Raw genomic sequence first — 57,671 nt, forward strand, 5'->3', positions numbered from 1 at the left:
AGATTTCTTTATAAAAGACTCTCCCTCTAAGAGATATCTTTTAATGAGCTTAGCCCTATTCATGTTGATAATGGCTTTAATTGCTTACTTTGAAGGAAAGTTGGAATTTGAATATATATTTTCACTTATTGCAGGGTACGCCTTAATATTCTTTATTTTAAAAAATGCAGCATTACCACTTTTTCCCCCACTTACGGAAAAAAGTAGTGATGCAAACGCTATGGCTAGAACAACAATAGCAATTGTTTACATCCTTGCTTTCATAACTCTAACTATTTCTTATTTTTTATAATTTAATTACTTTTCAATTTTCTTGCTTCGCTCTACAGTAATATATTCATTAGGAATCACTATCTTCTTCTCAACAACCATAATCCATAAGAAACTAAACTATTTTTATTAACAAGAGATAATATTTTAAAGGTACAAGAGTTATAGCTAATTATGTGAATTTCATGCTAGATTAAATCTGATTTTATATTTAACATTTATAACTATGATAGATCACATTGAATTAAAAGTAACTAATTTAGATTTAGCTTATAATTTTTATACCCATCTCTTAGAGAGTATAGGATACAAATTTTTAAAAAAACGAAAAGATGATAATGAAAATATAATTGCTTATGGCTTTGGAATGAATAATAGAGTTTATTTCTGGATAGCGAGTAGTTCAGAAGACGGTGTCCGTAGTAAAGTACATCTTGCTTTTTCAGCTAAATCAAAAGATGAGGTCATTTCTTTTCATAAAATGGGTTTAGAAATTGGAGCCAAAGATAATGGAAAACCAGGATACCGCTTGAACTATAGTACTAATTATTATGCCTCTTTTCTCATTGATATGGACGGTAACAATATTGAAGCAGTTTTAAGAGAGTGATTAATTCAGATTTGTAAAATTCTTAATAAAAATAAATAACAGTATAGAACCAATAATCGTCACAAGATTATTACTTTTAATCTGCAACAAGATAAATATAAATATGAATGAAATAATAGCTGGTAAAAAGTTTTTCTGTATTTCAGTTATAAAAAAATATACAGCCATAGGTATAAAAACACATATTGGTAAAACTTGCTCAATATTATCCAGTGTTTCACTATTTAGTCTATTTTTTACAAATGCAGGTGCTATTCTGACAATAACACTTATAGAAAATAATATTACAACACCAATTAATAGTTTTGTGTTCATTTAAATTTCCTAAAAATAATATAATTAGTTAGAATTGCGGGTATCCAAAAAAACCTTTCTCCAAAAATAAAGAAAGATAAAGTAGTTACCAAAAATAGAACAAATATGACTTTAATATTCTTTTTCGTAGTTTTAAGTTTTATATTAATAAAGCTTAAAGTGAATAAAATTGCAGAAATAGGAAATGATACATTTAAATAACTTAATATATAGTCAGGTATATATGATGATAATATCTGACCAGCTAGAGTAGATATCACCCATGCAAAGAAAATATATAATCGGATTTTGAGATGATCATGATATGTATCTGTGTATCTCTCAGTAGCGAATGATTCATCAGAAAGTATATGACCATAAAATATTTTTAAACTTAGTTTAATATCTTTTGGAGTACTTATTAATGTCATTGGAATATATCTAACATTCATACTTAATATAAGTAAAAAGGCTGTTAAATATCCAATATCTACAAAGTTATTCTGATAAAAACTTAAGAGAGCAAACTGCCCACTCCCTGAAAATCCGAAAATACTTAATAATAGAACCTCATAATGATCAAGATTCTGCTGGCCAGCGAGAATACCAAATAATAAACCGATAGGTGTTAATGCTAAGCAAACAGGTATAGTTCTGCTTAGCAATGATGTATTAGTTATCATTCTATACAAGGACATCCAATTGATTTATTTCGTGCTATTTTTTTCCCTTCTTTCCCAATCAGGTATTCATTCTTATTGTTTTTCACTACAGTATTTGGGCAAATTATATCTAAATGATATTGTGTGTATGGTGTTAAACCTAGACCAAAATGTATAGCACCATCAGTATTACCAAAGGTTTCATTCATAGCTTGGTTTCCATCGAGTATTTTATTGTGTGTATTTACACCAAACCCAATTTCCCAAAGAATTCTATATCTGGAATCTACATTAAACATACTATTTAACATATCTAGAGCATTCGGACATTTGCCAGTTGGATCACTAAGCGCAGTGATAACTCCATTTTCAACAGTAGCAATAATAGGATTATGTTTAATTTCTATAAGTTGATCAAATATTCTTTTTTGATCTTCTCGTAAGAAGCTAACAGTACCATTATGTAAAATGGGAACCCCATGTAATGCAATTGTTCCGTTAAAATCTAAACGTAAAGTTTCATCAAAATCTTGAATTCTCAAAGGTAAGACACTAATTTCTCCTGCAGGAGCTAACTGTTGTTCCCCATAACCTAAATGACCAGCTTGTTCACTCCATAGATAGCTTTCATCTAAGTGATTAAATTTCGCTAATGTATTGTTCACTGGATCTACAAAGTTTAAAAAATCTGAATCTTCACCAATACCAAAAAATCTATCAGCAAACTCTTGCTGGCTATCTGGATCAGTATTTTCAATTATTTCCATAAAATGTTTTATGGCATTTATATCTGTTGGAGTTGAATTGCATGCCATAGCAATTAACTTTCTTTTATTTCCAATATGTTTTTGATCAGGTGATTGAAAAAAAACATCAGGGGAAATAACTAATACATGAGAATTCTCAGGTATTACATTTTCCAATAAATTTTCAAATTTATCATTAGGTTTATATAAAATAATCTTACTTTCAATATAGTTAGAATCATCAGTAATTTTAATTTTATCTTCCAAAGATTCATTAGTTACTATACAAAAATAATCATTATTTGGGTTGTTAAAAGTTTTAATAAAATTTGGACGAATACTAATAACTTCCATGACCATATTCCTTTAAATTATTATTTTCATTAATTTTAAAAAATAGTATGTCTATGGATATAGACATACTATTTTTATCGAGGATACTAAATTAACCTAACAAAGTGCCTAGGTATTCAGCATTTTTTTTACGATTTTTCATGATGAAATTTCCTTTTTTTAAATTAATAGTTTTTGTTTCGGTTACTAAATTAACCTAACAAAGTGCCTAGATATTCAGCATTTTTCTTACGATTTTTCATGATGGTACTTCCTTTTTTAAGATTAATAGTTTTGTTTCGGTTACTAAATTAACCTAGCAAAGTGCCTAGATATTCAGCATTTTTTTTACGATTTTTCATGATGGTACTTCCTTTTTAAGATTGATAGTTTTTGTTTCGGTTACTAAATTAACCTAGCAAAGTGCCTAGGTATTCAGCATTTTTTTTACGATTTTTCATGATGATACTTCCTTTTATAAATAGTTAAATACAGATATACAGACAAATCTGTATAGTTTTATATCCTTTAAAATTCTTGTTTTCAAGAAAAGAAATATAATGTTACATATTAATATATATAATTATGTTTTATTTTTAAATAAACCATTGTTCTAGCAGGTTTTAATTATTTTTTAAATTAAAGAGTATGTCTGAAACATAGTGAATAAATATTTTTCAATAAATACTTTAGATATTTTTAATAATAATCAAGAATATGAGATTATTCACAAAATCATGTTTTATGCTAACAAATTCACCATATACAGAGATTTATTAAGAAACAATTTAAATAAAAATTAATTATTAATAATCGATAATTAAAATAAATTTAAATAGTTAGTTCATTCAAAATTTTTCATTTCTCCATAACACCAAAGCCATAATCATAGGACCAAGTAGGCACTTCATCTCTATTGTAAGGTGTTAAAGATATACGGCAGCCTTGCTCATTAGCAATTTGGTACTCATAACAGTAATCTTTCATTTGTTGTAGCGTGAGTGCTAACCATGCTTGTGGTTTAGCAGGAATTTCGTCGAACTTCACTTGGTCCCACACCAGACCATATTTTGGATATTTTAAAGTTTTAGTCGCTTTTTCATCAAAACCATAAACTTGTTTTTTAACAATCAAGCTCTCAGCCCACTCAAACATATAGGTTTCTTGATAATTATGTTCTCGTAAAGACGTTATATTATAAATATTTTCTGTCATGATACTTGCATCTACATCCGACCGAGAAAATAACTGCTCCCCTTGATCATTAAAATAATTTTGGCAAAAACTTCCTATTTGTTGATCATCAAGTTTTGCAAATAAACAATTTACTTGATCAAAACGCAAACGGGCATTAATGACTAATTGAGATTGATGGTCCCACGGCAAAAGCTCGCTTAAATCTTGGGATGAATAAGTTGATGTTACAGATGAACCATATCCTTCATAGCCAGGGTATACAAATACAGGTCTGCGCTGTTTACTTTGTTGCTTAAGTTTTTCAATATCGCGTCGTTCACAATAACGATAATTCCACTGTGGAATCATAATATTGGGTTGCTGTACTTTTTCTAATCGATGACGATTAACACGACCCGCTGTTTGTACAATTGACTGCACATTTGATGCATCAATGATAGCCCAATCAAAATCATGATCTCGCCCGACTTCTTCCACAGGCGTTGCAATCACAATAAATGGAATATTTAAAGAATTAGATTTTTGAATGAGTTCAATAATTTCATCATCTTGTTCGATCTGCTCATTACCAGTTTTTCTTTTTTTACCATCTTTATGACGTGTTAAAAGCTGATCTAAACGTTGCTCTTTATAAAATCTTGAAATAAGCCAGTCATTCGCATGATAACAAGCTACTTTTACCTCAGGTAAATGATCTGATAAAAATTGGGCAAGTCGAATTGCATGTTTAATATTGGCAACCCGTATAAGCCCCAAAGAAATTTTCTTTTCAGTCTTTTTAAAATTCCATGCATGCTCTTGATGAAGTTGGTTAACTGCTTCTAATACTGACTGTTTCCATGATAAAACCGTAGTTTCAGGTAATGAAAGCAGTTGAGCCAGTCGATGAGTAGGCTTAGAGAGCAAGTGAACTTGTAAATTATCTAAATGCTTTTGGTAGTTTGTATTAAATTCTGATTTTTGATTTGTTCGTTCTAACCAGACTTGTGGTTTAAGTTCATTATCAATAATCGCAACGATTGATTTTTTCTCTGTACCATAAAGGGCTGCCCGCATCTGCATACCCGACTCAAAAGCCCGATGAATTGTTTTGGCAACTGTAAGTGATAAGGTTGCTGACGAACAAATAACGTTCCGACCATACAGCGCAGCTAACTGAACTAAGCGCAGCACTGCAATTAGTGCTTTAGATTCATAGCCATCAACTTCATCTAAAATTAAGTCGCTACTCATAATTCTGAGTAATGCCTTAACGTGATGTCCTTGTCGATGCGGTTCACCTGCTGCAATCAAATAATCAATGGTTGAAACTAATAATGGCGAAGCCAGAATGGTAGTTTCTTTTTGATCTAAAACTTTGCGTCCATTTTTTTCAGCCGTAAATAATGGATGTAACCATTCAGGTAAATCACAGTCCTCACCCCAAGCATCAAAAATAGGTTCTGGATGATTTTCATCTTCATCAACAAACTCAATTTTCTCTTTACTTTGATCGAATAAAGTCTGAGTAACAGTATCACCAATAATCACGGCGATTTCATCTTCCGATAGATTCATCGACGTTTTAAGTGCATGCCCAGTCTGCAAGGTTAAAGAACGCAAATTAAGCGCAATCGCCATTCTTGGGTCATCTGGTCGTAAAGTACACGCAGCTCGCAAATTCATGCGTGTTTTACCGCTTCCTGTCCCTGCAATATTGAATACCAATGCTGGTATTTCAGGGTGCTTCTGTATATTTTTTTGCAACGCATTTGCTGCGATATTTTGCCATTGGAAACGCGGGTGAGTTGTTGGCTGACAGATGTATTCAACTGTTTGCTCAGATAATCCTGATAAACTCAAATCAGTCATCATTTGAACTGCGATTCGTGAAGCCCGATCACCCACTTGGTGTAAATGCCATTCTAGTGGCTGATCTTGTAATTTTGCTTTCTTGTCTTGGCCGATATTTTTAAGCTTTGTATTTGCAAATAACGATACATTTTCAGGCTTTTGCAAAGAATATTGCTGGGCCGAGACAATATGATCGGCATGAATCAGAGCTGCTCGTGAATGCAATGCTAAGGCTTTCCAGTATAAAAGCTGGTCTGTTTTTTGTTTTGGTATTAATGCAGTTAAACGTTGCATACGTTTTTGATGGCTTTTAAAAATAGAGTCTGGCAAATCACCTGCACTGGTTATTTGCTCATGACTTGGAACCAATGTCCGGACATGATTTTCATAGTGAGGTAAGGCTAATGGATCATTTTTTAAAGCTTCTTCAACTCCTAATAAGCCATGATGCGTAACAACCAAATAATCGACTGCTTCTAATTCATTTTGGATTCCCTGTTCTATTTCTTGTCGATCACCTAAACTAAATTTATCTAAACCTTTACCTAAATTCCTCCATGCAAGCTGCCAGTCCCATCCATTTCTTCTGAGTTGTTGTAATAGTTTTAAAGACAGCCATTCATGTCTAATGTCATCTCTAATTTTTTGCCCTGCCATTTCTGGACTTAATTTGCTCTGAAAATGTTGTGAGGCCTTACCAATATCATGCATGTCTCCTGCCGCCCCAGCCAACAAGCTACTTACTTTGACCCATTCATCTAGCATCAGTAACTTTTGCTGTTTCCTAGTTGATGCAACTGGATATGCACCGTCGTTCGCAAATTTATGTTTTGCTCCCACAACCCATGCTAGCTTCATTCTTCGCACACCAAAATTAATGTAAGCGGCTACCGCAGTTTGTCGAGTGGCTACTTTTTTTAATGCGCTACGTATTTCTTTTAAACCTTCCATTGTCATTGGTGCTTGCCAAGACGAATGTCCTGTACGAATAGCATAGCTATCCAAGATTGCTCTTGTTTTCTTTAACGCTCTTTTTTCACAAGCCGAGATGAAAATGACATGCATAGTTTATTGTTAAATTTTAAATATAGTAAAAATATAATCTTTTGTTTTAAAAAGAGAAAGTTTTAATAAAAAGATATAATCTTAGAGCGACAGCTTATGTCGTTTTGAAAGTATATTTTAGCTTATTTGTACTTAACAAATAGTTGCAAGTAATTGTAGCTATTTCTGTATAATAGCCTTTGTTCACTACTGCGTAAGTAGTTGAGAAATTAATCTATAGATGCTGTTTCTTTTAATGAATTTTTGCCATTGCTTAAATGGATTTAGTCTGAATAATAAAAAAATTATGTTTGTATTATAAAATTCAACCCTTAATATATAGATGCTATTTCTTTAGAAAACTAAAAATTTCAGACTTGACATAATGATTTAATCCATTAATACTTAGATCAAGAAATAGGCATAAAAAAAGCAGATACTTAGCCGTCGAAAACTTCATATCTGCTCTTGTCCATTTCCACAGAGTTCAATTACTACGGAGGACTGTCTAAATGATAGCACAACATTTCAAATTTTTGTCTCATTCTGCTATACAGCGAGGCGTAGATCTACCTTCAATCATTACGATTTGTGAGGAGTAAAATCTATGTCTAAATTCATTATCAATCAAAATGTTCAAGTAAATGGCGATTATGAAGTTCACAACCTAACAACAGGTTGCTCATTCATGCCATATCCTCAAAATAGAGTAGATTTAGGTGAACATTTGAATTGCTTTAGCGCAGTTTTGGCAGCAAGAAGAAGATGGCCTAACGCTCGAATCAACGGATGTTATTACTGCTGTAATGCATGTCATACCAGCTAGAACTCTATTTAAAGCCGATATTTATGAATAATGTCGGCTTTACTTAAATTAATTACCAGTCACTTTAATGTTCAAAACACTTGGCGACAATTTATGACGCTAAGTGTTTCTTCAACACTTTCATTTTTCAAATAATATGTTAAAAATTGGCTAGATAACAAAAACGGGGAAGATAATGCCTGAACCACAAACTGATATTTTTATAAACGCTTTAGAAGAATCGGTACACTTTAGTTTAAAGACGATTAATTCCAATATTGAAAAAGGTGGGATTCGTTTAAGTAAACAACAAGCACTTGATTTACCTTATCTCAGTGCTCGAACTTTATTAAATGAAGACTTCCTTATTCCAACCGATTATCAGGCAAATGCAGGTAAAACGGCTTCTATTTTTAAAGTCGTAAAAGCTGCCATGATTGATAATGATATCAGTACAGAAGAAGCTGAGTTTCAACAACAAGTGGAACAGCTCAAGCCATCCATTTCATCTGTTTTTAATGAGCCGTATCAATCAGGTACAGAAAATATTGATATACGCATGCACCAGCTTTTAATTCCAAAAAATGGTGAATATGTTTCAGTTAGTCCACTTACTGCTGCTGGTGTAAATTATCTTGTGAACCAAGAAGTTGATAATGTAAATGAATTACGCAAAGAGAAAGACAGTGAGTTCAACCGCATTCAAACTGCTATTTTTGGCATAGGCGGAGCCAATCCGCAAAATGTCGGAAGCCTCGTTCGTTCAATGCAACGCCCTATTACAGTTGATGCTCCTCAAGCAAGTGAAAAAGTACGCCAAGCGTTAGCGATTTTCTATAACGGATTTACTATAAGACTATCTCGTAAGATAAAACTGCTTAATGGAACTAAACGAGCAAAAGACGCGATTAAAGAGTGGTCAGAAATTTTAAATCGCCAACTTATTATCACCGCGACGAATACCATTCAAAATTGGCATGACCTCGAGATTTTCGCTCCTTCTACTAATCGGGATGTTCGAGATCAGGAAATTATTTTCCTTAATATCCTTGCTAAAGATGTATTAAGACAAGCGACTTTCCAAAAAAATATTTTAGAAGAAGCTGAAGCAATTCTACCAAGTATGGAAGAGATTGAGCGCCCTTCATTTTGGGTTCATCCGAGCCTTTCGTTTGTTTTACAAGGTTTGATTGATCCAGAACTAAGAGATGATAACTGGAGAATAAAGTTCTCAGATTATCTGGCTAGAAAAATCACCAATGAAACCTTCGATATAGAAATAAATAATGAAACTGTATCAATTAGCCTAGATAGCAATTCAGAAGGTTATATCGCCCGCCGCTTACGGGAGATTGTTCGATGAGTCGTTATGTCGTTATTCCTCGTATGCGAGTACAAAATGCAAATATGCAAACCAATGGCTTCTTATTAGGTGGTGTACCTTTGTTTGCAGCCAATATGTTTGCACATCATTTAGCAAGGCAATTAGGCACTCAAGAAGAAGGCATTATTTATATTCATCATGACCAACAGCGTTTAGGTGGGCAAGCCTATGGGCGCTTTACGCCTGCTCAACGTCGTGGTGCCGTGTTTATTGGTAAAAAGGACTATTCTTCTAAAAATAAATATGCGTTGTCTTTACAACCAACCGCATCTTGTCATTTAGAGTTTAGCCTTGTTATCAAATTTTCTAGCTCTCGCATTAGTCCAGAAAAACTAACAAATATACTGAAACGTAGTCGTTTTGCTGGCGGACAAATTATCGAGTTTTTAGAAATTACGACACATGCTGAAAATGAATTAGAAACAGCTTTAAAGAAAATCAAAACTGGGTTTGCCATTTTAGATCGACAAGATTTGCTTATTGAGTATCAGCAACGTAAACAAATTAATCGAGTTCAGGCATTTACCCAACTGTTGGCATTAAAAGCAGATGCGCTTAGAACTTTCTTTAATGACCAAAATTTAAGTTGGATATCGGCAACTAATTTGGGTTATGCCCTACTTGAGCCACTCACAGACCAACGAGCAGGTATTCGTCAAGCCCAAGATCAGGAAACGACAGCACATGCCTATGCAGAACCACTTACCGGCATTGTTCAGTATTTTTCTTTAGGCGAGATTCTAAGGAAAAATACTGAGGCTGAGGATGACACTTGGCATAACTTGCAAAAATTATTGTGGACCTACCACTGGCCGCAAGATGATATTTTTCTTTTAAAACAAAATTGCATCAATGCATAACTCACTTTTAAACATAAGGAATTTTTCACATGACAATTTTTAAGAAATTACCAGGTAGCCTTTCTTTACAACGTGGCACAGTGGTGAGTGACGGGGCTTTTTTTAATTTATTTGAAGATGGTAAACAAGAGCCTTTACACGTGATGTATCACGGTATTCGAGGGACTCAAAACGTAGCAGGTAACAAAGAAAAAGGGGCAGCAACAGGTAATTCACTTGCTCGCGAAGTCACCAATATTCAGCTTACCGAATCTGCAAAATTACAACCTAAAGCGAAACTTTTGGTGAAATGGGATTTCCGTTTTATTGACTTGAGCTATGTGCTGTTTGCAAGTGCGTCTAAAGCTGGTGCTGACAAAACCGAAGAGTATAATTTCCGCCAAGCTTTCTTAAATTTTGTAAATCGCGCTAAAGAAAGCGATGGACTAAAAGAAGTTGTACGTCGTTATGTACGTAATATCGTGAATGGCCGCTGGTTATGGCGTAACCGTATTGTCGCTGAAAGTATTACCATTCAAGTGACTGCTCAAGACTACCCTGAAACATTTAGCTTTGATGCTCTTTTTTATAACCTTAAAAGTTTTGATCAACCATCTGAACAAGAACAAAAACTAGCAGACATTTTGTTAAAAGGAATTACTGGTGAATCAACAAGTGCTGCATTGCATATTGAAGCTATTGTTGACTTCGGAATGGGCGGTGTAGAAGTTTTCCCATCTCAGAATTACTTAGAAGATAAACCAAAAGGTTTCTCTCGATCTCTATATCAATTAACACCGAAAAAACCAGACCACAAAGCAAATGACAACCAATATCTGGGGCAAGCTGCTTTACGTGACCAAAAAATCGGAAATGCTCTAAGAACAATTGATACTTGGTATCCATTGTTTAAAGAAAACGATGAAAAGCCTATTGCAGTAGAGCCTAATGGTGCAAACCTAGAAGGTCAGATTTTCTATCGCGTAGGTAAAGATAAAGTTTCTGCATTCGATATTTTAAAAGAAATTGATGAACTGGATGTAAACAGCGACAAAGGCATGTTCCTGATTGCGTGTTTAATTCGTGGTGGCGTGTACTCCGAGGGTGAATAATCATGGATGCCAATTACTATCTGGATATCCGTGTTATTGAATCATCAGATGATACGGATTTAAAACTTGGCCATATTCGTAATCAAATTTACACCGTCATTCATGGTGCATTTCGGAAACTACCTACGCATTACGCTCTTGCGTTGGAGATATCCGATAAATTGAAAGCGAAGCAGGAACTGTTTGAAAAAAAACATGGTCGTTCAGCTAAACCCAACTTTGATATTTTGCGAATTTTTGCAGAAAAACAGGATGAGTTAGATGAATTAATCGAGGCAATTAAAGGACACTGGAAAATTCGCGACTATACCGTTTTAGGGGTCGCAATTCCTGTTCCTGCTGCCAAAATTTCTGGTTGGAAAAGTTATCGAAAGTTTCGTATTCCAACTCAGAAAGCTGAACGCACAAAGCTTTCTCATCAAAATGAACCTTTAAGAGATAGACGCTTAAAAACTGCCAAAGGAATGCCCTTCTTTCAGGTGGTCAGCAGTACAGGTCATGGTTTTACAGTCATTATTGATGTTCAGGAGAGTAAAAACGCGGGATACGGGCTGCCAGATAGCTATGGGCTTGCCCGTAAGGAAAGTCCTTTTGCCCTACCTGTCTTTTAAGGAAATATAATATGAGTCAACTCCGTCAAGAACGCAGCCGTCCACTTATGCTTTCAAAGCGTGCCTGCGTATTTTATCTAGAAAGAGTTCGTGTCGTTTTAAAAGATGATCGAATTGTTTACTTGACGGAGAACTCACAACCTGTGGAATATTTTTATAATATTCCCGCGAAAAACACAGCCTTTTTACTCCTTGGCAAAGGAAGTTCATTAACAGATGCGGCTGCCAGACGTTTAGCGGAATCTAATGTCATGGTTGGGTTTTGCGGTTCTGGCGGTTCCCCTTTATTTTCATCATTAGACTTAACATTTTTAGCGCCCCAGAGTGAATATCGCCCCACTGAATATATGCAAATTTGGATGAGAGCATGGTTAGAAGATGACGCACGCTTACTCATGGCAAAAATATTATTACTTGAACGTATTGTCCTCGTATCACAATCATGGAAAAAGAATTTTGATTTGATTCAATCTGGTATTTATATTGATGAAAATGCTTTAAACACGTTCAAACAAGATATTGATCGCTCCGAAAATCAACAAGAATTACTTGCAGCCGAAGGACGTTGGGCCAAAACATTATACAAGCAACTTGCTAAAGGCTTTGGAGTTGAGTTTATTCGTGATGAAGGAAAAAACTCTCACGACACTATTGCTGATATAGCCAACAGCTACCTCGATCATGGAAATTATATTGCCTATGGCTATGCAGCAGTTGCTTTAAATGGAATGGGAATTAGCTTTGCCCTCCCTATTTTGCACGGTAAAACACGTCGTGGAGGTCTAGTCTTTGACCTAGCTGATCTAGTTAAAGATGCTTTTGTGATGCCACTCGCCTTTACATGTGCAGCAAAAGGATTAAATCAAAAAGAATTCCGAATGCAGCTTATTGAAACATGCCAAGACCAAGATATTTTAGATTACATGTTTAGCTTCATTACTGACATATGTAGTAAAATCAAATAAAATCATATATTTAACCCAAGTACCTCATAGCGAAGTATTTTCACTCATTAAAAACTTATATAATTGATTTTAAGAGTTTTGTTTGAACTTAACTCTAGTTACTCATCGCCCAGATGATTTAGAAATTGTTAAAAAGATCGCTAATGAGGTTGTAGACGTTACTCATCGCCCAGATGATTTAGAAATCCGCCTCCTCGTTCCTCGTCGTTGTCGTCGTGTTACTCATCGCCCAGATGATTTAGAAAGCAAGCGACAATGCAAGTTTGGGCATTCGTAAGTTACTCATCGCCCAGATGATTTAGAAAAGCACTCGGAGAAGCTTCAGCAATAGCAATTTGTTACTCATCGCCCAGATGATTTAGAAAAATAAAAAAGGCGGATGCGGTGCGTACGGTCGGTTACTCATCGCCCAGATGATTTAGAAAATTCAGGATGGTTCCAGAAACCGTATTGATTAGTTACTCATCGCCCAGATGATTTAGAAAAATACCAAGAGATGTAAACGCTATTAGAACTAGTTACTCATCGCCCAGATGATTTAGAAAAAAGTAAAAGCTTGGAGCCAGTCAATGAAATTGTTACTCATCGCCCAGATGATTTAGAAATTGTGAAGCAGACATTACATTTGAAATGGTGAGTTACTCATCGCCCAGATGATTTAGAAACCACTCCACCATCGTCATTTCAATATGGAAAAGTTACTCATCGCCCAGATGATTTAGAAACAGATCCCGCCGACTCCAGCCCTCACACCTGAGTTACTCATCGCCCAAATGATTTAGAAAAGAAACACGACTTTGAAATATGTAAGATCTATGTTACTCATCGCCCAGATGATTTAGAAAATTCACGTGAACATGCAAAGTCTGTTGCTGATGTTACTCATCGCCCAGATGATTTAGAAATTCAAGATGTTTACCCGGCAGATGATGAACCGGTTACTCATCGCCCAGATGATTTAGAAAACAGCTTTATTCGCAGCTTTGAGACCTGCATCGTTCGTCATCGCACAGATGATTTAGAAAAACAGTACAAATATTTCAGCGTTGCAGGAAGCGTTGCTCATCATGTAGATGATTTAGAAAATGAACCTTTTGCTCATTTCAGTATAGACACTATTCGTCATCGCACAGGTGATTTAGAAAAAACTAGAAACCAATATTTATTTATGTCTGATTTTCGTCATCACATAGATGATTTAGAAATTTAAATCAACAGCAACTTTTGCAACATTCCCGTTGCTCATCGCGTAGATGATTTAGAAAATTTCACCGCCGCTTGTCTGCATGAAGTCACCATTGCTCATCGCCCAGATGATTTAGAAAATAAAATATTTGTTCCGTAGAGCGCTTCTTTCGTTCGTCATCGCCCAGATGATTTAGAAATGCTCAAGATTATGTTGATCGAACTCTCGACAGTTGCTCATCGCCCAGATGATTTAGAAATTACGGCGTTTTATCTTGTTCCATTTCTTCTCGTTTCTCATCGCCCAGATGATTTAGAAACTTCATTAAAGAAGTTCATATTTTTTAATTTTGTTTCTCATCGCACAGATGATTTAGAAACTACTCCTTGATTACAAAATCCCTTAAATCGTGTTGCTCATCGCCCAGATGATTTAGAAAATGTCGGTTTTCAGCAACTTTTAAAGCCTAATGTTACTCATCGCCCAGATGATTTAGAAAATCCCCGTTTGCATTGTGTCATACAGCCGTGAGTTGCTCATCGCTCAGATGATTTAGAAATCATAAAAGAAACGGCCATTTTCTGAATAAGTGTTGCTCATCGCTCAGATGATTTAGAAACAAAAGCGTTCACGGTCTTGTTGTCTTTCTGCATTCATCATCGCTCAGATGATTTAGAAAATTTCACCACCGCCTGTCTGCATAAAGTCACCTTTGCTCATCGCTCAGATGGTTTAGAAAGGTGTTTGTGTGACACATACAGAAGTTGCCGCGTTCATTATCGCCTAGATGATTTAGAAAATTAATTGATGCGTTCTGGCGCGCAATGATAGGTTTCTCATCGCCTAGATGATTTAGAAATATGTATTGGTTACGATAGGCAGTACGAACTTGTTCGTCATCGTCCAGATGATTTAGAAATTGTGCTTAGATCCTTAAAAATGGCCTTTGATGTTGCTCATCGCATAGATGATTTAGAAAGCGATATGTTTAGCAAAATGCCTGATTGGATGGTTCGTCATCGCCCAGATGATTTAGAAACCAACCACACTTTGATACTCAACGCTAATCTCGTTCGTCATCGCCCAGATGATTTAGAAACTAATAAGCCAGTCATTGCTGTGGCTTGTTCAGTTCGTCATCGCCCAGATGATTTAGAAACTACACTCCTGAGCGTTTTGCAGCAGCCATCTGTTCGTCATCGCCCAGATGATTTAGAAACATGCAAATACGATAATTTCAACTTCTTCAGCGTTCGTCATCGCCCAGATGATTTAGAAAAATTCCATGAATCGTGCTTTAAGTTCTGCGGTGTTCGTCATCGCCCAGATGATTTAGAAAAACTAACAATTTGTTGCTATTGGGATCATTCGGTTCGTCATCGCCCAGATGATTTAGAAAACCATCAAGCAGCCAAGTACCTTCTTTGGGAAGTTCGTCATCGCCCAGATGATTTAGAAAGTGAAGATGGTAAAAAATACCTTTCTGATAACGTTGCTCATCGCCCAGATGATTTAGAAACACAAGCTTTAAATATGATTGATGCGTATGGTGTCGCTCATCGCCCAGATGATTTAGAAATTCGTCAAGGGCTTTGGCGCGGCGTCTTAATAGTTCGTCATCGCGTAGATGATTTAGAAAAATAAAAAACTAGAAGAGCAAGCTGCTGTTGCGTTGCTCATCGCCCAGATGATTTAGAAAAACCATTTTGTTTTGTTGAACGTGAGCTTTGAGTTTCTCATCGCCCAGATGATTTAGAAAGTGAGGATGCCAAAACTCATAAAGCACATTGTGTTCGTCATCGCCCAGATGATTTAGAAAATGACGATAGAAAACTGCCGCTGCATTTCACGGTTGCTCATCGCCCAGATGATTTAGAAAAGCAAGGCGATAAGTTGAGGTGATGCTTGTCTGTTGATCATCGCGTAGATGATTTAGAAAAGAAGATATATACGAAACTGGCGAAGCCTTAGGTTTCTCATCGCATAGATGATTTAGAAATTTAGCGATCCAGTAGTGATTAACACTCGGTGGTTACTCATCGCATAGATGATTTAGAAAACGTTAGCTATCGATATAGACCGAGAAAGCAAGTTACTCATCGCGTAGATGATTTAGAAAAGTCTATGCAGTGCCATTCTTTCCTGAAAATGGTTGCTCATCGCCCAGATGATTTAGAAAAGTACGGGCAATATCAAACTTCGTGGTGGACAGTTATTCATCGCCTAGATGATTTAGAAACCTACGGGCAACATCCCTAACACACCCACCTCATACGTCATCGCACAGATGATTTAGAGAAAAGTTGGTTGAACCATATTCTGATGGGGTAAGTTCATCATCGTTCAGATGATTTAGAAATATCTTTCATTAACTTTGCATAAGCATTTAAAGTTGCTCATCGCATAGATGATTTAGAAACTGATCAAGTGCAATTTCATCCTAATGTAATTGTTCGTCATCGCTAGATGATTTATAAAATCTTAATGCCAATAGCTTTAGCTTCCGCGCTGTTCGTCATCGCATAGATGATTTAGAAATACATACTTGCTGTCACCTTTTAGTACTTCAGGTTGCTCATCGCATAGATGATTTAGAAATCCTTTTCTCAGGTTGCACAGCTCATACTGTTGTTGCTCATCGCGTAGATGATTTAGAAAAAAGTCATCAAATGTAGTAATTAAATGTGAACATTGCTCATCGCCCAGATGATTTAGAAAATTCAGTTTTTTGCACAAACAATTGGTATGCAGTTGCTCATCGCCCAGATGATTTAGAAAGTTATGAAATGCCTGAGTTACAGGAACATCACGTTGCTCATCGCACAGATGATTTAGAAAAATCCTTTTGACTGCTGATATGTACGAGGTACGTTGCTCATCGCATAGATGATTTAGAGAAAAGTTGGTTGAACCATATTCTGATGAGGTAAGTTCGTCATCGTTCAGATGATTTAGAAGAAAAACACAGCAAATTTGCGCAATGGTTATTTGTTACTCATCGCATAGATGATTTAGAAATCTATTGCTGTTCCTGGTAGTAGAATATCTGTGTTGCTCATCGCCCAGATGATTTAGAAATCTTTAGTGGTCGGATCGATGACACGCATATAGTTGCTCATCGTGTAGATGATTTAGAAACAAATGACATCTAGAACATCTAACAGATCTTCGTTTCTCATCGCCCAGATGATTTAGAAATGGACAATCTGAGCCTTCACCGCTTCCAACCCGTTGCTCATCGCGTAGATGATTTAGAAAAGTACATGCAACGACAACAATCGTTAAGCAAAGTTGCTCATCGCTCAGATGATTTAGAAAATGCATCGGAATCACCAAATACATGTGTCTGAGTTCGTCATCGCCCAGATGATTTAGCAAATGCTCGGATCTAATCCTATTCCGCTCATAAGATTATTCATCGCGTAGATGATTTAGAAATTTGATATTTTCAGAATATTAATTAGTGGGATGTTGTTCATCGCCTAGATGATTTAGAAATGCATGAACATTATCAAGGACTTCCATTAACAATTGATAAGCCTTTGTTCAGTTGCTCATTGCCCAGATGATTTAGAAATCAATCAGTAACGTCTTTTTTGGTGTGACATCGTTGCTCATCGTGTAGATGATTTAGAAAAGCTAATTTAATGCAGCCATGTGAGCGATTTAGTTACTCATCGCATAGATGATTTAGAAATAACGGGGTTAGAGCCAAAATCTGGCCATACTTTTGCTCATCGCCCAGATGATTTAGAAAAATGAGGTTGTGTTGCTACTGACACCTGAAGGGTTCGTCATCGCCCAGATGATTTAGAAATATCTGCAATGGAAGGTACTTCTTCTGCCAGCGTTGCTCATCGCCCAGATGATTTAGAAAACGTCTTCTAATGGTGGACTCTAGTCCAATATATTGGTCATCGCTCAGATGATTTAGAAATGCCGTGGCGGTCCCCCTTCTGTTTCTTGTTCGTTTCTCATCGCATAGATGATTTAGAAATCGCAATAAAAAACCACTCGAGAGTGGCTTAAATTATTCATCGCACAGATGATTTAGAAACACAAGACATGGGCGCTTAGCTCTTTGTGGTAGTTGCTCATCGCACAGATGACTTAGAAAATATTGCGCAAAGTTCCATTTATACGCGCTTCGTTCGTCATCGCTCAAAAGATTTAATAATTTGAATCTTAAAAAGAAAAAACCCCGAAACTTACGTTTCAGGGTTTTTCACGAATTTTGGTGGAGATGGCGGGAGTTGAACCCGCGTCCGCCAGCATTACGCTCGAGAATACTACATGCTTAGATATCGTCTATTGTTTTAACACCTTGTGACCCGACGAACAGGGTACAAGTTGCGATCCTCTAAGTTTGGTATAAAGCCCCGAGGCTTGACTCTATACGGACTTGTGTGCGTGCGCTACGGTCGGGTTCCTAAACCACAAGTATTCTAGGAAGCGGACAAACTGCCCTTAGGCAGCTAGAGCGTAAGTTTCGTCGTTTGCGACTAAAATATGCAAATTTGATTTACGAGAGAAAATGCGCTCTCGGCATGCATCTATGAGTTTCATCACCAGCGTCGAAGCCAATAACATCCCCATGAATGTATGAGCATCATAGCATAACTAAAATAAAATACTGTGCATTTTATCAACAGTCCGCTACTGATGAACATATTTACATAATGGAGAGCCTTTTGTTTTTTTCAAGGGCCCCATAAAAAAGCTGCCAAAAAAGACAGCTTTTTTTAAAGTGTGGTCTATAAAGCACCATTGCCTAACACGATACCTTCACGGCGTGGGTCTACCCCACCTGCATATTTGCTTTGATTATTAATATTTACTTTCATAATCGTTGAAATACCGCTGGTTTGCGCAGTGTTGGCAACGCCATGCCCTTTTGCTTTTAAGCCTTCAATCAAATCAAGCAAAGAAAGCTGCACATTCGAGCTATCTACATTGGTGTTTTTGCTATTGGTCGCACCAAAGTTTACAAGCGATGTGGCCTGCTGTGCGTTTAAGTTCCAGTCCAGCGCACCCACCAAAGTTTTAACCACATATTGAATGATGGTGCCGCCACCTGGTGAACCTGTTGCCATATAAAACTCATCTGGCGTGGTGCCTTTAAAGACTAAAGTTGGCGCCATGGTACTCCGTGGGCGTTTGCCACCTTCCACACGGTTAGCAACCAGTCCCCCAGTGCTATCAAGCGGGTTGGCGCTAAAGTCAGTTAACTGGTTCGACAGCAAGAAACCATCGACCATGTGGAATGAACCCATGCTCGATTCAACAGTCGAAGTCATTGAAACCACATTGCCATAGGCATCTACAATTGTGAACTGAGTTGTCCCGTGTTCAACAGTGGTGTCTACACCCGAAGCTGGGTTGAAATTACCCGCTGGCGCAACGCCCATACTCTGGTTCGGGTTAATCAGTGCTGCACGTTGCTTTAAGTAGTTTTTATCAATAAAGCTTGGAATACCCTGTGCTGGTAAAGCAACAAAGTCAGTGTCTGCCACATATTTGTCACGGTCGGCATAAGCCAAACGCTCTGCCTCAGCCACTAAATGCACACCCATCACATCTGGCACACCACCTTCATTTTCTGGTTTTTTAGGTGGATAAAGCGACATATCAAAGTTTTCTAAAATACCCAGCGTTTGCGCAACCGCAATCCCTCCCGAAGATGGAGGCGGCATGGTACACACATAGTAACGGTCACGATACGTCGTACAAATCGGGTCGCGTTTTTTGACCTGATAGCTCGATAAATCCTGCAAGGTCATCAAACTTGGGGTAATTGGAGTTCGTGCTGGGTCATCCCCTAACGTCTGGCCTGCTTTTGCCACAATCGCTTGGGCGATCGGGCCAGTGTGCAGCGCATTTGCCCCTTGTGAAGCAAGTGCTTCTAGGGTTTTTGCATAGGCTTTATTGGTCATGGTCTCACCCACTTTACGTGGTGAACCATCTGTGTAGAAATAGGTTGCCATTGCATTTGCATCGAGCGCTAAATTGTTTGCATTACTTGCAATTGCATCTGCCAAACGGCCCGGAATGCGGAAACCGTTGTCAGTCAAACCAATCGCTTCACCAAAAAGCTGGTTCCACTTAAGCTTGCCATGTTCTTGTTGCGCTTGTTCAAGCAAACGCATCACACCCGGCACACCAATCGAGCGACCACTACGGCGGGCACTTGGTACAGGCGCTGGTGAATTTGGGTCATATATATCTTGGCGAATTAAATAATATTCGTTAGCTGCGGCTGGTGCTGTTTCACGACCATCATACGCCGTGACTTTTTTGGTTTTGGCGTCGTAATACATCATAAAGCCACTACCCGCAATCGTGCTCGACTGTGGCTCGACCAGACCCAACACCGCTTGTACCGCAACGGCTGCATCGACTGCGCTACCGCCTGCTCTTAAAACATCACAGCCCGCTTTTACCGCGAGTGGTGTGTTTGCCACCACCATATATTTATCTGCGTATTTAACCGTGTTACCGAGTCTATAACCCGATGCACCCTCAGGCGCTGCTGGGTCACCATTTTGATTTGAACCGACCACCACGCTTGAACCGTCTTGTGCCAGTTTGCTACAACTGGTGGGGTCATTATCAACAATTAAATTGGGCGGGGCTGTATTTGAATCATCCTTGGGCTGATCTGACGAGGAGTCATCTCCACATCCTTGTAATAAACCGACTGCTAATAAACTACTGAACAAAAATGAATATCTTTTATTCACGTGATAACTCCAATATATACGCCTGCCTATCCATGCAATTGCCATGCAAGCTTCTTTGTTTTCAGGTATTAAGTTTTTTTAATCTTTGATAAAAATAAGGTTTTATAATATTGAATGTTTAAGGGCATTTTATCCTGTGCCCTGTCTTGTGCCTCCTTGCTTGATATCACACTCTTTTATAACTGATTTGCCCGATTCTGGCATGCTTTATTTCGCTAAATACAAGCAAAATCTGCCATTTATAGACTCGCTCTATTTTTTAATAGATCTAAAAAAAGCACCTCCGAAGAGATGCTTTTTTGTGTTTAGTGAGATGGCATTCCGCTGACATCCCCTTTGGGTTTCGGACACAGCCAAATGACTAGCCCCGCAAAGACAAACACCATCGCAAACAGTAAAAACACATGGTTTGCTGACATGGTAATTGCTTCTTTATCGACAAGGTTTGAAATGATTCCTAAAGTCGAGTCAGTCGTAAAACCATTTTGCAAAAGGTTATTTTGTACTTCGGCAGTATTTAGGTTTGACACCATTTCACTACGTGCAACTTTGGCATGGTCATCCCACACGGTCACTGCAATTGAAGCACCAATCGCCCCTGCCATCGTTCTCAAGAAGTTCATGAGGCCCGCAGCAGATGCAATTTCTTGCTGCAACACCGAACCCAATGCAATGTTCGACAGTGGAATAAAGAAGAACGGCACAGCAAAACCTTGCAGGATTTGCGGCCAAGCCAGTGCCATAAAGTCGGCATCTGTGGTCCAGAACGCCCGCATTAAGGTCACAGCACCCAGCAAAATCAAACCGAAACTCGCTAGTGCACGTGGGTCATGTTTGGTCGAAAGCTTTGCCACAATCGGTGACATGGTCAAACTACCAAAGCCCATGGTTGCGGTTAAATATCCGGCCCATGTGGCAGTATAGGAAAGGTTCATTTGCAGCCACTGCGGAATCAGTACAATACTGCCAAAGAAAGCTCCAAAGCCCAGCGACAGTGCCAATACCGAAATTGCAAAGCCCCTATGCCTAAAGACTTTCACATCCACGACGGGGTGCTTGTCGGTCAGCTCCCATATGAGGAACACCACAAAGCCAATGGCGGCAGTTAAAGCGAGTACCACAATGCTGGTGCTGTTAAACCAGTCTCGTTCGTGCCCTAAATCCAGCATGAGCTGTAGCGCACCAATCCACAGTATTAACAAACCTAAACCGACCGTATCGATTCTTAAAGAAATCGTTTCTGTTTCGGCTGGTTTGAGCAAACGGATTGCCGCTAAAACACAAATGATGCCGACCGGAATGTTAATAAAGAAAATCCAGTGCCAAGACAGGTTGTCACTAATCAAACCACCTAAAATTGGTCCTAAAATTGGTCCAACGACTGTGGTCATTGCCCAGAGGCCCATGGCCTGTGCATGCTTTTCTTTAGGAAAAATACGCATCAGCAAAGTTTGGCTGAGTGGCATAAGTGGGCCACCGCATAGACCTTGTCCAATACGGAAAAACACCAGCATTCCTAAGGAATTTGCTAGGCCGCACAAGAAAGAAAAAATGGTGAAACCAATCAGGCCAAAAATAAAGACTCGGACGGTTCCAAAGCGGCCCGCAAGCCAACCCGTTAAAGGTACACAAATCGCTTCTGCAACTGCATACGAGGTAACGACCCATGTCCCTTGTGTACTTGAAACAGCAAGGTTACCGGTAATGTGTGGTACAGATACGTTGGCAATGGTCGTATCGAGCACGACCATAAAGTTCGACAAGGCAATAACAAACGCTGCCAGTAATAAACGGCCACCGCTTAGTTCGGCAAAAGGTGTTTGCGTTTTCATAAGCGTTTACTTCGCAGATAAGTCGACTTTTGCTTCCATCGACAAGCCAACACGCAGTGGGTGTTCAGCAAGTTCTTTCGGATCAAGTGCAATACGAACCGGTAAGCGTTGAACCACTTTAATCCAGTTACCTGTTGCATTTTGAGCCGGAATTAAGGCAAAGGCAGAGCCTGTACCACCAGAGAAGCTCATCACTTTGCCGTGATATTCAACATCATCACCATATAAATCTGAAGTAAGTGTGACGATTTGACCCGGACGGACTTTTTTCAACTGACTTTCTTTAAAGTTCGCATCTACATATAAATCGTTGAGTGGCACAATCATCATCATGCTAGTGCCTGGTGCAACACGTTGGCCCACTTGAATATTACGTCGAGCCACTACACCATCGACTGGTGCACGAATCACAGTACGTTCCAAATCAAGCTGAGCTTGTTCAACATGTGCTTGTGCAACTTGTACATCGGGTGTTGAAGTCTCGCTTACACCCTGAATTAAAGCTTCGTTCGCTGCAAAAGTGCTTTCGGCAGCTTTACGGCTTGAAGATGCTTGCGCTAAACCTGCTTTGGCAAGCTCTAGCCCTGCTTTGGCTGTTTCAACTGCACTTTGTGATTTAGTGAGTTCTTCTTTAGACACTGCACCGGACGCAGCAAGTTGCGCACGGCGATTCAGCTCTAAAGTAGCTCTGTCGTAGTCAGCCTGTGCTTGAGCAACTTGTGCTTTGGCACTAGTAATTTCGTCGGCACGTACCACAACTTGAGAGTTTAAAGAGCTACTGTTTGCCGCAGTTTGTTTGTATTGGCGTTTTGCTTTGGCGAGTTCTGCCTCAGCTTGAGCCAATGCAATTTTGGCATCACGATCATCAATACGAACCAGCACGTCACCACGATGTACTGTTTGGGTATCTTTTACCACAACCTGAGCGACCTGCCCGCTTACCATTGAGGTGATTTGAGCCGTTTCTGCACCGACATAGGCATTATCCGTACTCACGGAATGATTTAAAAATAATGCCCAGATTGCATATAAAATAGCGGCGATCAATAAAATCAGCGCAAAAAAACCAAGAAATTTTTTGCGCTTGTTTTGATTGTTGTCATCCGAGGCAGATGTTGTTGGCACTGTTTCTTGTACATTGCTTTGTGCATCAGTCATGGTATGTTCCTAAAGATGGGTTGGCTTTGCCATCAATCTCGCACTACACCTTGTTATAGAGTTTTTATTTTTCTATAAACAAGACATACCGCATTGTCAAAGGAGCTAATTTTAACGCTAAAACCTCATAATATGAGAATAAAAAATTATAACTAATGCGTTCGTTCTAATTAAATTAATGTTTATCTCAAAGTTTTTGTGAAAATTCCCGCTTTTCAAACACTAAAAAAAGCGCACTTGGCGCTTTTTAACTACTTAAATAGGCAATTTAATAGGCGTATGAAGCAATACCCGCAGCAATTGCTTTGCCTTCATCATTGACCATGGTCATGCGCATGGTACAGCCCTTACGACCTAAACGCAGAACTTCGGCACGTGCAATAAAGTATTTACCACGCCCCGGCGCCAAATAATCTACACGCATGTCGACAGTTGCCAAACGCGACACTTGCTTAATGGTCTCGGTTAAAGTTTCCGGCGTTGAACGGCGATATAGGTGTTCCATTGCCACAATACCGCCAATGCTATCGAGCAAGGTTGCAGCAACGCCACCATGCAAAATCTGAAATGCCAGATTACCAATCAGGTCGGGTTGCATCTCGATATAGCCTTCAATCTGCCCGTCCACCACACGCATAATCATTCCACTATGCTTAAAAAAAGGAGAGCTATTAAACGCCTTACATAATTGCTTAAGAACTACATTCAGGTCAGTTTTTGCACCTAAATGAATGCTCCCAGTCCAATTTTTCTTTTCATCACTCATACGTTGCCTAAATTTAAAAGCATGATAAACACCCATAATTTTGTACAAATCCAGCATTATGGGGCTACAATACAGCAGTCGGTTGACAGTAATGGAATATCCGCCAACCTATCCTAGTGTAATACCGAACATCGAGATTGTTATGACTTATACGTTCAATCGTCCTGCATTTCCAGCCACTCGCATGCGCCGTATTCGTAAAAATGACCAGTTGCGTGCGATGGTCAGCGAAACACAGCTCACTACCAATCACTTGATTTATCCAGTATTTGTATTACCGGGACAAAATCAGACCCAAGATATTCCAAGTATGCCAAACATTCAGCGTTTGTCGGCAGATTTATTACTGAAAAAAGCTGAAAGACTTCTGGAATTAGGCGTATCAAAACTGGCTCTGTTTCCAGTTACGCCTCAAGAAGATAAAAGCCTGACCGCAGAAGCTGCATGGCATGAAGATGGTTTAGTCCAAACCACGTGCCGTTTACTTAAAAAAGAATTACCAGAAATGGTGTTAATTACCGATGGTGCCCTCGACCCATACACGACTCATGGTCAAGACGGCATTATTGATGAGACAGGCTATGTGCTGAATGACGAGACTGTAGAATGCTTGATTAAACAAGCTTTAAGTCATGCCGAAGCAGGTGCTGATGTAGTTGCACCAAGTGACATGATGGATGGTCGTATTGGCGCAATTCGTCAAGCTTTAGAAGCCAACGGTCACATCTATACCAACATCATGGCCTACTCTGCGAAATATGCGTCGAGCTTCTATGGCCCGTTCCGTGATGCTGTTGGCTCTGCATCCAACCTCAAAGGTGGTAATAAATATAACTACCAGATGGACTTTGCCAACCGTGCCGAAGCTTTACATGAAATCGCGCTTGATATTCAAGAAGGCGCCGACATGGTCATTGTAAAACCGGGCATGCCATATCTGGATGTGGTACGTGAAGTGAAAGATACCTTTGGTGTTCCAACCTTCATTTATCAAGTAAGTGGCGAATACGCAATGTTAGCTGGTGCAATTCAAAATGGCTGGTTATCAGAATCAGTGATTTTAGAATCACTCATGTGCTGCCGCCGTGCGGGTGCAGATGGAATCTGGACTTACTTTGCAGAAACTGCTGCCGAAAAACTCAAGGAAATGAACTAAGTTCGCAGAGAAAGGATAACACTGCATGCATATTGCAATTATTGGCGCGGGCATAAGTGGATTAATGTCTGCGCTGGAGTTGGTTGAACAAGGCTGTACCGTCAGCATTTTTGACCAACAACAAGCGGGACAAGCAGCCTCATGGGCTGGCGGAGGTATTCTCTCTCCGATGTACCCGTGGCGCTATGTGCATGCAGTGAACCAACTCGCTCAATTTGGCAAAGCGTCTTATCAAGCATGGAACCAAAAACTCTCCCCTGTTACAGGGATTGATTTTGAAATTCATGACACAGGCATGTTGATTTTTGATGAAGAAGATTTTGACGTCGGACTTTCCTACGCCGAGCAGCATCAAGAACCCATGCAACGCTGCGAATATTTACAGCGAGATGCCCTAGAGCAAGTAAATCCGCATATTTCCGCTCAGTTTCAACAAGCCATTTATTTCCCTGAACTGTCTAATATTCGTAACCCACGCGTATTACAGTCTCTGATTAGTTATTTAAAACAGCATCCAAATGTTGAGTTTTTTGAGCACTCTGCTGTTAAAAAACTGATTCAACAGGATGATGTTATACAGGTACTACAAACCGAAGATGGTCGCAAATATACAGCAGATCATTTTGTAATAACTTCGGGCGCATGGAGCCATTACTGGAACTCACAATTACAACTCGAAATTCCAGTCCAACCTGTTCAAGGTCAAATGTTGTTATTTAAAACCCCTGCTCACTGGCTACCGACCATGTGTATGAATCGAGTGATGTATCTGATTCCACGTATGGATGGTCATATCGTGTGTGGGTCAAGCATGGCACATCGCGGTTTCGACACTTCCACTGACGAAACAACCCAACACAATATTTTAGAAGCTTGCTTAGAAATGGTGCCTGAACTGGCCGATTTCCCGATCGTACAGCGCTGGGCAGGACTCAGACCAAGTTCACCAAATGGCGTTCCCTATATTGGCAAAATGCCTGAAATGGACAACCTCTGGGCAAACTTTGGTCATTTTAGAAATGGTTTATGTATGGGTGCAGGCTCAGCACAATTGCTCCGTCAGCTTATGTTGGGTCAACCGACCTTAGTTGATGCAAAAGCATATTCACCAGAGCGCCTACAAAATAAAATCTTAGCCTGACGCGAGTACATTCTCTAAAGCCATTTTTAATTGAGGATAAGCAAACTCAAATCCTTCAGCTTGTAAGGCAGCAGGTTTAACGTATTGCCCATTTAAGATCAATTGCGATTGTTCCCCCAACAAACAGCGAAAAACCGTGCTTGGTGCCGACAACAGCGGTTTCTTATTCAAAACCTTGGCAGCTTGTTCAACAAATACCTTTTGAGTCACATTTTCTGGTGCCACTACATTATGAATTTGAGCTGACTGAGGGTGGTTAAATATAAACTCGATTGCGTTTAACACATCTTCAATGTGTACCCAAACCACAGGCTGAAGACCGTGGCCAATTTGACCGACTAAATTGAGTCGAATAGGAAGCAACATTTTAGGCAAGATTCCACCGCCCTGCCCAAACACTACGCCTAAACGAATAATTTTAGTATTTTGCTGAGTATCTACTAAAGCTGCATGTTCCCACTCTTGGCAAAGCTGAGACATAAAAATAGGCTGTGGTGAACTTTGTTCGGTGCACACCTCTGCCCACTTTTCTTCAACATCTATACCGTAATAGCCAATGGCCGAGCCAGACACAATCACTTCGGGAAAAATTTCAGATTGCTTGAGCCACGCATATAACTTTCGTGTCGTGTTTACTCGGCTTTCAATGAGTTGTTTTTTACGTGACTCGGTCCAGCGTTTCTCGCCAATATTTGCACCTGCCAAATTCACGACATAATCAATTTGGCGGGTCGAAATATCTTCAATTTTTTGTACCCACTGTAAAGTAGGCTGGTCAGATTTCTTCCCAGCCTGCCGCGTAACAGCAATCACGTTATAATTTCTTTGCAGCAGGAACTTAATTAAATGAGTTCCTATAAAGCCACTAGCACCCGTAATTAATACATTCTTATTCATATTTCCTCCAAAACCGAGGACACAAGTTTTAGTTAATTATATAAGAATCATTTATATTTAATCGTAGCGGTTTCTGTAGTGATCTATTACACATTAAACATTTTGCTTGCCATTCGCTGTGCTTGTTTCCCATAAAACCAATAGGTAATCAAATAAAGCGGGATCGCTAACATTAAAAGCATAATGAGCATAATGCTTAAAAACTGAGCCTGTTTCAGGTAAAGCATAAAGTTCTGCAAAATATCAGGATCTTTTCTGGCAAATAAAAATAGGCCGAATAAAACACCACACAAGTTATAGCCCCAAAAAATCAGGGTAAAACCTAAAGTAAATTTCTTTTTTTCTTGTACAGTCGGTGCACGGCGTTCTTTCTTTAAAAATTTAAACAGGACAAAAATCATTGCGCCTAAATATGGAACGGCTGTTAAAATACCACCTACACTCGCTGGTAATAGTGCTGCAACCACACCTACAATTAAGGTGAGTCCTATGCATAAAGCAAAAAACCAGAGAAAGTAAGAGCGTAATTTGGTCATCATTTTGCCTAATTTATGGGTTCAAAAAATAATTATAAATTTTTTTCGATTTTTTTTCATTTTTCTGTCAACCAATCCGAATCTCTTGACGTTATATAGGGTAATAAGGTCGCAGCAACCGAATACTTCCTTTGCACGGCATCCGCAAAATTGTATCGGTGACCTTTCATTACGACTCTTTTCTTCCTTCAGATTAGGTTTTGTTAGCAGCCGAAACCCTTGATGAAGTTTTTGACCGACGATTCTCTCATCACTCGAATCGTCGGTTTTTATTTTCTGGCACTTTCATTTATTTTACGCTCAGCATACACAATAGTTGTTTCATGGTCATAAAGGCTATGCGTATACTTTTTACACCATAAAAATATGTTTTACATAATATGAACAACATTGCCTATTTTGAAATCCAGTCTTCAAACCCTGCCCGCGATGCGCAGTTTTATCAAGCTGTGTTCGGCTGGCAATTTAAATTAGATGAAAGTTTACCAATTGAATATTACCGTATAGAAACACCCTCAATTATGGGTGGGCTATTAAAACGCCCAGCTCAAACGCCTCCGATGGAATATGGCACCAATGCATTTACCTGCTCCATTCAAGTCGAAAACTTTGATGAAATTGCCGCAAAAATTTTAGCGCAAGGTGGCATTGTGGCAATGGATAAATTCGCCATTCCCGGTCGTGCTTGGCATGGTTACTTTGTCGATTTAGACCATAACGTTTTTGGTATTTTTCAAGTTGATGAAAATGCTGCTTAAAGATCTTATTTAACAAATTTATTCGTTTTTAATTGATAGCCACCGCCTTTTTATCGGTGGCTATTTACTATTTATTCTTCGGCAAAGCTAAAACTGGCTTCACATGTAATTGGGAAATTCACCGAACTGGCAATCATACATTCGTGATGCGCTTCTTCATGCAATTTTGCAGCAAGCTCTTGATCGGCACCTTTTTCTAAAACAACTTCTGGTCTTAAAGTAATTTGAGTAAAGTGACCGCGTTTAACTGGATCTGCATCCTCCATAAAGCCAAGTGCTTTGTCGATGTAACTCACAACGTGAATATGATTGACTGCACATAGGTGCAAGTACCAAAGCTTATGACAAGCTGAAGCTGATGCAACTAATAAATCTTCTGGGTTCCATCTGGTGACATCACCTAAATAAGCTGGGTCTGATGAACCTTGAATAGTGGCTTTTTGTGGATGTTGAATACTGAAATCGCGCTTATATGAACGATAAGATGAGGTGCCTGTACCTGTATTGCCTTCCCACTGTATTTTCACTTCGTATTTATGAATGGTCATTTTGTTCTCAAAGTTCATTGTTTGAATTGATAGTAACAAAGCAAAGTTTAAAGTGACAAAACTAATTCAGATTTCAGCTTAGGCTTAAATATCGAGCACTTTAAAATGTCTTGATAAAATCTCCTGCCAATTTATGCTAACGTATCTGTGTTTATCTTGGCTTGATGTCTGTTTCTATGTCCGTACATTTTCTACATACTTCTGACTGGCATTTGGGGCAGTTTTTTTATAATCATTCACGGCACTACGAACACCAACAATTTTTAAGTTGGTTACTCACTCAAATTAAAGAAAAACAACCGCATGCCCTGCTCATTGCCGGCGATATTTTTGATGTGATTAATCCGGGTTCACAAGCACAAAAACAACTCTACCAATTTTTAGCAGATGCACATCGCCTTGCACCGCACATGCAAACGCTTATGATTGCAGGTAATCATGACTCAGGCTACCGTATTGAACAGGTCGAACCACTTTTAGAAAAATACAATGCAAAAACCGTGGGCGTGGTTCGATGGAACGAAGATAAAACTCTAGATCTCGATCGTCTGCTTTTACCTATTTATAATCAAAATCAAGAAATTGTGGCGTGGTGCCTTGCCCTACCTTTTTTACGTTCGGCAGAAATTACGGGCTTTAATGAACATACCACCAATAGCAAAAATGCGATTGCCTATTTGCATGAACAACTGATTTCTGAAGCTAAACGTCGTAAAACACCAGACCAAGCGCTTATTTTGATGTCGCATGCTCACATGCAAGGTGGAGAAACATCCGACTCTGAACGCCCAATTATTATTGGTAATGAAGAGGCGCTTTCAACGACTTTATTTGAAGATGCAATTGATTACGTGGCTTTAGGGCATTTGCATAAACCACAAAAAGTGGGTCAGCCACACATTCGTTATAGCGGCTCACCTATTCCACTTTCTTTTAGTGAAATTAACTATAAGCACCAAGTGGTTGAGGTCAAAATTGACCCAGCTCAAGAGACAGACAACCGTTTGCAGTTTGAAGCTGTTGAAATTCCGCGTTGTATCCAATTACATCGCATTCGTGGTGAGTTAAACGAAGTGCTGCAACAACTCAAAGCTTTACCACACGGCGTGATTGAAAATATTGACCATCGTGAATATGTCGATATTGAATATTATAGTTTAACGCCCCCACAGCCTAATTTACGCCAAAAGTTTGAAGCTGCATTGCCACCTGACCGCTATCGTTTAGTGCGTATTTCACGTCAATATGTGAGCCAAGATGCTTCGGACACAGATACCTCTCAGCAAATTGCACTTGAACCACCCACACCAGAAAAACTCTTTCAAAATATCTGGGAAAAACAAGGTTACAGTGCCGATGATGCGGTCTTAAAAGATTTTCTGAGTCTGGTACAAGAAGCACAAAAAAATCTTGAAAATGATGCAACCCCTTAAGGACATGTCATGAAAATTTTATCTATTCGTATAAAAAATCTGGCATCTCTTTCTGACGAGCACTTTATTGATTTTGAAAGCGCACCTCTAGCTCACGCAGGCTTAATTGCTATTGTGGGAAAAACTGGTGCTGGTAAATCGACCATTTTAGATGCGATGTGTCTGGCCCTGTTTAATCGCGTCCCTCGCCTTAAAGACAGCGATGGCAAATTAAAAGATGTTGATGGTTCCGAGTTACTCACCAATTCACCTTTAACTGTATTACGCCGTGGTACGGGACATGGTTTTGCTGAGCTTTGCTTTATTGCTCAAGATCAAAAACGCTATTTAGCACGCTGGGAAATTAAGCGGGCACGTGAAAATCCGAATGGTAAATTACAAAGCGTGCAACGCCACTTAAAATGCCTGACCGATGGTGTGGTGCTTGCCGACAAAGCCAAAGCAGTGGATGAAAAAGTTAAACAAATTACCCAGCTTTCATTTGAACAATTTACCCGTGCTGTTTTACTTGCCCAGTCAGAAGTGACCGCATTTTTAAAAGCACGAGACAGCGAACGAGGTGAACTACTTGAGTACCTGACAAACTCCAGCATTTTCGCCAAAATTGGTGAGTTGGCTTTTCGTAAAACAGCAGATATTGCCAAACAGCGTAAACAGCTTGAAGAGTTTTTAGGTCATATTGAGATTTTATCTGATGAAGAAATCGCAGCATTTACCGAACAATATCAGCAAGCTCAAGAGAACTATCAAAAATTAGAACAACAAAAAAATGTGTTGGATAAACAACAACAATGGTTTGAACGCAAAGCCAAACTTGAACTTGAGGTTCAAGCTAAACAGCAACAGTTTCAAACCCAGCAAAACCATCATCAGCAACTTGCGGGTGAACGTGAGCAATTAAAACGACTAGAAGTTTTCTCTGAAATACGCCCACAGGTCTTTCAGCAGACGCAAAATTTACAAACCTTGCAACAACTTGAGCCGCAAATTCAGCAAGCTCAAATTAAGTTTAATGATTTGGTACAAATTTTTGAAACTGGACAAAAACAATATCAATCAGCAGAGCAAGAGCTCAAAAAAATGCTCGATTTTGAGCAACAGCATCAATCTGCTTTAAATCAGGTTCGACAGTCCATTCAAGAGCGAACATTTATTGCCGATGAATATAAAAAGTGCAAAGAAAAAAGAAATGTTCTAGAGCAGAAACGCAGCCCGTTGCAACAACAGCAAAACACGGTTCAACAACAGATTGAGCAGCTTCAACAAAATCAGGCACATCTACAACAACAGCTTACTCAGACTGGGCAATATGCTGTATTAGATAAAGGCCTTTCAGCGCATTTGCATCAACTCGGGCAATTTATTCAAAACTACGAAGCGATTGAACAACAGCTTGGAAACCCTACTCTAGCTCGTCAAAAGCTATCGGAAGCTAAAAGTGAACTTGAACAACTGACGACTTCGGTGGGGACAGTTGAACAGATTGAGGTAAAACTTGAGCAACAGCGTAAAGATAAAGAACAAAAGCTTGCTCAAATTACTCAGCTAGACCTCATTCAACAAAAAATTAAAATTTATCATGAGCTATATGCTGAGCTTCAGCAATTCACCGAAAAACATACTCAAACCTCCGCTCAAGAACAGCAGCTTAAAACCGTTTGCCAGTTAGCTGAGCAAGACTACCAAACAGCAAAAATAGAGCGTGAAAAATTACAGCACATCTTGCAACAGCAACGTTTATTACATACTGAAAATATTGAACAGTTAAGAGCCGATCTTAAAGAAGGCGAAGCTTGTTTAGTCTGTGGCAGCACGCATCACCCCTACCGTATTGATGACAGCACAGTTTCCAAGGCCTTATTCGACTTGCAGCAACAACAAGAACAGCAAGCATTAACCCTAGAGCAAACTAAATTTAACGCGTGGCAAAGCAAACAGCAGACACTTACCCAGTGTCGTGCCGAGCTCGAACAAGTTCAAAAATATTTATCTCAACTTAATGCAAAACAAGCAAACTTGCAGCAAGATCTTGTTCAGCAATTAAGTCTCAACCAATTGCAAATTGATCTTGCTCAACCTCCAGAACAAATCTTACAAACACTTAACGAGCTTAGACAAGCCGCACAAACTTCAATAAGTTCATTTGACTCAGAAAACTTGCGTTTAACCCAAGCGATTAAGCAGCAGAACCAGTTGCTTCAACATGTTCAGCGTAGTGAAAGCTTGCTCAATACGGCACAGCAATGGCAACAGCAAGTTCAGCATATTGTTCAGTGCTTATCTGAATCCGAGCAGCACGCATGGCAGCAGTCGAGTAGCCAAACAGCTAAGCAGACTTGGTCAATTCTCGACGCACGTGCTAAGCAACTTGAACAACAAGAACAGCTTTCTCAGCGTTTCGAACAGCAACAACAAGAACTTAAAATGATGGCTGCCAACCTTGAGCAAATGACCAAACAAATTAATGAGATCGACCAAAATCTCAAAGAGATTACGCTCAAAGGTCAACAAAATAATGAAAAAGCGGTATCGCTCATTCAGCAAATGATAGGCCTTTCTGACCTTAAGCCTCATGATTGGTTAATTGAGCATGATGCCAAACGTCAGCATCAACAAACGGCTTATCATGCGTCTAAACAACGCTTTGAACAGACCAGACAGCACTTCGAGCAACAAAAGCAGGCGCTAGATCAGCTCAAGCATCAACACCAACACACCGAGCAACATCAACAACAGATTAATGCGCAAATTCAAAACTGGTTAAATGAGCGTTCTGATTTTCAGGCGCAGGACTTTACGGCGCTCATACAGATTAATTCAGCACAAGAGCAAGAGATCCGTAACCGCCTTAATCAGGCAGAACGTCTACTCAGTGAGAGCTCTTCTGCGCTTAAAACTATGCAAGAGCAATTAACCGATCACTTACAAACTCAACCAGATATTGAATTTGAAAAGCTTCTGAACTTAATTCAAGACAATATTGCAGAGCTTAAAGCCCAACTGGAAGTTCGTGATCAGCTGAAACTGAAGTTAGAGCTGCACCAGCAAAACCTTGCGAAACAGCAACAATACGCCCAGCAAATTCAAAACATTCAGCAAGAAGAACATCGCTGGAGCAAAATTTCAGGTCTGATTGGTGATGCCAAAGGCAAAGAGTTCCGTGACTATGCCCAGCAATATCATCTGGATATTTTAGTGGAACATGCGAATCAGCAACTGGCGATGCTTTCTCAACGCTATACATTAAAACGACTTGACCAATCTTTAAGTCTGGCCATTATCGACCACGATATGGACGGAGAAATGCGTTCGGTTTCGTCTTTATCTGGCGGTGAATCCTTCTTAACAGCCCTCGCCTTATCTTTAGCCATTGCCAATATGGCTTCAGGCTCAATGAAAATTGAATCTCTGTTTATTGATGAAGGTTTTGGAACCTTAGATGCATCTTCCTTGCACATGGTGATGAATGCTTTAGATCAATTACAAAATCAGGGTCGTCAGGTTGTTCTCATCTCACACATTCAAGAAATGCATGAACGTATTCCTGTACAAATTCAAGTGAAACCACTTGGTGCTGGCGCAAGTACCATCGAGGTCATTGGTTAAAACTAAAAAGCCCCGACATCCTGTCGGGGCTTTTTTAGAATCTGCGTTGGTATAACTCCTGTCGTACCTGTATGCATCCATTCATCACTGTTTATTGTTATTCTTAGAAACATCCTGTCTCCTGATGAATTCATAATAAGTGAAAACCACTTCCCGCCATAGCCGCAAAAGGACGCAATGAACGTACGAAATAGCGTACATCAACCCTTTTGCGAATAGTCTCTAGCACCAAATAAAGCAGTTCCCACACGGACCATAGTTGAACCTGCGTCTATTGCGGCCTCTAAATCACTCGACATTCCCATGCTTAAAGTATCCCAGTCTTCAGGGTGAGCATGTTTTTCTTTCACCGCATCAAACAAAGCCTTAGCATCTGCAAAAGCGGCAGTATTGTCTGGTGCTGGAATCACCATCAAACCGCGTAGTCTGATTTTGGGTAATTGGCTAATTTGAGCAACTAACTCGGCAACCTCATCTGGTGCACAACCATCTTTACTATCTTGCCCGTCAATATTCACTTGCAAACAAATATTTAAGTCAGATTGATCTTGAAGCCTTTGATTAGATAATCGTTCAGCAATAATTAAACGATCTACACCGTGTACCCAATCAAACTTTTCAGCCAAATTTTTAGTCTTGTTTCGCTGAACATGACCAATAAAGTGCCATTCAATTTCTAAATCTTGTAAAGCTTCAATTTTTTCCAAAGCTTCCTGTAAATAGTTTTCGCCAAATGCTCTTTGCCCTGCTGCATACATTTCACGCAAACTTTCACTTGGATGTGTTTTTGATACGGCTAAAAGTTGCACAGTTTCAGGCGCACGCTGAGCATGTTCACAAGCACGTCGGATTTGCTGTAATACGTGCTGTCGCGCATCTTGCAGGTAATTCATTGACAAGGTTCTCATTTTCAAAAAACTTTTTTGCTTTTCACCTAAAGCGAGGTGTTGGTAAGCCTCAGTGAAAGCCGTATATTATTCTACAAAATAATGACATATTTTGATTTACTTGGGGAAATTATGGATATTACAGAGCTACTCGCTTTCTCTGTGAAAAATGGCGCGTCCGATTTACACTTATCTGCTGGCATGCCACCAATGATTCGCGTGGATGGTGAAGTCCGTCGCATTAACTTACCAGCTCTAGACCACAAAGATGTTCACCGTCTGGTCTATGACATCATGAATGATAAACAACGCCGTGACTATGAAGAAAAGCTCGAAACAGACTTTTCTTTTGAAGTTCCAAATGTTGCACGTTTTCGTGTCAATGCATTTAACCAGAACCGCGGTGCCGGTGCAGTGTTTCGTACCATTCCATCAAAAGTACTCACGATGGAAGATTTAGGCTTAGGGCAAATCTTTAAAGATATTTGTGATTACCCACGTGGCATTGTGTTAGTTACAGGACCAACAGGTTCTGGTAAATCAACCACCCTTGCAGCGATGATGGACTATATCAACGAAAATCGTTATGACCATATTTTAACGGTTGAAGACCCAATCGAATTTGTACACCAGTCGAAGAAATGTTTGATTAACCAACGTGAAGTGCATCGTGATACGCATGGCTTTAATGAAGCACTACGTTCGGCACTGCGTGAAGACCCCGATATTATTTTGGTCGGTGAGATGCGTGACCTTGAAACCATTCGTTTAGCACTTACTGCTGCTGAAACTGGTCACTTGGTTTTTGGTACGCTCCATACGACTTCTGCTGCAAAAACCATTGACCGTGTGATTGACGTATTTCCTGCCGAAGAAAAAGACATGGTTCGTGCCATGTTGTCAGAATCTTTACAGGCTGTTATTTCGCAAACCCTTCTTAAAAAGAATGGTGGCGGACGTGTCGCAGCACATGAAATCATGATTGGTATTCCTGCCATTCGTAACTTAATTCGTGAAAATAAAGTCGCACAAATGTATTCATCAATTCAGACTGGTGCAAATCATGGCATGACGACACTCGACCAAAGCTTAAAAGGTTTGGTATCTCGTGGTGTGATTAGCCCACAAACTGCACGTACTGCTGCAAAACAGCCTGAATCATTCCTATAAAAATAATTAGAGAATAAATATGGATTTTAATGACCTACTCAACCTCATGGTTGAAAAAAAATCATCCGATCTTTTTATTACAGATGGTGTTGCGCCATCTATGAAAATTAACGGGCAAATTGTTCCAATTTCAAAAAATAGTCTTTCAGGGGATGTTATTGGTCAACTATTACATTCCATCATGAGCGAAAAGCAGCGCAAAGAATTTGCAGACACTCGTGAATGTAACTTTGCCATTATGAACCGTGATAAAACGGCCCGCTTTCGTGTGAGCGCTTTTCAGCAGCGTGACATGCCAGGCATGGTCTTACGCCGAATTGAAACTAAAATTCCTTCAATTGATGACTTGCAGTTACCGCCCGTTCTTAAAGATTTATCAATGACTAAACGCGGCATCATTATTTTTGTTGGTGCAACAGGTACTGGTAAATCGACTTCATTGGCTTCAATGATCAGCTATCGCAATCACAATACTAAAGGTCATATCATTACTATTGAAGACCCAATCGAGTTTATTCACGAACATGCAGGCTGCATCATTACCCAACGTGAAGTAGGAATAGATACAGACTCATTTGAAATTGCCTTAAAGAATACTTTGCGACAAGCACCAGATGTGATCTTGATTGGTGAGATTCGATCTCGTGAAGTTATGGACTACGCGATTGGCTTTGCTGAAACAGGTCACCTTGTATTGGCCACGATGCACGCTAACAACGCCAACCAAGCGCTCGATCGTATTATTCACTTCTTTGAAAGTGATCGCCACAGTCAGCTTTACATGGACTTATCGCTTAACTTAAAAGCCATGATCGCACAGCAACTTATTCCAACACCAGATGGCAATTCACGTCGTGCAGCCATTGAGATTTTGATTAACTCGCCATTAATTTCTGACTACATTCGTAAAGGCGAAATTCATGAAATTAAAGATTTAATGAAGCGTTCGCGTGAACTCGGTATGCAAACCTTTGACCAAGCGTTGTTTGATCTCTATAAAGCAGGCCAAATTACCTATAAAGATGCATTAAAACATGCCGACTCACCGAACGATTTGCGTTTGACCATTAAGCTTGCCGAAGAAGGACCTGATCAAATTTCAGGCACAAATCAGCATTTAACCTTCGACCGACAGTAATTTCTTCATAAAAAAAGGAAGGTTAAACGTAACCTTCCTTTTTTATTTGTTTTCTTTATGTGAAAACGATTATTTCTTGCGCAACACTTCCTGACACTCAGGTTCGTTACAGTAACCGTAGAGGTTTAATGAGTGACCCGTTAAGGTAAACCCATGTTGTTCTGCTACAGCATGCTGTTCCTTCTCGATAACATCATTAGTAAATTCAATAACTTTGTTGCAATTATAGCAAACCAAATGATCATGATGATCTTCTTGCATAATTTCGAAAACAGAATGATTATTTTCGAAATGATGACGCTGAATGATACCCGCAGCTTCAAATTGTGTTAACACACGGTAAACTGTCGCAAGACCGACATCTTCCCCTTGTTCTAACAAAGTCTTGTAAATATCTTCAGCACTAAGATGATGTTGCTTTGAATTTTCTAATAATTCCAAAATCTTAATTCGTGGAAGGGTAACTTTAAGTCCAGCTTTGCGCAAATCTTGATTGGAAATAGGCATGAAAAAAGGTCTCTCAACAAATCTCAAGTTGGAATAGGCAATAGAATTTAGATGAAGTATGATCTATCCTTTGATCAAATGCATCATAATTTATTGGGATAGTGTAGCAAAATGCAAAAACTCGTGCTGACGTTATTAGTCACTTCACTCCTTGCTGGTTGTTCAATCTTTGGTGTATATAAGGTTGATATTCCTCAAGGGACTCCTTTGACCAAAGCTCAGGCCTCTCAAGTACAAGTCGGCATGAATTTCCAGCAAGTGCGTTTTTTGCTTGGTAGTCCAACTGTGACTGATCCCCTCAATCCTCAACGTTGGGACTACATTTACAACTATATCCCGGGAACTTATGCTAAAAAGGCAAAAATCCCCGCAGCACATGGTCAGCATTTAAAAATTTACTTTGATGGCACTGGCACAGTAACTAAAATTGAAGGTTTAGAAACTATTCCAGAATCGCAACCAGGTTTACCTGCTTCTAAAGAAGCGATTTTAACTGCCCCACCACTATAATCGTTTTTTCTAATAAAAATAAACCCCTCAAGTGAAATACTTCGAGGGGTTTTATTTATGGGACTTATTACTTTAAGCGATTACTTTTAATATATCGTCCCACAGGATTTTTCTCAGCGCGGTTACGGCGTATATCTTTAGGGTTAATAGTTAAAGGTCGATAGACCTCTACCCGATCACCTGCTTGCAAAATCGCATGTGCCTCAACTTTTGCACCAAAGATGCCAAGTTGTAATGGCTCAGGCAAACTTACCTGTGTCTGCAACCCACTTGCCTCAACCGCTTGTAATGCAGTCATACCAGCTTCAAATGGAATAGCAACTAAAAACTGTTGCTCTGGGGCTGCAAAAGCAACCCACACTTGCTGAGCTTTTTCCATCAGATCATTTGTCCAATGACCGCAATCATGGCAATGACAATTGAAAGCGGTAAAACAATACGCACTGCAATACGCCACAAGTTATAGAACAACTCATTGCTAAAATTCATCGATTTACGCAAGTGGCTAATTTTCATAATCCAACCAGCAAAAATTGCATAGATGAGGCAAATGAATAATCCCCAAAGCATCAAAATCAGCGTAAATATGCCATGAAGTTCAGGCACAGCCCAAACCGAAATTGCCAAAATAATGACAACCCATTGTAAAACGTACATCAGTTGACGTTGAGCAAGCTGTTCTTTGGCAAGTTGAATAAACAGAGCTGTTGTCATTACCGCAGTAAAAATCCAGGTAAAAACAGGAAGCTGTGCTTGAAGAGAAAAGAAACCAAACGCGACGACAGCAATTAACTGAGCCAACCAGATTGGAAGTGCAGTTTTTGTGGCACCTTCTTGAGAGTGAATTACAGACAAGCTATTTTGCCAGTAAAGTCCTAAGCCTAAACCACTTGCAACAAGTGCAAGTACGGTCGCATTACCCCATTCTTTAAACTCAACATTTGTCCAATGCCAAGGCTGTAAAGTCGTTCCCATTGTATTAGCTAAAACAAGAGAAGCGATTACGCCGACTGTCATTAGCACAATTAAAATCTGACGCGGAATAAAAGATAAAATTAAAGCTGCAACAGCAAGGCCAGCAAAAACAATTTGTCCAGAAACACTATTATTGAGCTGTGCTGTCAGTAAGTTGCCAGCTGTACTCAATACACTCCCTGCTAAAAATGGAATAAAAATAACAGCAAGCCAACCAGCCAAACGCCATTTTGGTGAACTATCTGCTTCACGAGTTAAACTTGATAAAGCATTTAAGGCAGTAGTCTTCGACCGTTTTGCTAAGGCAATTTCCAAATAACAAACTGGCAGAGCCAATAACAGCATTGTGCCTAACCACAATAACCAGAAATCGATTTGACGATCAATCTGGATTCCCATAGCGGGTGCCAATGTCGCCATAATGATGAAAGATAAGCAAAACGCCATCAGGGGCGATAACCATCGTGACATAGGTATGTCCTGCATTATGCATTCCTTGAAAAAGACTATAGATATTTTGCCCGTCTCATGCCTGAAAATCAAAGTTTGCTCAATAAAAAAAGCAAACTACCGAATCGATAGTTTGCTGCGCTAACTAAAATTATAAGTTTTGTTATTTAAGTTATGCGAAAAACCGAGCAAACCAGTTTTTCCCTTTCTTCTTTTCTTTTTCTCTAATAATTCCCATCATGTTTTCTTTTACTGCCCCCACATAATCGGCATCGTCATGTTGAATATGATTGATTAACCATTTTGCTAAAATTTCTTGTAGCTCTTTTTCAACAGTATGTCCCATTTCAAAACGCTCACGATATAACTCTATTTTTTTAATAAATAAATCATGAACACGCTTATGGGGTACACGATATTTATAATCAGCTTCCTCTTGCAAACTTTCTTCGAAAGTAAAATGTGATTGTGTATAATCAATAATGTTGTCTAAAACGTCTTTAATACGACGTCTATCTTCATCATCTTTTACATCATCAATTTCATTAATATAATCAAGTATTCGTTTATGTTGCTCATCAATAACATCGATACCCGTATTATATTCTGAAGCCCATTTCATTTTCATACATCTCCCCAATGATGTTCAATGACTCTTGCATAAACCTCATGATATATTTAAAGAATATAAATAAAAACAAAGCTATTTTGTCGGCTTTATCATATAAAAATTATATTTAAATCAAGCTGTTGTTTTTATTTGTTTTTTAAAAAATTAACCAACTAAAATAATAAAGTATTTTTTAAACAAAATACCTTATTATTAAATGTGAAATATATATAAATATCTCTATTCATACATTTTAAATATACTTTATATTAATACTGATCTGCACGAGTAATACGTTTAAGCTCTGGATTTTCCTGCTCACGTTTTAATCTTTCCACATGAGTAATTGCTTTTTTAATCGGCTTACCATGTTGAAATAAAATCATTTCACCTGGTTGATAAGCAGTCCAGTTTTCATTATGTGTTAAAGGTTCTGTCGTTATAACTGCCACACGATCTTCAGGTGTAGTGACCTGACTAAAATCAACCTCAACATCTAAGTCAATTAAATGAGCCTGATTAAATGGATATTCTCGAACCAACCAATGTAATTTAGTTATCGCGTAACTAAATAATGCCTTCCCATTCGACAAACAATAATTAAATGTGCCGTATTCAGCAATTTGTGGAGAAATTTTTTCTAATACTTCAAATATCTCATCAAGACTCGGTTCTTCATAACCGAAAGCTTCAACCAGTTGATCAAGCAAATAACAAAATGCACGTTCACTGTCTGTATTACCCACAGGTGTAAAACGTCCACTTAGTGGTGGGTTAAAATCATGTAAATCACCATTATGGGCAAAAATCCAATGACGGCCCCACAACTCTCTAATAAAGGGATGAGAGTTCTCTAAAGTGATTTTACCTTGAGTTGCTTTGCGGATATGCGCGATCACGTTACGCGATTTAATAGGATAATTACGGATAAGATCAGCAATTGGAGATTCAACTGCCGACTGGTTATCGACAAATAGTCGGCAAGCTTTGTCTTCGAAAAAAGCAATACCAAATCCATCACTATGATCTGAGGTAATTCCTGCACGCTGTGAAAAACCACGGAAAGAAAAAGTAATATCCGTTGGTGTTGCACAATTCATTCCTAATAGCTGGCACATATCGCTTTTAAACTACTTCTAATTACCTCATATACTCTATTGTGCATGAGAGTAAAATTGCTTGCAAATCTCAATATGTGCTGGCTATTAGAAAATAAGACATATTATTAACGCTGCCCCATTTTATTCATAACAAATGAAGTCGCCACTTTATTCACTTCCAGAAATACAAAATAATCTAGACAGTTAAATTCTTCATCAAAAAATGCCTGTTTCGATAGTTTTGACTGCATACTCAAATACATTTGGAACAATTTTGGCATACGCTCATCTTGTGGAAAACTGAACTCAGGATATTCAGGCTCATAGATTTTTTTCGAACGAATATCAATTGTTTTGCTTTCAGATAATTGCTGAATCTGGCGATGCGTGTAGTACGCTCTAGCCAAATTATCTTGCAAATGAATACTGACACAGCCCATCAAATATTTAGCACGCATTGACCATAATACTTTCGGTGCAAGGTTTAACCACAGCATCGACAATGCTTTACCATTACGAAAGCGAGGATGGACACAGGTACGCCCTATCTCTAACACATTAGGAAGGTGCGATAACTGAGGAACAATATCAAACTCATGTGCGCTGTAGCTTTGTGCGATCTCATGACCTTGAAATAATTTTAGACGGGTATACGCTACAATTTCTCCAGTCCACTTTTCACGTAAAACTGCATGCTCGCAACCAAAATCATAAATGTCTTGATCTAAGTTATCTTCAAAATGAATTCCAAATTGTTGGCTAAATTGTTGTGCACGGAATCGTTGTACATCTTGTAATTCTTTTAAATTATCAACCCACTCAAAACGAAATTGCGTTTGATTTATTGCTTTATTACGATTTAAAGGTAAAGTCCAGGTTTGGCGATATTGATTAAATTTTTCCAGCATAATGAACGCTCCTAGTGACACCCCTTACACTAGTCAAAGCTCATGACAAAAAAATGACCAAATTAAAGTGGTATAAAAAAAGACCACCTAGAGTGATCTTTTTATTGAGAATAACGGTTTTATTACGCAGTTTTTGCGCGATTAGAAATCAGTGTTCCAACCCCATGATCAGTAAAGATCTCAAGTAATGTTGCATGTGGTACGCGACCATCAACAATATGCGCACTAACAACGCCGCCTTTAACAGCATCAAGTGCACAACCTACCTTAGGAATCATACCGCCATAGATCACGCCTGTTTCAATGAGACGGTCAACTTCTTGCGTAGTAAGGCCAGTTAACAGATTTTTGTTTTCATCCAGCACGCCACTAATGTTTGTGAGTAAGATTAATTTTTCAGCACCTAATGCTTCTGCAACCTTACCTGCCACTAAATCGGCATTAATATTATAAGTATTGCCTTCTTCATCTACGCCTAATGGTGCAATAACTGGAATAAAGTCACTTTGGGTAAACATTTCCAATACATCTGTTTTGACGCCAGTTACTTCACCAACCATACCTAAATCAATATGTTTGATAGAACCGTCTTCTTCTTGCTTTTCCATAAGTAATTTACGAGCACGAAGTAAATTACCATCTTTACCTGTTAAACCAATAGCACGGCCGCCATGTTTATTAATCAGGTTAACAATCGATTTATTTACACTACCACCTAATACCATTTCAACCACTTCCATGGTTGCAGCATCAGTTACACGCATACCGTCAATACGGTCAGATTCACGACCTAACTGCTTTAAAAATGAGTCTACTTGTGGCCCACCACCGTGAACAACAATCGGATTTAACCCTACCGTTTTAAGTAAAACGATATCTCGGGCAAAGGAACTTTCTAGCTCCGGATCAGTCATCGCGTTGCCACCGTATTTCACCACCAGCGTTTTACCAGTAAAACGTTGAATATACGGCAAAGCTTCAATCAAGATTTTTGCTTTGTCGACACCGATATGCTGATGTTGGGGCATTACGCCTCTCCTTACTTAGGCCTCTGAAAGTTCTTGTGCAATTTGCGGATAGTGCTCTTGCAACATATCTACAAATTTTTGCTGGATTTCCTTTAATCGTAAAGGATTATCTGCGTCAAATCTTACTGTAAAATATTCACCAGTATTTGATGCTCGAATAATGCCAAAACCATCATCAAAATCAAGACGTACGCCATCGATTTTACTGATGCGAGCACCTAAACGATGACTTAAAATTTCAATATCTTGTAATACATACTTTGGATCGGACTGATACGTACCAATATAGGTATCTTCTGTACAACATCTTTCTGGATAAGGAGCAAACAATTCGGAAATTGTTGTAGCATCAGATTGGGTGAAATATTCCATTACACGTAATGCAGCATATAAACCGTCGTCATAGCCGAAACCACGCCCATCATTAAAAACGTAGTGGCCTGCATATTCTCCACCAAAAATGGCGCGTCCATTCGACTGAGATAAATAAGCCCGTAAAAAACTACTTCCCGTGCGGATCATTTTTGCTTTTCCGCCGAGTTGTTCAACCGTTTTTTGAACCATGCGTGAACATTTCACATCAAAAACGATTTCTTGCTCTGGGTGCTGCTCTAGACACATTTGCGCAAAAAGTGACAACAATCGGTCTGCGGTCAATATCTGGGCTTTTTCATCGACTAAAACAACACGGTCACCATCCCCATCAAGGGCAATGCCAATATCTGCCTGCTGCTCAACAACTGCTTTACGCAAATTAGTTAAGTGGGCTGCATGCGAAGGGTCTGGTGCATGGTCTGGAAACTCTCCATTTGGATGGGTTCGTAAAGCAATCACTTCACAACCCATTTTTTCCAATATTAATTTTGAGCAGTGTCCAGCAGAGCCATGTAAACCATATAAAATAACTTTTAAAGGACGTTTTAACTGAATATCTTTAAAAATGGCTTGCTGGTATTTTTGGCAAAACTCAGCTTTAAATTGAGCCGCCGTTAACTCAAGAACAGAAATTGAATGGGCTGGTACATAAGTTTGAGCTTCATCACCCACCTGCTGAATCATTTCTGGAGACGGCGGTTCACCTTTTAAAATCCACTTAATACCATTATCCGATTTTGGGTTATGGCTTGCGGTCACCATAATGCCATTGCCGCCAAAATCTCGCGCAATGTAATACATCATTGGGGTGGAGCAACAGCCAATGTTTGTGACCACTAAACCCTGTTCTATTAAAATTTCTTCAATTAAGTGTGCATAGGCTGGACTTGTGAGACGGGCATCATAGCCAATCACTAATTGAGTTTGTTCTGCTTGTTTGTATTGTTGTGCCAATCCATAGGCAATCGAACGGACAACGTCCGCGGTTAAGTAAGAAAGTTTGCCTCTAATATCGTAAGCACGAAAAATGCTTTTTGGAAATGAGTGTCTTACATTCATAGTGTATCTTCTATTTAAAGATCAATTCGATCTATCGCAAAAACATAGATTATTCAAAATTTTTGAAGGGTTTGTTTGCTAAAAAAGTTAAAAGAATATGAGTAAAGCGTGTTGTAATATAATCCAGTGTAACATTCAAGATGTAAAAAGAAACGCCTGTTCAACAGGCGTTTGATTTTCGTTAATATTTTCAAAAAACTTATTGTTTACCTGTGTGACCAAAGCCACCAGCGCCACGCAAAGTTTCTTCAAATTCTTCCACTTGCTCAAATTCAGCTTGAACAACTGGAACTAAAACGTACTGTGCTAGGCGCTCACCTGGTTCTAGACGGAATGTGGTTTGACCACGGTTCCAAACTGAAACCATCAATTCACCTTGATAATCCGAATCAATCAAACCAACTAAATTGCCAAGCACGATACCGTGTTTATGGCCTAAACCTGAACGCGGTAAAATTAAACCAGCAAAATTTACATCATGAATATAAATTGCCATACCTGTTTTCACTAAAACAGTTTGTCCTGGTTCAATGTCAATTGCTTCATCGACGCAGGCACGTAAATCTAAACCCGCTGAACCTGCTGTTGCATATGAAGGTAAAGGCCATTCTTTACCTAAACGCGGATCGAGCAATTTCACTTGAACTTTCATGGGATTTCCTAAAAATTAAAAAATTAACGCTTTAATAAAGCTTTTAAATTTGCCAGATATTGTTGAGCCTGTTCTTTAGGGTCAACATTAGCCGCAATTTTCTTTTTGCGCCCTAACCACTCCAACTCATCTTGAGGAAGTTCATCAAGGAAACGGCTTGGGGTCATCTGTCTCATCTGCCCGCCATTTTTACGCTGCTCCGCCAGAGTCAAGGTTAAACCTTGGCGTGCACGGGTAATTCCCACGTACATCAGACGGCGTTCTTCTTCAATGGTCTCGGCTGCAATGGAGTTTTTATGCGGTAAAAGTTCTTCCTCTAATCCCATAATATAAACATATGGGAACTCCAAACCTTTTGCTGCATGCAAAGTAAGAAGGTTAACTTTGTCTGTATCTTCTTCTTCCTGCTGCTGTTCTAACAGATCAAGTAGAACCAGTTTTCGAATGACACTTTCAATGTTCTTTTCATCAACATCTTCTGCACGATTAATCAGGTTTTGAATACTGTTAAATAAATTCTCGATATTATCGAGCTTACTTTTCTCTTGTGCAGGTGTTGCAGACTGTTCACGAACATAATCCATATAGCCTGCTTCGTTCATCATTTGACGAACTTTAGGCACAGGCTCATCGTCTTCTAACAATTCACGAGTAAACGTAGCGATAAAGTCGGCAAACTCATGAAGTTGAGTTTCTGCTTTTTTAGGAAGCACCATACTTAAACGCTGGTCAGCAGAAGCACCAAGTAAAGACAAATTATTTTCTTGTGAGAATAAACCTAACTTCTCAAGAGTAACCGGCCCAATGGCGCGTTTAGGCGTATTAATAATACGTAAGAACGCACTGTCATCTTCAGGGTTAATAATAAGACGCAAGTAACTCATTACATCTTTAATTTCTGCACGAGCAAAGAAAGATGTACCGCCAGATAATTTATACGGGATTTGCATTTGACGAAGCTGTGTTTCTAATACACGCGCCTGAAAGTTACCGCGATACAAAACCGCATAATCTTTCCAGTTTTTGCCGTTCATGAGCTTATGAGTCAGTAAGTCTTTTACCACGCGCTCTGCTTCATCATCATCATTACGACAAGTAATAATTCTGATGACTTCCCCATGCCCTTTATCACTCCACAATTTCTTATCAAAAATATGTGGGTTATTTTGAATCACACAGTTCGCTGCTTTTAAAATACGGCTCGTTGAACGATAGTTCTGTTCAAGTTTAATAATATGTAAATTTGGGAAATCTTGTTTAAGCAAAGCCATATTTTCAGGCTTAGCCCCACGCCACGCGTAGATCGACTGGTCATCATCACCTACCGCAGTGAACTGCCCCATCACCCCAACTAAAAGTTTGACCAAAATATACTGAGCTGTGTTGGTATCTTGATATTCATCGACCAATAAATAGCGAACACGGTTTTGCCATTTATCACGTACTTCTGCATTTTCTTGCAATAAGCGTGTTGGCATAACAATCAAGTCATCAAAATCAACAGCGTTGTAAGCACGTAAATTACGTTCATACAGTTGGTAAAGATGTGCAAACTGTACATCTTCAGGTGTTTCACAAGTCGAATGTGCTTGCTCTGGCACGATCAGATCATTTTTCCAATCTGAAATTTTCTTCATTGCCTTAGCAATTAATTCTTTACTCTCCGCACCTGACAAATTATCACGATGCATCAAATCCATCAAAATACGTTTACAGTCATCTGCATCTAAAATCGAAAAATTAGCTTTTAAAGGTAAATTTTTAAGTTCTAAACGTAAAAGGTTTAAACCAAAAGTATGGAAAGTAGAGACTGATAAACCTTTTGATTCTTCACGTGACAAAAGCTTGGACACACGCTCTTTCATTTCACGTGCAGCTTTGTTTGTAAATGTCATCGCTGTTATACGATGCGCCGGAATACGGCATTGCTGCACCAAATAAGCAATTTTACGGGTAATTACCGATGTTTTACCTGAACCAGCACCAGCAAGCACCAATAAAGGGCCCTGAGTATATTTCATGGCTTCTTCTTGCTTGTTGTTCAATTGACTGGCAGATGACATCGTGTATTACCTCTTAATTTTTCGAGCATGATTATAGCCATCTCTGTTTTAGAATCCCAATAGTAAATCTACGGATATGTATAAATGATGTCTAATAATGCAATTTATGCGCCGCAGTTTGTCGTGGTTATTTATTATTCATAGTCATAAAAAAACCACCCGAAGGTGGTTTTTAATACAATAATTTAAATCTTATTGTTTTGCATAGATGCTGATTTCTACACGACGGTTTTGTTCACGACCAGACGCAGTTGAGTTGTCTGCGATTGGGTTAGAAGAACCATAACCTTGTGCATCGATACGGCTAGATGAAAGGCCTTTACCAGCTAAATAGTTTTTAACTGATTGTGCACGTGATTGAGATAACGGAATGTTGATAGAGTCATTACCAGTGTTATCAGTATAACCAGTAACCAAAATCGCGCTCTTGTTATCTTCAGCCAATGTTTGAGCTACTTTGTCTAAAGTTGAATAGAAGTTTGACTTGATGTTTGATTTATTTGTATCAAAAGTAATGCTACCAGGCATGATCAATTGAACAGAACCATCTGGATTACGGCCAACGTCTACACCAGTACCCGCCATTTGTTGACGTAATTTTTTCTCTTTCTGGTCAAGGTATACACCACCAGCGGCACCAAGAACTGCACCAATTGCTGCAGCACGGTTATTTTGACCGCTAGAGTTTGCATTTGACTTAGAAATACCGTAGCCAGCTGCTGCTCCAATTAGAGTACCTAAAGCGGCTTTATCGTATTCAACGCCACCAAGATTATTACCAGTTGTTTGACAACCAGATAATACTACTGCTGCCCCTACCACTGTTGAAATAACTAATGCACGCATTGCATGCCTCCTCACTTTGTGTGTTTTGTTGTCTGGATGAATAATGAAACAAAAACGAAGTATAAAACATTGATATTTTGTTAATAATAAACACTTTAGTTACTTTTTTGTAATATTTTGATGCACTTTCAGATGCTAGCTCATCACAATTTCTTCATTGTTGTCTAAGATGTCGTTGTATTTCATATTATGACAGTTATAGTTAAACAACTTTTCTATGGATTTTAGACATTCGGGGTCATTTATATGTCAACTGCACCCAATAAGCAATCTGCGCTAAAAAAAACTATACGTGGACTCACTGTAGGTACAGTCATTACAGGAAGTACGTTTTTTCATGGTCCACCTGTTTTAGCATTAGGTCTGACAAAGCTCTTAAAAAAATCAAAAATGATTGATGAAACGAATATCCAAATCGCAAATAATTGGATAGACGTTAATAACAAACTTATCAATAAAGTCTTACCCCATCTTAAATGGGATATTACCATCGAAGATGGCCTTGACCTTAATATGCAAGGCCGTTATCTCATGACTTGTAATCACCAAAGTTGGGTAGATACGACGGTAAACCAATATTTTGGATTAACCCGTATGCCACTCACCCGCTTTTTTACCAAATGGGAACTCATCTTTATTCCTTTCGTTGGTCAAGCATTTAAAATTCTAGGCTTCCCGATGATGAAGCGTCACACCAAAGAACAGGTTGCAAAGAATCCTGAGCTCAAAGACCGTGACATGATGGAAGCACGTAAAGCCTGCGAGCAACTTTTGAGTCAGCCCTTTACATTATTGAATTATTTAGAAGGTACTCGTTTTACTCAAGAAAAATACGACCAGCAAAAATCACCATATAAGCATTTGCTTAAACCTAAAGCGGGTGGTTTAGCCCTTGCATTAAATATCTTGGGTGACAAAATTGATGCACTGGTTGATATGACAATTGTCTACCCAAATGGTGTACCTGGATATAGTGATTTCTGGCTAGGTGATGTTTCAAAAATTGCGGTAAATTTGCGTAAAATTGAAATTCCAGATTGGGTTCTTGGTGGAAACTATGAAGATGACGCGGTTTACCGTGAACGTTTCCAACAATGGGTTCATAAAATTTGGACCGAAAAAGATCAGATTATTGAGCAAATGAAATCTCAATATACCTCTACGAACATTTAAGAAAGCACCCGTTATTATGCAAAACAGTTCTGGGAAAAAAACGAAATATCACCATGTCGACCCAAACAGTCTTTCATTTAGACTGTTTTTAATCTATGACATCTTTATGGTGTTCATTATCATTTTTAACCTGTTCTGTCTGGCTGCAAATTTCTTTTTAATGAGCAGTATTGGGGCATGGTTCTTCGAACACATTCATTTGCCCCAAATTGTGAGCTTTTACCGTAATTCCCTTCACCCTTGGGTAATCACATCAGAAGCATGGTTTATTGGTTTTTTAATTGTTGAGTTACTTGTCCGCTGGGGCATTGCAATCATCAATAAACACCATAAACGTTGGTTCTTTTTCCCTTTTATTCACTGGTATGAAATTTTAGCCATTATTCCTCAGCTTCGTTTTTTACGTTTGTTTCGAGCAGGAATTATTGCTTATCGCTTACATGAGCTGGGCTATCCGGTTGTTCCGCCAAGCTGGCGAAAGACAGGTTTGTTTTACTATCGCGTTGTCATGGAAGAACTGTCCGATCGTGTTGTTATTACGGTAATTGATGGTATTAGATATGAACTTGAAACCAGTTCTAGCCATAAACAAATTATTCACGACTTGGTTAATCATCATCGTGAGCAATTTACTATCACCCTAACAGCATTATTACAAGATTCTTTAGCAACTGCTTTAAAAGAACAAAAGCCAGCAATTACAAAAGGCGTTGGGAAAATTGTAGATCAAGCTATTATTGATACACCGGAGCTAACCCAGTTATTACGCTTAATTCCTTTAGTGGGCGGTCGCATTGAGCAACAGATTCAAAGCATTGGTCAAAGATTAGGTGAAAATATTAGTGCAGGTTTAATTGAACCTTTAATTGAGGGTTCATCGGCGCACCCAAATCCGACTTATCAATTAATTTCTCAAAAAGTGAGTGAAATAAATATTAATAATCGTCAGCTTGAGCAATTGGTTGAATCTGTCGTGTTCGAGACACTCGAGTCTGTACGAAAACAAGTCAAGGTCAAACAATGGCAACAAACGCTTGCGGAGTATGATCGAATCAAAGAATAAGCATTTACTTAATTTTTTATGAATCTCGCTAGAGAATTGGCACAAATTGTTCTAGCATTTGCCCTATTTACAATAAACTTAACGCTATTACAGCTCGTTTAACGCCTTGAAGGAAGACTTATGGCTGATATACGGATTACCGGCAGAATGGTTAACTTTAGCAGGATAACCTTCGATACCAATGATCATGATGTGATCCGCCAGCAATTATCAAATATATTAAATGAAGGTTCCTATCATGGAACTTTAGTGATTATTGACAGTACAGTTGAGCAAGAATTAATTGCATTAATTCAACTTCTGGTGAGCTTAGGTTTGCAACCTATGGCGGTAATCGATGGTATTTTAGGAGATGAAGCTCGCGCTATTCAATTCCCTGTTTTACCAGCAGATCAACCATTACAGCGTATTAAAGCCACAACCGAACAAGTGGCGATTGTAGAAAAACCGGCTACCGCTCCTGCCTCGTCTTCAGCAGAAACAAAAAAACCACTAAACAAGATAGCGGTTGCCCATATTACCTCTTATCATGATGAAATTTTGCGTACAGGCCAATCCCTCGTACAAGATAACGGCGATATTATTTTGAAAGCTGGCATGAATAGTGGTTCTGAAGTTATTGCATCAGGAAATATACATATTTATGGCACAGTTCGTGGTAGAGTCATTGCTGGTGCGGGCGGGCACGCAGCTGCACGCATTTTTTGCCAATCTTTAGAGGCTGAGCTCGTTTCCATTGCCGGAACGTATTGTGTCGCAGATGATATCCCTAAACATGTGGTAAAAAAGCCAGTACATATATATTTAAATGAAAAGCAAGAGCTTGAATTTGAAGCGATTGAACTTTAGTTTATTAAGTAAATCACCAAAAAACAGCCCTTTTAAGGGTGTATGACCATAATAGGAGTGGATTCGGTGGCCAAAATTGTTGTCGTAACATCAGGCAAAGGTGGTGTAGGTAAAACTACAACGAGCGCATCTTTTGCAACAGGTTTAGCCCTTCGTGGTCATAAAACTGTTGTGATTGATTTTGATGTAGGCTTACGTAACCTTGATTTGATTATGGGTTGTGAGCGTCGTGTTGTTTATGATTTTGTCAATGTTATTAACAACGAAGCACGTCTGCAGCAAGCCCTTATTCGTGATAAAGATATCGAAAACCTTTATATTTTACCGGCTTCACAAACACGTGATAAAGATGCGTTGAGCGACGAAGGTGTTGCTCGTGTTATTGATGAGCTATCTCAAGAATTTGATTACGTTATTTGTGACTCACCTGCGGGTATTGAGCGTGGTGCGATTTTAGCCATGTATCATGCAGATGAAGCAATCATTGTAACGAACCCTGAAATCTCTTCAGTACGTGACTCTGACCGCATTATTGGTATGTTAGATAGCAAAACCAAAAAAGTTGAACAAAACGAAGGACGTATACGTAAACATTTATGTATTACTCGTTTTAACCCTGAACGTGCAGACCGTCAGGAAATGCTAACAATTGATGATATTTCTAAAGATATTCTACGCGTACCGACATTAGGTGTTATTCCAGAATGTCCAAGTGTATTGCAAGCATCAAACGAGGGTAAGCCAGTAATTCTATATTCAGAAACTAAAGCTGGTCAGGGTTATGATGATTTGGTTGCACGCTTTCTTGGCGAAGACCGTCCTTATCGACACATCACAGCTCAACCTAAAGGCTGGTTAGCACGACTATTTGGAGCGTAGTTATGGCAGGATTCTGGAGTAAATTATTTAGCAGTGACGAAAAGCCATCAAGTGCTCAAACTGCAAAAGATCGTTTGAAAGTTATTGTTGCTTCTGAACAAGGTTTAGGCCGCCGTTTAAGCCAAGACAAGATTGATCAGATGAAGAAAGAAATCATGCAAGTGGTCAGTCGTTATGTAAGTGGTGTAGGTGAACAGCATATCCAAATGCAGGTTCGCTCTGAAGCAAATATCGAAATGTTAGAAATGAATATCAATTTACCTGAAGAACGATAATTCTATTTCTGACTATTCAATAAAACAGAATCAAGGCAAAATAACGCAAGTTATTTTGCCTTTTTTAAAACTGAGGAGATTGTCATGGCATTATCACAGCCAGCAACTTTCAATGAAGAATGGTCCGATGAGCGTGTTTTTGCCTACCTCAACCAACTTCCGCCAACGGGTGTGAACGCAGATTTTCATGTGCTCTACCATGCATTCAAACATATGCGTCCAACAGACTATGAACGTCTTTTGACTCAATTTATTGCGGACGGACGCGATATTAATGCCAAAGACCCGGAAGGCCAACGCATTCATGATGTGATTGCCAAATTTCCGCGTCAATCGGCACCCTTTTTAGAAGTTCTAGCAAAGTTTGCTTAAAAATAAAAAGCCTCTTAAAGAGGCTTTTTATTTACCTAAATTTATCGATTGCCAATCAGGAAAATACCAAACACCGTAAAAATACCACCTGAAATACCATCAATCCATTTTGAAAAATTACGATAAGCTGATCTAAAACTCGGTAACGAAAAAATAAAAGTCACAAAGCAGAACCATAAAATCGTTTCAACCGTGACAATAATAAAGAGTAACCAATGAACCTGATCAAGTTGAGGATTGGCTAAAAATAAAGAGAAAACACTACCAAAATAAATAACAGCTTTAGGATTTGATAGATTTGTTATAAGACCTTTAATAAAAAATAAATAAGGTGCTTTGGGTAGCTCGACAGCAACATTATCCTCTTGCTGATTTTTTGAAAATGCTGAACGTAACATTTGATAGCCCAGCCAACATAGGTATAAGCCACCGGCAATCAGCAAACCTTGCTTTAACCAAGCCATTTTTTCAAAAATAAGATTTAATCCCATCAGTGCCAAACAAGCCCAAAACATAACACCTGCTGTTATGCCAGCAACCACTAACATAGCGTCTTTATGTGATCGACTAATCGCTGTTTGAGATACAAGGAAAAAATCAGGCCCTGGAGTAATAAGTGCACAAAAATGGATAAAAGCTAAAGTAATCAGAGCGAGTAACATGTTTTCCTCCAGATTTAATTCATTGTTATTTATTTAGGAAAAATACATTAGCATTTTTTACTACACGTTAAAATCTTTAAGTCATTTTATGGAAGTGTTTACTTTTATTTAAATCATAAAAAAAGCCTCCGAAGAGGCTTTTTAGCTATTTCATATTAAACCAATATATCTCGCTTACCATTAGGGCCCATTGCGCTCACAATGCCGTTCTCTTCCATTTGGTCAATGATACGAGCAGCACGGTTATAGCCAAGGCTAAATTTACGCTGTAGCGATGAAGTAGAAGCTTTACGTGTTTCTAAGACAAATGAAACACATTGGTCATAAAGTGCATCACGGTCAGAACCACCGTCACCCTCTTCGAAACCACGTGAAGTTTGTTCTTCGTCAAATGGAGTCAGGATTTCGTCGACATAATCCGGTTCACCACGTTCACGCCAAGCATCACAAATGCGGTTTACTTCATCATCACTGATGAATGCACCATGCACACGCTCAGGTTCGATTTTACCAGGCCCCAAGAACAGCATATCACCATGGCCTAACAGATCTTCCGCACCACCGGCATCCAAAATCGTACGCGAGTCAATTTTACTGTTTACACGTAATGCTACACGCGTTGGAATATTGGCTTTAATCAAACCCGTGATCACATCAACAGATGGGCGTTGGGTTGCAAGTAATAGATGAATACCAGCAGCACGAGATTTTTGCGCCAAACGCGTAATCATTTCTTCTGCTTTTTTACCCACCTGCATAATCATGTCGGCAAACTCATCTGCCACAATCACAATAGATGGTAACGGTGTTAAACGAGGCGCACGTTCTTGAGTTGCTGAGTCACTTGGTTTCCAAGTTGGATCAATTAGATCTTCCCCATTCGCAATTGCTTCTTCAACTTTACGGTTGTAGTCGCTTAATTTACGAATTTTCAAGAATGACATCAGTTTATAGCGACGTTCCATTTCATTCACACACCAGTTTAATGCACTTACTGCATCTTTCATGTCAGTGACGACTGGAGTTAACAAATGGGGAATATCATTATAGTTTGCAAGTTCAAGCTGTTTTGGATCGATTAAAATCAAACGCAACTGGTCGGGTGTATATTTAAGCAACATCGATAAAATCATCGAGTTTACCGCAACCGATTTACCCGAACCTGTTGTACCAGCAACCAACATATGTGGCGCTTTTGCTAAATCAGTTAATACCGGATTACCTGAAATATCTTTACCCATTGCCATACTGATTAATGCGCTTGGATCTCGATAGGTTGGCGTTTCCAATAGCTCAATCAAACGCACCATTTCACGGGCACTGTTTGGCACTTCAATACCAATATATGGTTTACCAGGAATAACCTCTACCACACGCACAGAAGCCATCGACATTGAACGGGCTAAGTCACGTGAGATATTCGTTACCTTAGATGCTTTAACACCCGGTGCCAAATCTAACTCAAAACGGGTCACTACTGGCCCCGGCTGAGCTTCAACCACTTGAGCCTTAACATTAAATTCTTGTAACTTAATTTCAAGTAACTCAGATAAGCGCGAAAGCTGCTCTTCAGTAAAGTTAACTTTCTTATTTGGATCAACCTTATCAAGCAGCTCAAGGCCAGGTAATGTTGGTAAATCTAAACGCTTCTTGGCAACTTGCATTGAACGAGACATTAGTCGGCCTGATGCATCTGTTAATGGCGCATCTAAATCGAAATCGTCTTCATCAATATCAGGATTGTCCTGTGGTTTCCCAGCAGTTTCTTGCCAAGCTTCAATAAACTCTTCTTTTGAAAGCTTATCAGCTTGAATTGTCGTTTGAATAGGCGCTTTTACAAATGCTGAAGACTGAGCATAACTACTTGCTCTTACAGGTTCTACTGGCGCAATATCTTCATCTATCAATAAGTCATCAAAGTCTTCAAAAACTTGTTCGTTTGCTAAATTTTTAGGTGACTGATTTACATTCGATAAAGGTGAAGAAGTTTCTTTTGCAATATTCATCGATTGCGAAGTAGGTTCTGCATCTACATGCTGCTCTTGAACAAATGGTGTATGCACATCTGTTGCAGTTTTGCTGTTTGGAACTGCAGCGAGCAATTCATCAAAAATCTCATCATCATTCCAATCAAGACCATGTAAGTCTTGTTTAGGTGCAGGTTGAGTTTGATGAACTTGAGAAATTGTTTGCTGGAATTGCTCATGAGCAGGTACTTGCTCTGTTGAATCATCAGCTGCTCTCAAAAGTGCATCAATTTCTTGCTTATGGCTCGCATCATCACGTTGTAAAGCACGCCATACCTCACCAGTAGCGACTAAACGTTGGCTGTCTTTTTCAAGCTTATGGGCTTGCTCAAGCGTATGCTCAAAGTTTTGAGTATTGGCAATGGGTTTATCTACTACAGATTCAGGTCGGCTCTGCTCTTTTGCTAACACATCGGCAAATAAACGCTCAGCAACCGCATCATGTCGTGTTGCCGCAGATTGTGGTTGAGTACTTTCAGATTGGACTGATGCTACTTTCTCATTTGAAGCATTTGTCTCTGCATTTTCTGCAACTTTAACCGCGGCTGCTTTATTAGCAGGCTGAGTTGTTAAATCATAATCCGATTCGTTCGGTGATACGTTTTTATAAAATAAATCTTGTAAATAACTTGGTGTAGCTTTAAGCGTAATCCATGTTTTGCTCCATTGCACCCCAAATGCAAGAGTAAACAAGACCACTCCGAAAACCAGTAAAAATAAGGTCGCACCGTAAATTGTTAGCAATTGAGATAAGCTCTGACCTAACTCGTAACCAATAATTCCCCCCGCTGCATTATCTAAAGTATCAGCAGGCACATTCCAGTGTAAATAAAGTAGGCTAGACACAACCAAAATTAAAAAGAATTGTGCAGCATAACGAAATGGGCGGTTTAAAAAACTACGCGGCCACCACACCTGAATTGCTTCAATGAAAAGGAAAATTGGAATAAGCAAACTTGCCCATCCTAAAAAACCAAACAGCAAATCTGCAATCCATGCACCAGCAATACCACTTGCATTGGATACTTGCTGAGTATCACTGGAAATATGCATCCAGCCCGGGTCAAATGGTGTATATGTTACTGTTGCCAGAAACATATAAATGCCAAAAGAAACCAAGAATAATGTCATCAATAAGCGCTGTGCATAAACACTCGACACCGCAGTCATATACTGTCCTGTAACCCATTTAATTATTGGTTTAGAGATGTGAAGAACTACACTTAGATCTTCAACGAATGAACTTTATATTATGCACCTGTTCTTACAAAAAAGGTGCATGATTCTTTACAGTTGTTGTTAACATGAGCCACTTCTATATTGTTATATAACTTAATTCGATTGACCTGATCAATATTATCCACATTGATTTAGCGCTATTGATCGACAAATTCACGTATAATTTTCAAAATTCTCGAAATAAATAAGGATACCCTCAATGAGTGCTCGTCATTCTCGGTTAATTATTCTCGGTTCTGGTCCTGCTGGTTATAGTGCAGCTGTCTATGCAGCACGTGCCAACCTTAAACCTACTTTAATTGCAGGTTTACAACTAGGTGGCCAACTTACAACAACAACCGAAGTTGACAACTGGCCGGGCGATCCTGAAGGTTTAACAGGTCCTGCATTAA

At 39.0% G+C, this 57,671-nt stretch carries 47 protein-coding genes, 1 other RNA gene and 1 CRISPR repeat array (2 of these 49 running past the window's edge); of the genes, 22 read left to right on the plus strand and 26 right to left on the minus strand.

What is annotated here, in order from left to right; all coding sequences use genetic code 11:
- Both F936_RS14815 and F936_RS14820 read left to right on the plus strand, forming a co-directional pair.
- Positions 1-292 carry the 3' portion of a hypothetical protein gene (locus tag F936_RS14815; RefSeq protein WP_005048532.1) on the plus strand. 11 nt of this gene lie to the left of the window's left edge, so 292 of the gene's 303 nt are visible here — the last part of the coding sequence; its start codon lies off the left edge, out of view; it ends in the stop codon at positions 290-292.
- A gap of 204 nt (positions 293-496) precedes the next feature.
- On the plus strand, positions 497-880 hold the full coding sequence (locus F936_RS14820; RefSeq protein WP_005048536.1) for a VOC family protein: 384 nt from the start codon (positions 497-499) through the stop codon (positions 878-880).
- On the opposite strand, the gene F936_RS14825 is transcribed toward F936_RS14820, so the two are convergent.
- The 4 genes from F936_RS14825 to cas3f form a co-directional block, all read right to left on the minus strand.
- Entirely contained in the window at positions 881-1,195 is a 315-nt protein-coding gene (locus F936_RS14825) for an AzlD domain-containing protein (protein ID WP_005048537.1), read from the minus strand.
- A complete protein-coding gene (locus F936_RS14830; protein WP_005048539.1) occupies positions 1,192-1,857 on the minus strand; it encodes an AzlC family ABC transporter permease in 666 nt (221 codons plus the stop codon). The genes F936_RS14825 and F936_RS14830 overlap by 4 nt, the downstream gene beginning before the upstream one ends.
- Entirely contained in the window at positions 1,854-2,936 is a 1,083-nt protein-coding gene (locus tag F936_RS14835) for a hypothetical protein (protein ID WP_005048542.1), read from the minus strand. Before F936_RS14835 ends, F936_RS14830 begins: the two co-directional genes overlap by 4 nt.
- Positions 2,937-3,773: 837 nt before the next feature.
- Positions 3,774-7,010 (minus strand): type I-F CRISPR-associated helicase Cas3f, encoded by a 3,237-nt coding sequence (cas3f, locus tag F936_RS14840; protein ID WP_005048546.1) that lies wholly within the window; start codon positions 7,008-7,010, stop codon positions 3,774-3,776.
- A gap of 980 nt (positions 7,011-7,990) precedes the next feature.
- Between cas3f and F936_RS14845 the strand changes: the two genes are divergently transcribed.
- From F936_RS14845 to cas1f, 5 genes are read left to right on the plus strand one after another with little or no spacing between them, the layout of a single operon-like run.
- Entirely contained in the window at positions 7,991-9,157 is a 1,167-nt protein-coding gene (locus F936_RS14845) for a hypothetical protein (RefSeq protein ID WP_005048552.1), read from the plus strand.
- Positions 9,154-10,038 carry a type I-F CRISPR-associated protein Csy2 gene (csy2, locus tag F936_RS14850; RefSeq protein WP_005048554.1) on the plus strand — a complete coding sequence of 295 codons (885 nt, stop codon included), beginning with the start codon at positions 9,154-9,156 and terminating at the stop codon, positions 10,036-10,038. The genes F936_RS14845 and csy2 overlap by 4 nt, the downstream gene beginning before the upstream one ends.
- 29 nt (positions 10,039-10,067) lie before the next feature.
- On the plus strand, positions 10,068-11,129 hold the full coding sequence (csy3, locus tag F936_RS14855; protein ID WP_005048557.1) for a type I-F CRISPR-associated protein Csy3: 1,062 nt from the start codon (positions 10,068-10,070) through the stop codon (positions 11,127-11,129).
- Between the two features lie 2 nt (positions 11,130-11,131).
- Positions 11,132-11,740, plus strand: a complete 609-nt coding sequence (locus tag F936_RS14860) for a type I-F CRISPR-associated endoribonuclease Cas6/Csy4 (protein WP_005048559.1) — start codon at positions 11,132-11,134, stop codon at positions 11,738-11,740.
- Positions 11,741-11,751: 11 nt separating this feature from the next.
- The gene (gene cas1f / locus F936_RS14865; protein ID WP_005048561.1) at positions 11,752-12,705 is read left to right on the plus strand and encodes a type I-F CRISPR-associated endonuclease Cas1f; all 954 of its coding nucleotides are present in this window, start codon (positions 11,752-11,754) and stop codon (positions 12,703-12,705) included.
- Positions 12,706-12,807: 102 nt separating this feature from the next.
- Positions 12,808-16,311: a CRISPR direct-repeat array (repeat unit 23 nt; unit sequence TCATCGCCCAGATGATTTAGAAA).
- Between the two features lie 1,815 nt (positions 16,312-18,126).
- On the opposite strand, the gene ssrA is transcribed toward cas1f, so the two are convergent.
- The 5 genes from ssrA to F936_RS14885 form a co-directional block, all read right to left on the minus strand.
- Positions 18,127-18,485: a transfer-messenger RNA gene (gene ssrA, locus F936_RS19030) on the minus strand.
- 160 nt (positions 18,486-18,645) lie between these two features.
- On the minus strand, positions 18,646-20,631 hold the full coding sequence (gene ggt, locus F936_RS14870; protein ID WP_005048567.1) for a gamma-glutamyltransferase: 1,986 nt from the start codon (positions 20,629-20,631) through the stop codon (positions 18,646-18,648).
- 305 nt (positions 20,632-20,936) lie between these two features.
- The gene (locus tag F936_RS14875) at positions 20,937-22,463 is read right to left on the minus strand and encodes a DHA2 family efflux MFS transporter permease subunit (protein ID WP_005048568.1); all 1,527 of its coding nucleotides are present in this window, start codon (positions 22,461-22,463) and stop codon (positions 20,937-20,939) included.
- Between the two features lie 6 nt (positions 22,464-22,469).
- Complete coding sequence (locus F936_RS14880; protein WP_005048570.1) at positions 22,470-23,621, minus strand: EmrA/EmrK family multidrug efflux transporter periplasmic adaptor subunit; 1,152 nt, start codon at positions 23,619-23,621, stop codon at positions 22,470-22,472.
- 268 nt (positions 23,622-23,889) lie between these two features.
- Positions 23,890-24,387, minus strand: a complete 498-nt coding sequence (locus F936_RS14885) for a thioesterase family protein (RefSeq protein WP_004641674.1) — start codon at positions 24,385-24,387, stop codon at positions 23,890-23,892.
- Between the two features lie 142 nt (positions 24,388-24,529).
- Here F936_RS14885 and hemB point away from each other — a divergent pair, with 142 nt between their 5' ends.
- The gene (gene hemB / locus F936_RS14890; protein WP_005048571.1) at positions 24,530-25,543 is read left to right on the plus strand and encodes a porphobilinogen synthase; all 1,014 of its coding nucleotides are present in this window, start codon (positions 24,530-24,532) and stop codon (positions 25,541-25,543) included.
- Positions 25,544-25,568: 25 nt separating this feature from the next.
- Entirely contained in the window at positions 25,569-26,684 is a 1,116-nt protein-coding gene (locus tag F936_RS14895) for an NAD(P)/FAD-dependent oxidoreductase (protein ID WP_005048572.1), read from the plus strand.
- On the opposite strand, the gene F936_RS14900 is transcribed toward F936_RS14895, so the two are convergent.
- Positions 26,676-27,581, minus strand: a complete 906-nt coding sequence (locus F936_RS14900) for a TIGR01777 family oxidoreductase (protein WP_005048573.1) — start codon at positions 27,579-27,581, stop codon at positions 26,676-26,678. The two genes, F936_RS14895 and F936_RS14900, sit on opposite strands and share 9 nt — an antisense overlap.
- Positions 27,582-27,667: 86 nt before the next feature.
- Positions 27,668-28,117, minus strand: a complete 450-nt coding sequence (locus F936_RS14905) for an ABZJ_00895 family protein (RefSeq protein ID WP_005048574.1) — start codon at positions 28,115-28,117, stop codon at positions 27,668-27,670.
- A 380-nt stretch (positions 28,118-28,497) separates the two neighbouring features.
- Here F936_RS14905 and F936_RS14910 point away from each other — a divergent pair, with 380 nt between their 5' ends.
- Entirely contained in the window at positions 28,498-28,875 is a 378-nt protein-coding gene (locus F936_RS14910; RefSeq protein ID WP_005048575.1) for a VOC family protein, read from the plus strand.
- Positions 28,876-28,946: 71 nt separating this feature from the next.
- Here the strand turns inward: F936_RS14910 and F936_RS14915 are convergent, their stop codons facing one another.
- Positions 28,947-29,423, minus strand: coding sequence for an OsmC family protein (locus F936_RS14915; protein WP_005048576.1), 477 nt, complete (start codon positions 29,421-29,423; stop codon positions 28,947-28,949).
- A 164-nt stretch (positions 29,424-29,587) separates the two neighbouring features.
- On the opposite strand from F936_RS14915, the gene F936_RS14920 reads away from it, so the two are divergent.
- Entirely contained in the window at positions 29,588-30,856 is a 1,269-nt protein-coding gene (locus F936_RS14920; RefSeq protein WP_005048577.1) for an exonuclease SbcCD subunit D, read from the plus strand.
- Between the two features lie 9 nt (positions 30,857-30,865).
- A complete protein-coding gene (locus tag F936_RS14925; RefSeq protein WP_005048578.1) occupies positions 30,866-34,462 on the plus strand; it encodes an AAA family ATPase in 3,597 nt (1,198 codons plus the stop codon).
- A gap of 200 nt (positions 34,463-34,662) precedes the next feature.
- Here the strand turns inward: F936_RS14925 and F936_RS14930 are convergent, their stop codons facing one another.
- On the minus strand, positions 34,663-35,355 hold the full coding sequence (locus tag F936_RS14930; protein WP_005048579.1) for a YggS family pyridoxal phosphate-dependent enzyme: 693 nt from the start codon (positions 35,353-35,355) through the stop codon (positions 34,663-34,665).
- A 126-nt stretch (positions 35,356-35,481) separates the two neighbouring features.
- On the opposite strand from F936_RS14930, the gene F936_RS14935 reads away from it, so the two are divergent.
- Positions 35,482-36,519: a type IV pilus twitching motility protein PilT gene (locus F936_RS14935; protein WP_003653239.1), complete on the plus strand. Its 1,038-nt coding sequence runs from the start codon at positions 35,482-35,484 to the stop codon at positions 36,517-36,519.
- Between the two features lie 19 nt (positions 36,520-36,538).
- On the plus strand, positions 36,539-37,657 hold the full coding sequence (locus F936_RS14940; protein ID WP_003653241.1) for a PilT/PilU family type 4a pilus ATPase: 1,119 nt from the start codon (positions 36,539-36,541) through the stop codon (positions 37,655-37,657).
- Between the two features lie 69 nt (positions 37,658-37,726).
- Here F936_RS14940 and fur read toward each other — a convergent pair whose 3' ends face one another.
- Complete coding sequence (gene fur, locus F936_RS14945; protein ID WP_003653242.1) at positions 37,727-38,164, minus strand: ferric iron uptake transcriptional regulator; 438 nt, start codon at positions 38,162-38,164, stop codon at positions 37,727-37,729.
- A 111-nt stretch (positions 38,165-38,275) separates the two neighbouring features.
- On the opposite strand from fur, the gene F936_RS14950 reads away from it, so the two are divergent.
- A complete protein-coding gene (locus tag F936_RS14950) occupies positions 38,276-38,674 on the plus strand; it encodes an outer membrane protein assembly factor BamE (protein ID WP_003653245.1) in 399 nt (132 codons plus the stop codon).
- A 67-nt stretch (positions 38,675-38,741) separates the two neighbouring features.
- On the opposite strand, the gene F936_RS14955 is transcribed toward F936_RS14950, so the two are convergent.
- The 10 genes from F936_RS14955 to F936_RS15000 form a co-directional block, all read right to left on the minus strand.
- Positions 38,742-39,053, minus strand: a complete 312-nt coding sequence (locus F936_RS14955) for an RnfH family protein (RefSeq protein WP_005048580.1) — start codon at positions 39,051-39,053, stop codon at positions 38,742-38,744.
- Positions 39,053-40,120 carry a hypothetical protein gene (locus tag F936_RS14960; RefSeq protein ID WP_005048582.1) on the minus strand — a complete coding sequence of 356 codons (1,068 nt, stop codon included), beginning with the start codon at positions 40,118-40,120 and terminating at the stop codon, positions 39,053-39,055. The genes F936_RS14955 and F936_RS14960 overlap by 1 nt, the downstream gene beginning before the upstream one ends.
- A 151-nt stretch (positions 40,121-40,271) precedes the next feature.
- A complete protein-coding gene (locus F936_RS14965) occupies positions 40,272-40,727 on the minus strand; it encodes a bacteriohemerythrin (RefSeq protein ID WP_013198763.1) in 456 nt (151 codons plus the stop codon).
- 251 nt (positions 40,728-40,978) lie between these two features.
- On the minus strand, positions 40,979-41,827 hold the full coding sequence (locus F936_RS14970; protein ID WP_003653249.1) for a class II glutamine amidotransferase: 849 nt from the start codon (positions 41,825-41,827) through the stop codon (positions 40,979-40,981).
- Positions 41,828-41,934: 107 nt separating this feature from the next.
- Positions 41,935-42,717 carry a GNAT family N-acetyltransferase gene (locus F936_RS14975; RefSeq protein WP_004641657.1) on the minus strand — a complete coding sequence of 261 codons (783 nt, stop codon included), beginning with the start codon at positions 42,715-42,717 and terminating at the stop codon, positions 41,935-41,937.
- 122 nt (positions 42,718-42,839) lie between these two features.
- Positions 42,840-43,745 (minus strand): acetylglutamate kinase, encoded by a 906-nt coding sequence (gene argB / locus F936_RS14980; protein WP_003653251.1) that lies wholly within the window; start codon positions 43,743-43,745, stop codon positions 42,840-42,842.
- A 15-nt stretch (positions 43,746-43,760) separates the two neighbouring features.
- Positions 43,761-45,179 (minus strand): phosphomannomutase/phosphoglucomutase, encoded by a 1,419-nt coding sequence (locus F936_RS14985; protein ID WP_005048588.1) that lies wholly within the window; start codon positions 45,177-45,179, stop codon positions 43,761-43,763.
- A gap of 199 nt (positions 45,180-45,378) precedes the next feature.
- Positions 45,379-45,831, minus strand: coding sequence for a dUTP diphosphatase (dut, locus tag F936_RS14990; RefSeq protein WP_003653255.1), 453 nt, complete (start codon positions 45,829-45,831; stop codon positions 45,379-45,381).
- A 23-nt stretch (positions 45,832-45,854) separates the two neighbouring features.
- Entirely contained in the window at positions 45,855-47,894 is a 2,040-nt protein-coding gene (gene rep / locus F936_RS14995; RefSeq protein WP_003653257.1) for a DNA helicase Rep, read from the minus strand.
- Between the two features lie 192 nt (positions 47,895-48,086).
- On the minus strand, positions 48,087-48,740 hold the full coding sequence (locus F936_RS15000) for a YiaD family glycine zipper/OmpA-like lipoprotein (RefSeq protein ID WP_005048591.1): 654 nt from the start codon (positions 48,738-48,740) through the stop codon (positions 48,087-48,089).
- Between the two features lie 246 nt (positions 48,741-48,986).
- Here F936_RS15000 and F936_RS15005 point away from each other — a divergent pair, with 246 nt between their 5' ends.
- From F936_RS15005 to F936_RS15030, 6 genes are all read left to right on the plus strand, one after another.
- On the plus strand, positions 48,987-49,913 hold the full coding sequence (locus F936_RS15005) for an acyltransferase (protein ID WP_005048593.1): 927 nt from the start codon (positions 48,987-48,989) through the stop codon (positions 49,911-49,913).
- A 16-nt stretch (positions 49,914-49,929) separates the two neighbouring features.
- The gene (locus F936_RS15010; protein ID WP_005048595.1) at positions 49,930-50,976 is read left to right on the plus strand and encodes a hypothetical protein; all 1,047 of its coding nucleotides are present in this window, start codon (positions 49,930-49,932) and stop codon (positions 50,974-50,976) included.
- Positions 50,977-51,096: 120 nt separating this feature from the next.
- Positions 51,097-51,825, plus strand: coding sequence for a septum site-determining protein MinC (gene minC, locus F936_RS15015; RefSeq protein WP_003653266.1), 729 nt, complete (start codon positions 51,097-51,099; stop codon positions 51,823-51,825).
- A gap of 66 nt (positions 51,826-51,891) precedes the next feature.
- Positions 51,892-52,704, plus strand: coding sequence for a septum site-determining protein MinD (minD, locus tag F936_RS15020; RefSeq protein ID WP_004641647.1), 813 nt, complete (start codon positions 51,892-51,894; stop codon positions 52,702-52,704).
- Positions 52,705-52,706: 2 nt separating this feature from the next.
- Complete coding sequence (gene minE / locus F936_RS15025; protein ID WP_003653273.1) at positions 52,707-52,979, plus strand: cell division topological specificity factor MinE; 273 nt, start codon at positions 52,707-52,709, stop codon at positions 52,977-52,979.
- An 84-nt stretch (positions 52,980-53,063) separates the two neighbouring features.
- On the plus strand, positions 53,064-53,351 hold the full coding sequence (locus F936_RS15030; protein WP_005048600.1) for a PA4642 family protein: 288 nt from the start codon (positions 53,064-53,066) through the stop codon (positions 53,349-53,351).
- Positions 53,352-53,392: 41 nt separating this feature from the next.
- On the opposite strand, the gene rhtC is transcribed toward F936_RS15030, so the two are convergent.
- Entirely contained in the window at positions 53,393-54,013 is a 621-nt protein-coding gene (rhtC, locus tag F936_RS15035) for a threonine export protein RhtC (RefSeq protein ID WP_003653275.1), read from the minus strand.
- 155 nt (positions 54,014-54,168) lie between these two features.
- Positions 54,169-57,210 (minus strand): DNA translocase FtsK, encoded by a 3,042-nt coding sequence (locus tag F936_RS15040; RefSeq protein ID WP_005048603.1) that lies wholly within the window; start codon positions 57,208-57,210, stop codon positions 54,169-54,171.
- A gap of 268 nt (positions 57,211-57,478) precedes the next feature.
- On the opposite strand from F936_RS15040, the gene trxB reads away from it, so the two are divergent.
- Positions 57,479-57,671: the 5' end (the start) of a thioredoxin-disulfide reductase gene (gene trxB / locus F936_RS15045; RefSeq protein ID WP_005048606.1), read on the plus strand. It continues 758 nt past the right edge of the window; the window shows 193 of its 951 coding nt (coding positions 1-193); it begins with the start codon at positions 57,479-57,481; its stop codon lies beyond the right edge, outside the window.

Source organism: Acinetobacter calcoaceticus DSM 30006 = CIP 81.8 (genome assembly GCF_000368965.1).
Taxonomy (GTDB): Bacteria; Pseudomonadota; Gammaproteobacteria; order Pseudomonadales; family Moraxellaceae; genus Acinetobacter; species Acinetobacter calcoaceticus.

Bases quoted from the DNA above. Each gene is read 5' to 3' on its own strand.
- F936_RS14825 (WP_005048537.1), bottom strand. From the start codon at position 1,195: ATGAACACAAAACTATTAATTGGTGTTGTAATATTATTTTCTATAAGT.
- F936_RS14910 (WP_005048575.1), top strand. From the start codon at position 28,498: ATGAACAACATTGCCTATTTTGAAATCCAGTCTTCAAACCCTGCCCGC.
- minC (WP_003653266.1), top strand. From the start codon at position 51,097: ATGGCTGATATACGGATTACCGGCAGAATGGTTAACTTTAGCAGGATA.
- dut (WP_003653255.1), bottom strand. From the start codon at position 45,831: ATGAAAGTTCAAGTGAAATTGCTCGATCCGCGTTTAGGTAAAGAATGG.
- F936_RS14830 (WP_005048539.1), bottom strand. From the start codon at position 1,857: ATGATAACTAATACATCATTGCTAAGCAGAACTATACCTGTTTGCTTA.
- F936_RS14950 (WP_003653245.1), top strand. From the start codon at position 38,276: ATGCAAAAACTCGTGCTGACGTTATTAGTCACTTCACTCCTTGCTGGT.
- F936_RS14925 (WP_005048578.1), top strand. From the start codon at position 30,866: ATGAAAATTTTATCTATTCGTATAAAAAATCTGGCATCTCTTTCTGAC.
- cas1f (WP_005048561.1), top strand. From the start codon at position 11,752: ATGAGTCAACTCCGTCAAGAACGCAGCCGTCCACTTATGCTTTCAAAG.
- F936_RS15040 (WP_005048603.1), bottom strand. From the start codon at position 57,210: ATGACTGCGGTGTCGAGTGTTTATGCACAGCGCTTATTGATGACATTA.
- F936_RS14820 (WP_005048536.1), top strand. From the start codon at position 497: ATGATAGATCACATTGAATTAAAAGTAACTAATTTAGATTTAGCTTAT.
- F936_RS14955 (WP_005048580.1), bottom strand. From the start codon at position 39,053: ATGGAAAAAGCTCAGCAAGTGTGGGTTGCTTTTGCAGCCCCAGAGCAA.
- F936_RS14845 (WP_005048552.1), top strand. From the start codon at position 7,991: ATGCCTGAACCACAAACTGATATTTTTATAAACGCTTTAGAAGAATCG.
- F936_RS14985 (WP_005048588.1), bottom strand. From the start codon at position 45,179: ATGAATGTAAGACACTCATTTCCAAAAAGCATTTTTCGTGCTTACGAT.
- F936_RS14975 (WP_004641657.1), bottom strand. From the start codon at position 42,717: ATGCTGGAAAAATTTAATCAATATCGCCAAACCTGGACTTTACCTTTA.
- F936_RS14915 (WP_005048576.1), bottom strand. From the start codon at position 29,423: ATGACCATTCATAAATACGAAGTGAAAATACAGTGGGAAGGCAATACA.
- csy3 (WP_005048557.1), top strand. From the start codon at position 10,068: ATGACAATTTTTAAGAAATTACCAGGTAGCCTTTCTTTACAACGTGGC.
- minE (WP_003653273.1), top strand. From the start codon at position 52,707: ATGGCAGGATTCTGGAGTAAATTATTTAGCAGTGACGAAAAGCCATCA.
- F936_RS15005 (WP_005048593.1), top strand. From the start codon at position 48,987: ATGTCAACTGCACCCAATAAGCAATCTGCGCTAAAAAAAACTATACGT.
- F936_RS14875 (WP_005048568.1), bottom strand. From the start codon at position 22,463: ATGAAAACGCAAACACCTTTTGCCGAACTAAGCGGTGGCCGTTTATTA.
- F936_RS14970 (WP_003653249.1), bottom strand. From the start codon at position 41,827: ATGTGCCAGCTATTAGGAATGAATTGTGCAACACCAACGGATATTACT.
- argB (WP_003653251.1), bottom strand. From the start codon at position 43,745: ATGCCCCAACATCAGCATATCGGTGTCGACAAAGCAAAAATCTTGATT.
- F936_RS14900 (WP_005048573.1), bottom strand. From the start codon at position 27,581: ATGAATAAGAATGTATTAATTACGGGTGCTAGTGGCTTTATAGGAACT.
- F936_RS14880 (WP_005048570.1), bottom strand. From the start codon at position 23,621: ATGACTGATGCACAAAGCAATGTACAAGAAACAGTGCCAACAACATCT.
- F936_RS15000 (WP_005048591.1), bottom strand. From the start codon at position 48,740: ATGCGTGCATTAGTTATTTCAACAGTGGTAGGGGCAGCAGTAGTATTA.
- F936_RS14895 (WP_005048572.1), top strand. From the start codon at position 25,569: ATGCATATTGCAATTATTGGCGCGGGCATAAGTGGATTAATGTCTGCG.
- csy2 (WP_005048554.1), top strand. From the start codon at position 9,154: ATGAGTCGTTATGTCGTTATTCCTCGTATGCGAGTACAAAATGCAAAT.
- F936_RS14940 (WP_003653241.1), top strand. From the start codon at position 36,539: ATGGATTTTAATGACCTACTCAACCTCATGGTTGAAAAAAAATCATCC.
- F936_RS14920 (WP_005048577.1), top strand. From the start codon at position 29,588: ATGTCTGTTTCTATGTCCGTACATTTTCTACATACTTCTGACTGGCAT.
- fur (WP_003653242.1), bottom strand. From the start codon at position 38,164: ATGCCTATTTCCAATCAAGATTTGCGCAAAGCTGGACTTAAAGTTACC.
- F936_RS14835 (WP_005048542.1), bottom strand. From the start codon at position 2,936: ATGGAAGTTATTAGTATTCGTCCAAATTTTATTAAAACTTTTAACAAC.
- rep (WP_003653257.1), bottom strand. From the start codon at position 47,894: ATGTCATCTGCCAGTCAATTGAACAACAAGCAAGAAGAAGCCATGAAA.
- cas3f (WP_005048546.1), bottom strand. From the start codon at position 7,010: ATGCATGTCATTTTCATCTCGGCTTGTGAAAAAAGAGCGTTAAAGAAA.
- F936_RS15010 (WP_005048595.1), top strand. From the start codon at position 49,930: ATGCAAAACAGTTCTGGGAAAAAAACGAAATATCACCATGTCGACCCA.
- rhtC (WP_003653275.1), bottom strand. From the start codon at position 54,013: ATGTTACTCGCTCTGATTACTTTAGCTTTTATCCATTTTTGTGCACTT.
- F936_RS15030 (WP_005048600.1), top strand. From the start codon at position 53,064: ATGGCATTATCACAGCCAGCAACTTTCAATGAAGAATGGTCCGATGAG.
- F936_RS14935 (WP_003653239.1), top strand. From the start codon at position 35,482: ATGGATATTACAGAGCTACTCGCTTTCTCTGTGAAAAATGGCGCGTCC.
- F936_RS14885 (WP_004641674.1), bottom strand. From the start codon at position 24,387: ATGAGTGATGAAAAGAAAAATTGGACTGGGAGCATTCATTTAGGTGCA.
- hemB (WP_005048571.1), top strand. From the start codon at position 24,530: ATGACTTATACGTTCAATCGTCCTGCATTTCCAGCCACTCGCATGCGC.
- F936_RS14965 (WP_013198763.1), bottom strand. From the start codon at position 40,727: ATGAAAATGAAATGGGCTTCAGAATATAATACGGGTATCGATGTTATT.
- F936_RS14860 (WP_005048559.1), top strand. From the start codon at position 11,132: ATGGATGCCAATTACTATCTGGATATCCGTGTTATTGAATCATCAGAT.
- F936_RS14905 (WP_005048574.1), bottom strand. From the start codon at position 28,117: ATGACCAAATTACGCTCTTACTTTCTCTGGTTTTTTGCTTTATGCATA.
- F936_RS14960 (WP_005048582.1), bottom strand. From the start codon at position 40,120: ATGTCACGATGGTTATCGCCCCTGATGGCGTTTTGCTTATCTTTCATC.
- F936_RS14930 (WP_005048579.1), bottom strand. From the start codon at position 35,355: ATGAATTACCTGCAAGATGCGCGACAGCACGTATTACAGCAAATCCGA.